The 47,969-nt window shown below is 59.7% G+C and carries 38 protein-coding genes and 1 tRNA gene; 10 read left to right on the forward strand and 29 right to left on the reverse strand.

Features of this window, described 5'->3' with window-relative positions; translation table 11 throughout:
- Positions 1-254: 254 nt before the first annotated feature.
- The 22 genes from QP977_RS10405 to infC form a co-directional block, all read right to left on the reverse strand.
- Entirely contained in the window at positions 255-629 is a 375-nt protein-coding gene (locus tag QP977_RS10405; protein WP_126108062.1) for a hypothetical protein, read from the reverse strand.
- Between the two features lie 244 nt (positions 630-873).
- Entirely contained in the window at positions 874-2,178 is a 1,305-nt protein-coding gene (gene tyrS / locus QP977_RS10410; protein WP_070652650.1) for a tyrosine--tRNA ligase, read from the reverse strand.
- Between the two features lie 12 nt (positions 2,179-2,190).
- The gene (locus QP977_RS10415) at positions 2,191-2,841 is read right to left on the reverse strand and encodes a DNA-3-methyladenine glycosylase (RefSeq protein ID WP_070652651.1); all 651 of its coding nucleotides are present in this window, start codon (positions 2,839-2,841) and stop codon (positions 2,191-2,193) included.
- On the reverse strand, positions 2,842-3,015 hold the full coding sequence (locus QP977_RS10420; protein WP_016422889.1) for a Trm112 family protein: 174 nt from the start codon (positions 3,013-3,015) through the stop codon (positions 2,842-2,844). It lies immediately after the preceding gene.
- Positions 3,005-3,652: a hypothetical protein gene (locus tag QP977_RS10425; protein WP_049189983.1), complete on the reverse strand. Its 648-nt coding sequence runs from the start codon at positions 3,650-3,652 to the stop codon at positions 3,005-3,007. Before QP977_RS10425 ends, QP977_RS10420 begins: the two co-directional genes overlap by 11 nt.
- Positions 3,639-5,270 carry a VWA domain-containing protein gene (locus QP977_RS10430; protein WP_083229242.1) on the reverse strand — a complete coding sequence of 544 codons (1,632 nt, stop codon included), beginning with the start codon at positions 5,268-5,270 and terminating at the stop codon, positions 3,639-3,641. Before QP977_RS10430 ends, QP977_RS10425 begins: the two co-directional genes overlap by 14 nt.
- A gap of 6 nt (positions 5,271-5,276) precedes the next feature.
- Positions 5,277-6,428: a hypothetical protein gene (locus QP977_RS10435; protein ID WP_284847288.1), complete on the reverse strand. Its 1,152-nt coding sequence runs from the start codon at positions 6,426-6,428 to the stop codon at positions 5,277-5,279.
- A 529-nt stretch (positions 6,429-6,957) separates the two neighbouring features.
- Positions 6,958-8,397, reverse strand: coding sequence for an argininosuccinate lyase (gene argH, locus QP977_RS10440; RefSeq protein WP_049170381.1), 1,440 nt, complete (start codon positions 8,395-8,397; stop codon positions 6,958-6,960).
- 45 nt (positions 8,398-8,442) lie between these two features.
- On the reverse strand, positions 8,443-9,642 hold the full coding sequence (locus tag QP977_RS10445) for an argininosuccinate synthase (protein ID WP_016422894.1): 1,200 nt from the start codon (positions 9,640-9,642) through the stop codon (positions 8,443-8,445).
- Positions 9,643-9,691: 49 nt separating this feature from the next.
- A complete protein-coding gene (locus QP977_RS10450) occupies positions 9,692-10,174 on the reverse strand; it encodes an arginine repressor (protein ID WP_005511719.1) in 483 nt (160 codons plus the stop codon).
- A 4-nt stretch (positions 10,175-10,178) separates the two neighbouring features.
- The gene (gene argF, locus QP977_RS10455) at positions 10,179-11,120 is read right to left on the reverse strand and encodes an ornithine carbamoyltransferase (RefSeq protein ID WP_284847289.1); all 942 of its coding nucleotides are present in this window, start codon (positions 11,118-11,120) and stop codon (positions 10,179-10,181) included.
- Positions 11,121-11,126: 6 nt separating this feature from the next.
- On the reverse strand, positions 11,127-12,332 hold the full coding sequence (locus QP977_RS10460) for an acetylornithine transaminase (RefSeq protein ID WP_049170375.1): 1,206 nt from the start codon (positions 12,330-12,332) through the stop codon (positions 11,127-11,129).
- Between the two features lie 58 nt (positions 12,333-12,390).
- A complete protein-coding gene (argB, locus tag QP977_RS10465) occupies positions 12,391-13,284 on the reverse strand; it encodes an acetylglutamate kinase (protein WP_016422897.1) in 894 nt (297 codons plus the stop codon).
- A 21-nt stretch (positions 13,285-13,305) separates the two neighbouring features.
- The gene (argJ, locus tag QP977_RS10470; RefSeq protein ID WP_016422898.1) at positions 13,306-14,514 is read right to left on the reverse strand and encodes a bifunctional glutamate N-acetyltransferase/amino-acid acetyltransferase ArgJ; all 1,209 of its coding nucleotides are present in this window, start codon (positions 14,512-14,514) and stop codon (positions 13,306-13,308) included.
- Positions 14,511-15,551, reverse strand: coding sequence for an N-acetyl-gamma-glutamyl-phosphate reductase (gene argC / locus QP977_RS10475; protein WP_172620236.1), 1,041 nt, complete (start codon positions 15,549-15,551; stop codon positions 14,511-14,513). The genes argJ and argC overlap by 4 nt, the downstream gene beginning before the upstream one ends.
- A 180-nt stretch (positions 15,552-15,731) precedes the next feature.
- On the reverse strand, positions 15,732-16,568 hold the full coding sequence (locus QP977_RS10480; RefSeq protein WP_284847290.1) for a trypsin-like serine protease: 837 nt from the start codon (positions 16,566-16,568) through the stop codon (positions 15,732-15,734).
- Positions 16,569-16,595: 27 nt separating this feature from the next.
- A complete protein-coding gene (pheT, locus tag QP977_RS10485) occupies positions 16,596-19,088 on the reverse strand; it encodes a phenylalanine--tRNA ligase subunit beta (protein ID WP_069359785.1) in 2,493 nt (830 codons plus the stop codon).
- A 33-nt stretch (positions 19,089-19,121) separates the two neighbouring features.
- Complete coding sequence (pheS, locus tag QP977_RS10490; RefSeq protein ID WP_070429629.1) at positions 19,122-20,171, reverse strand: phenylalanine--tRNA ligase subunit alpha; 1,050 nt, start codon at positions 20,169-20,171, stop codon at positions 19,122-19,124.
- Between the two features lie 98 nt (positions 20,172-20,269).
- The gene (locus QP977_RS10495; RefSeq protein WP_070866614.1) at positions 20,270-21,100 is read right to left on the reverse strand and encodes a TrmH family RNA methyltransferase; all 831 of its coding nucleotides are present in this window, start codon (positions 21,098-21,100) and stop codon (positions 20,270-20,272) included.
- A gap of 177 nt (positions 21,101-21,277) precedes the next feature.
- Positions 21,278-21,661, reverse strand: coding sequence for a 50S ribosomal protein L20 (gene rplT, locus QP977_RS10500; RefSeq protein WP_005511721.1), 384 nt, complete (start codon positions 21,659-21,661; stop codon positions 21,278-21,280).
- 77 nt (positions 21,662-21,738) lie between these two features.
- The gene (gene rpmI / locus QP977_RS10505) at positions 21,739-21,933 is read right to left on the reverse strand and encodes a 50S ribosomal protein L35 (protein WP_005511726.1); all 195 of its coding nucleotides are present in this window, start codon (positions 21,931-21,933) and stop codon (positions 21,739-21,741) included.
- 76 nt (positions 21,934-22,009) lie between these two features.
- Positions 22,010-22,561 carry a translation initiation factor IF-3 gene (gene infC, locus QP977_RS10510; protein ID WP_005511730.1) on the reverse strand — a complete coding sequence of 184 codons (552 nt, stop codon included), beginning with the start codon at positions 22,559-22,561 and terminating at the stop codon, positions 22,010-22,012.
- Between the two features lie 411 nt (positions 22,562-22,972).
- On the opposite strand from infC, the gene QP977_RS10515 reads away from it, so the two are divergent.
- Positions 22,973-25,426, forward strand: a complete 2,454-nt coding sequence (locus tag QP977_RS10515; RefSeq protein ID WP_284847291.1) for a DUF2339 domain-containing protein — start codon at positions 22,973-22,975, stop codon at positions 25,424-25,426.
- A 1-nt stretch (position 25,427) separates the two neighbouring features.
- Here the strand turns inward: QP977_RS10515 and uvrA are convergent, their stop codons facing one another.
- Positions 25,428-28,280 carry an excinuclease ABC subunit UvrA gene (uvrA, locus tag QP977_RS10520; protein WP_070437626.1) on the reverse strand — a complete coding sequence of 951 codons (2,853 nt, stop codon included), beginning with the start codon at positions 28,278-28,280 and terminating at the stop codon, positions 25,428-25,430.
- A gap of 139 nt (positions 28,281-28,419) precedes the next feature.
- Here uvrA and QP977_RS10525 point away from each other — a divergent pair, with 139 nt between their 5' ends.
- The 3 genes from QP977_RS10525 to QP977_RS10535 all read left to right on the forward strand — a co-directional run bounded on the left by QP977_RS10525 (position 28,420) and on the right by QP977_RS10535 (position 32,764).
- Positions 28,420-29,127 carry an MBL fold metallo-hydrolase gene (locus tag QP977_RS10525; RefSeq protein WP_083295677.1) on the forward strand — a complete coding sequence of 236 codons (708 nt, stop codon included), beginning with the start codon at positions 28,420-28,422 and terminating at the stop codon, positions 29,125-29,127.
- A 189-nt stretch (positions 29,128-29,316) separates the two neighbouring features.
- A complete protein-coding gene (locus QP977_RS10530; protein WP_016422909.1) occupies positions 29,317-30,186 on the forward strand; it encodes a DoxX family protein in 870 nt (289 codons plus the stop codon).
- Between the two features lie 133 nt (positions 30,187-30,319).
- A complete protein-coding gene (locus QP977_RS10535) occupies positions 30,320-32,764 on the forward strand; it encodes a HelD family protein (protein ID WP_284847292.1) in 2,445 nt (814 codons plus the stop codon).
- 113 nt (positions 32,765-32,877) lie between these two features.
- Here QP977_RS10535 and QP977_RS10540 read toward each other — a convergent pair whose 3' ends face one another.
- Positions 32,878-33,318, reverse strand: a complete 441-nt coding sequence (locus QP977_RS10540) for a universal stress protein (RefSeq protein ID WP_005511992.1) — start codon at positions 33,316-33,318, stop codon at positions 32,878-32,880.
- 132 nt (positions 33,319-33,450) lie between these two features.
- Positions 33,451-35,583 (reverse strand): excinuclease ABC subunit UvrB, encoded by a 2,133-nt coding sequence (gene uvrB / locus QP977_RS10545; RefSeq protein WP_016422912.1) that lies wholly within the window; start codon positions 35,581-35,583, stop codon positions 33,451-33,453.
- 398 nt (positions 35,584-35,981) lie between these two features.
- Here uvrB and QP977_RS10550 point away from each other — a divergent pair, with 398 nt between their 5' ends.
- The 3 genes from QP977_RS10550 to QP977_RS10560 all read left to right on the forward strand — a co-directional run bounded on the left by QP977_RS10550 (position 35,982) and on the right by QP977_RS10560 (position 38,969).
- A complete protein-coding gene (locus tag QP977_RS10550) occupies positions 35,982-36,866 on the forward strand; it encodes a DUF559 domain-containing protein (RefSeq protein WP_049193954.1) in 885 nt (294 codons plus the stop codon).
- 94 nt (positions 36,867-36,960) lie between these two features.
- The gene (locus tag QP977_RS10555) at positions 36,961-37,650 is read left to right on the forward strand and encodes a hypothetical protein (RefSeq protein WP_242458675.1); all 690 of its coding nucleotides are present in this window, start codon (positions 36,961-36,963) and stop codon (positions 37,648-37,650) included.
- 104 nt (positions 37,651-37,754) lie between these two features.
- Positions 37,755-38,969, forward strand: a complete 1,215-nt coding sequence (locus QP977_RS10560) for an aminotransferase class I/II-fold pyridoxal phosphate-dependent enzyme (RefSeq protein WP_284847293.1) — start codon at positions 37,755-37,757, stop codon at positions 38,967-38,969.
- On the opposite strand, the gene coaE is transcribed toward QP977_RS10560, so the two are convergent.
- From coaE to polA, 4 genes are all read right to left on the reverse strand, one after another.
- Entirely contained in the window at positions 38,902-39,543 is a 642-nt protein-coding gene (coaE, locus tag QP977_RS10565) for a dephospho-CoA kinase (protein WP_069359775.1), read from the reverse strand. The two genes, QP977_RS10560 and coaE, sit on opposite strands and share 68 nt — an antisense overlap.
- A gap of 33 nt (positions 39,544-39,576) precedes the next feature.
- Positions 39,577-40,686, reverse strand: a complete 1,110-nt coding sequence (locus QP977_RS10570; RefSeq protein ID WP_436628357.1) for a glutathione S-transferase family protein — start codon at positions 40,684-40,686, stop codon at positions 39,577-39,579.
- A 378-nt stretch (positions 40,687-41,064) separates the two neighbouring features.
- Complete coding sequence (gene rpsA / locus QP977_RS10575; RefSeq protein WP_005510285.1) at positions 41,065-42,528, reverse strand: 30S ribosomal protein S1; 1,464 nt, start codon at positions 42,526-42,528, stop codon at positions 41,065-41,067.
- Between the two features lie 282 nt (positions 42,529-42,810).
- Positions 42,811-45,441 carry a DNA polymerase I gene (gene polA / locus QP977_RS10580; protein WP_187406572.1) on the reverse strand — a complete coding sequence of 877 codons (2,631 nt, stop codon included), beginning with the start codon at positions 45,439-45,441 and terminating at the stop codon, positions 42,811-42,813.
- A 459-nt stretch (positions 45,442-45,900) separates the two neighbouring features.
- Between polA and QP977_RS10585 the strand changes: the two genes are divergently transcribed.
- The 3 genes from QP977_RS10585 to QP977_RS10595 all read left to right on the forward strand — a co-directional run bounded on the left by QP977_RS10585 (position 45,901) and on the right by QP977_RS10595 (position 47,803).
- Entirely contained in the window at positions 45,901-46,491 is a 591-nt protein-coding gene (locus QP977_RS10585; protein ID WP_070652661.1) for a TetR/AcrR family transcriptional regulator, read from the forward strand.
- 210 nt (positions 46,492-46,701) lie between these two features.
- Complete coding sequence (locus tag QP977_RS10590; protein WP_101738854.1) at positions 46,702-47,679, forward strand: DUF368 domain-containing protein; 978 nt, start codon at positions 46,702-46,704, stop codon at positions 47,677-47,679.
- 50 nt (positions 47,680-47,729) lie between these two features.
- Positions 47,730-47,803 (forward strand) — tRNA-Leu (locus QP977_RS10595).
- The last annotated feature ends 166 nt before the right edge of the window (positions 47,804-47,969 follow it).

Below are 47,969 nucleotides of genomic sequence, written 5' to 3' on the forward strand. Positions count from 1 at the left end.
ATTAACAAACAATTAACCAGAAAGTCAAACCAACGACTCCCAGCGGCTAACCGCACGAAAACATTTCCCCCACATCAGCCAACCAAACACATAAACTGCCTGGCCACGCTGACCTCCGAATACATTACACACACACCACCCAAAGACACAAAACCCCAGGTAGATAGATCTGATCTAGGGTTTTCCTGTGCAGTAGAGCGACTTACCAGAAGCTGCCAGTCCTCTCCTTTGATGAAACCCAAGAAGAGCTACAGCTACTGTCCACGAAGTCTTCGGTGATAATCCTCGAAGGCTTCTCTGGAAGAATGTATTCGCTCCTTTCGCTGACTGTCCGTGGTTTTCCTGACAATGACTTCACGGTCGTAAAAATTCCGCTGGAATTCATCCTCCAGTCCGACCATGTCGGAAAGGCCACCGATGAAGGCATCATATTCACGGATAACGATTTCGTTTTGCCTATCTTCAACGGTGTAGAACACATTTGGGTTTTCAACCGTCAATCGGCCTGGCGTGCTCTGCGGGCTCACCCGCCGAGAAGCAACCTCACCCTGAAAATCGTGGGCTTGTTCGGAGCCCGTTTCTGACGCACGCTGAGACTTCTTCGAGAAACGCGCGATAATCCGACCCATCAACGAGCCTCCCCGTCCAGCACGGTTTTCATGTCTTGGACTCATCGCTACCACCTTTGCTTCGGCTTCTACGCTCCCTTTAAAACAACTAAGGCTCCGGAGTGACCAGGAGTCAATGATTCTGAAATCATCAATCCCCTAGACTGCCCAGAGCCCTAGCCCAGCTACTTAAAAGGAATCAAGCTGCATAAACACCAATTGATCTAGAGATCAGCAGCGCGCCTACACAAAGACCAACCAGCGCCTACACGAACTTCACACCGGCGAAGTTCTTCTTACCGCGGCGCAGCACAATCCACTTGCCGTGCAGCAGGTCCTCGGCAGCCGGCTCCCACGCTTCGTCCTCGATGCGCTGGTTATTGGCGTACGCGCCACCTTCCTTAATGGTGCGGCGTGCCTCGCCCTTCGACTTGGCAAGACCCGCGGCGACGAGAAGGTCGACAACAGTACGCGGCTCGCCCTCAGCAATCTCCGCAACCTCAGTCTCCGAGACGGCACCTGCCAGGGTGGCCTCGTCCAGCTCGGTCAGCTCAGCACGCCCAAACAGGGCCTGCGCTGCCAGCTCAACTGCCTTGGTGGCCTCTTCGCCGTGAACCAGGTTGGTCATCTCCTGAGCCAGACGACGCTGCGCCTCACGCTTGAACGGACGCTCCGCAACAGCGACCTCGTACTCAGCAATCTCTTCCTGAGACAGGAAGGTGAACCAACGCAGGTAGTCAATAACAACCGAGTCACCAGCGTTGAGGAAGTACTGGTACCAGGAGTACGGCGAGGTCTTTTCAGCATCCAGCCACAGTTTGCCGCCACCGGTAGACTTACCGAACTTCTGACCCTGCGCATCGGTCACCAGCGGCACGGTCAGGCCGTGCACCTTGGCGCCGTCGATACGCCTGTTCAAATCGACACCAGAGACGATGTTGCCCCACTGATCACCGCCGCCAATCTGCAGCACGCAATCGTAGTTGCGGCGCAGCTGCACGTAGTCGTTGGACTGCAGCAGCATGTAGGAAAACTCGGTGTAGGAGATACCGTCAGACTCGAGGCGACGCTTCACAGTGTCGCGATCGAGCATGGTGTTGAGGGAGAAGTTCTTGCCGACATCGCGAAGGAAGTCAATGACGGACATGTTCATAGTCCAGTCCGCATTATTGACCATTGTCGCCGGGGCATCGCCCTCAAAGTCAATGAAACGACGCAGCTGGCCCTTGATGGCCTCCAGGTTGTGCTCGATGGCTTCCTGGCTGAGCATCGAACGCTCACCGACATCACGCGGATCGCCGATGAAGCCCGTAGCACCGCCTGCCAGTGCAATTGGGTGGTGACCGGCAAGCTGGAAACGACGCAACATGATCATCGGAACCAGGTGGCCCGCGTGCAGCGAATCGCCCGTTGGGTCAAAACCGCAATACAGAGTAATGGGGTTTTCGCACGCCTCGCGCAGCGCGTCAACATCGGTGGACTGATTAATCAGGCCACGCCACTGTAGTTCGTCGATAATGTTCTGTTCAGTCACGTCCACTATCGTAACGTTTCGCTTGCCGACGTTCACCGCGAGGGTGACCTAGAACTCCTCAACGGCCTTCTTGTGGCGACGATAGGCCGAGACGGAATCGTCTGGGAGCCACAGCCGCCACGGCCGATTCGCCGCTCGCCGAACGCCCACGCGCGGGCCTGCGTGGATATCTCTAACCGAATCGGCGTTCACTGGCTGCGCCACAAACACGCGTGACGACGGATCCAGCGCATCTGCCCCATAGTCATTTAAGTCAAGGCCAAGCGCCTGACCAACATTGCCCGGACCACGTCCGAGACCCGCAACCGCAGGTTTTTCACCGCGGCGACGGCGCACCGCATCCAGGCCCTGCTCAATGCGTACGGAGCGGACTAATACTCCCCCGCCCGTGCCGTCCGTAGCGCTGGTGATGTTGGCGCAAAAGTGGATGCCATAGGAGCGGTAGATATACCAATGCCCCGCCGGGCCAAACATGGCGCGATTGCGTGCGGTTGGCCCCATGAAGCAGTGCGCGGCCGGGTCAGGATAGCGCTGGTCAACTGGGCCACCATAGGCCTCGACCTCCGTGATGGTGGCGATAACATGCTCGGCGGGGATGACAATTACGCAGCCGAGCAGCGTCTTCGCAGCCTCAATCGGAGCTCCCGACAGCACAGTGCGGTCGAGGACGCTGTAGCCGTCGGGAAGCGGGAAAGGCAATTACTTGTCCCAGGCGATAGCTTCGTCGGAAAGCATGACCGGAATGCCTTCGTCGATGCGGTAGGCGATCTTTAGGCGAGGATTGACCAGCACCTGCTCGTCTTCGAGGTATTCAAGCGGCCCCTTGTCACGCGGGCAAGCGAGGATTTCAAGGAGTTTCGGATCAAGGCTCATAGTCCACTACCTTACCGAACTGAATTGCCAGGGTGTCACGCTGACCTTCCAAAGCAATCAGGTTGTCCTGACCGATTGCATCCTGGATCTTCTGAACCGCGGAATGCAACAGGTCGATGGACTCCCGCGCCGGATTCTCGGCCTTGTGACGCAGACGCTCCGGGACCGCGAGGTAGGAGTTGACTGTCTGCGGCAAGTACTCCTGGATAATGCCGCCGATGACCACCTTCTGCTCGGGATAATCTTTGAGGTACTTCCACTCGCTCAGGACGGATTCCAGCGTCGCACCCAGGTCATTTGCGGCGTTGCCAAGAGCTTCGCCAGGCTGGGCATCGAAAAGCCTGCCCAATGTCCGGTGAAGATTCCTACGCAGCTCAGATGGATTGAGCGGGCGACGCTGTGGGACCTCAGGCTTCGGCGCCGAGCTAACGGACTTCTGAGCCCCTTTGCTCTGCCTCGGCAACAAAGCAACCGACGCGCCCCAGGCGGCAATCGCAACAACCGGCCACAGGAAACCAAGCCCCACGGTCAGGTGCAGCAGCACGACGGCGATGGCAAGGATGAGCCCGACAATGTTGGCGGGACTGTTGAGAAAGCCACCGCCAGAAGAAGTGCCGGAGGATTTACTGGTAGCCACGAATCTCCTTGAACACATCAGCAAGCTCGGTCTCACGGGATTCAAAGACCTTACCACCAGTCAGGTTCGCAAGTTCCTGCATTTCTCCCGGATCCGCCTCTCCATAGCGGATGACGAATACCGGCGGCAGATTCCCGCCCTTGGACTGGTAGAAATCACGGAATTCCGCAAAGCTCTTGCCCGACGTCACCTGACCATCGGTCAACACCACGATAGACGGGATGGAGTTCTTATCCGAGCTGCCGAGAAGGTCGAAGGCCTGAATCAGTGCGTCGTAAAGCGCCGTCTCGCCCTCTGCGTACAGACCATCGACGGCGGCGGTGAGCTGCGCGCGCGATTCCGGGCCGTCAATTGTCGTGGTCGTGGGCTCGCCGACGCTCGTACTGAACGGCAGGATCGTCGCGATCTCACGGTTTCGCAATCCCACGCTTCCCGTTTCGGTGCGTGCACTGCCGTCGACGATTGCGCGCATTGTCGCCTGTAGATCAGCGATGCGCTCCCCGAACATTGAACCGGAAGTGTCGAGAACAAAGACCGACTCTCCGGGCACGCGCAGGTCATTGTCGTACGCCTCGATGAGACGATCCGTGACTGCGCGATCACCCGGGAACGGCAGCTCGATAATGACGCTGTTGGTCATGCTTTCCGGCAGGTTGGCGTCATCGGAGACCGGGCGAAGGAAGTGGTCGGCGAGAACCTGCGAGTTCGCTTCCAGCCACTGCCCGAGTGCCTCCGTCTGCCGCGCGGCAAGGTCGTTAGCCGGCTGAGCTAGTGGCGTCAGCGGGTAATCCGCACTGATGACACCGTCGCTCGGAACAACAACTTCCAGGTCAGCGCCCTCTTTATTCATCTGCTGCAACACAGCTTCATAGTTGATGAGCGCGTCGACGGAGTCCGGCTCATCCAGGAACTTGTCGCGCAGCCACCCCGACGAACCCGAGGTCATCTTCTGCCCCTCGAAGAACTTCTGCAGTTCAGGCGTGGTGCGGTTGATATCCCCCGTAGTCAGCGCCGATCCGGTGTCGGCGAACGCGGTCGCAACCGACACCACACCGGAAAAGCCCGAGTTCGATTCCGCGGGGTTGGTCATGCCGTAGGCCAATTTGCCTGACGACGCAGCCTCCGCGATCTCAGCCCACGTCGGCTGCTTGGTATCCCAACCGAGCTCCCGAGCCTTCGCCGAATGGATACCGAACGCTACGGGTGAGGTGGCGACTTTCTTGGCTTCGCCCAGCTTGTCAGCCCCACCGAGCAGATCAACGTACCGGTTGGTAGCAAACCAAGTGGCGTCAAATTGGTTGTCGAATTCGCCTGAGACAAGCGCGTGGCTGTTCTTCACGGTGCCGTCGAGAAGCTCAAGGTTAATAGTAAAACCGAGGTCGTCGGAGGCCTTTTGCATCAGTGGCTGGAGCTCTGCAAGCTCCGTGGCCCCGGCGATGCGCATAGTCGAGCCCTTGAGGTCAGAATCGACGTCGACTTTGTTGGTCTTCTCCCCGTCGGAGCCCAGCGGCAGGTTCAGGCCACCGTCGGAGCAGGCCGCGGCAGCGAAGATGCCGAGCACACCGACGAGGCCAAGAAGCATTTTGCGGAGGGCAGTTAGTGCCTTATCCATGTTCATTCGGCTTTACCCCTCTTCTGTTTCCGGCCTCGGTGGGCTCTGGTATCCACGGGACACACCCTCAATAAGCTGCTCGAGGATGTCGAAACTCGGCGGATCAATGGAGTCCACAAAATCGGTGGAGACCTCCTGGCCCGTCTTCAACTGCGTCTGGAATTCCTCCATCGCCTCAGGCTGGCTGGAGCGGTAACCGTGCTTGGCCGCCAGCTTCTGAAGCTCAGGGTCTTCGGCGAGGAGCCGTGCGACCGCAGCTCCATTGTCGTTAAAACCCAGCGCCACGTGAGTACTCAGAATCGTCGGCGATGGATACGCCAGGCGCATTTCCGACTTCAACCGGCTGTTCGGGGCACTGTTCTCCCCCAGGAACTGCGACTCGTAAACCATCACCATTGGCTTCGAACCGACACCCTGCGAGAGGTAGTCCGAAAATGGACCAGCCGACGAGGATTCCGTGTACCCCTGGCCGGTGAACAGAGGGGTGAGCTCCGGCAAGACCGCATTGACCTGCCCATTGTCAGACACAATCCGGCCTTCATTGGTAATCCAAGACATGAGCGACAAGTACATTGCGGCCGAGTTCGACGAACGAATGTCCGTTGTGGACATCTGCACCGTGCGCGGCGACGGATAATCGCTCTCCGCGAAGTCACGCCAGCGGACATTGTCGTGCTGCATCGTGGCCAGCGCTGCCATATCTACCTGCCACGTAGTGCCCTGTTGGCGAGCAACATTTTCCCGCGCCAATGCCTGCAAGATGTTGTCGAAAGTAGCGATCGCCATCGGTGTGTAGAAGACGTCGTACCGCTCAGCGCCACTCATTTTCTCGGCAATTTTCTCCGCTGCCGGTGCCGACGACGGGAATGCCAAGTCGAAGGAATCCAGATCCACATCCGTGGCCATCCGACGCGAACCCGCCGTCTTTACTTCCACCACATAGCCGTGAGAGGCAAGAGCCTTCTGGACCTCTTTGTCTTCGAAGAAGGGCTTTTTCTCAGAGCCAACAATCGCCTTGACGACGGTCTTTTCACCACCGAAGAAATCATGGTTTCCTCCGGAGCTGCCACCAGAAAAACCTGGAATACTACCGCCGCGACCGACATAGACTGCAACAGCCGCGATGACAATCAAAATGACTGCAAGAATTGCCCCCGGGCCCATGCACCCTTTCTTGCTACCACTCTGATTTTTATTTTTATCTCGTGAGCTGCGATTTCCACCGCTCGACCGCGTACTTTCCGCCATGAAATTATGGTAAGAGACCCGGCCAAACCTGGCAACAGATATAGAAATAATCAGTAATCTGCGTCACTTCGGGGGGGGGGCACCCTGGCATTACAAGGTTACTGGTGGCGTCGGATCGATCCGAGTTACTGACTGCGTTTATGACTGGCGGCGGCGGGTCGAGCCGAGTTACTGACTACGTTTATGACAAAAATGGCCTGAAAAATGGCCTGAAAGTGTCATAAACTTACACAGTTTCACATTTGCAGCCCGTATTCGCACGTGGAGCCCGTAATTTTTCGGGTGGCCAGTTATCGGGTTGATAGTTACCGGGTCATCAGTTGTCGGGTTGCTGGTTTTTCTACTCCCCCCCCGGGCTGTAAAAAATCGGCGTGCGGTCGATTGACCGCACACCGATTAATTAGCTGCGTTAGCTGGGCTAGCAGGTTTGCTAGCTCTAGCAGCTTTAGCCGCGAACCGGCTTTTCAGCCCACTGCTTCAGCTCGGTATTCTTCTCGTCAACGCGAGCGAGCTGCTCTGCAACACGGACACCCGCGGTGCCGCCGCGAGTATCGCGGGAAGCGACAGCACCGTCAATAGTCAGCACTTCACGGACCTTCGGAGTCAGTGCCGGGTGGATACCGGCGAGGTCCTCGTCGGAAAGCTCGTCCAGACCGATACCGCCCTTGGACTCTGCGATGCGGACACACTGGCCGGATGCCTCGTGAGCGTCGCGGAACGGTACGCCCTCGCGGACCAGCCACTCAGCCAAGTCCGTGGCCAGGGTGTAGCCCGCCGGAGCGAGCTCGCGCAGACGGTCTTCGTGGAAGGTCAGCGTTGCCACCAGGCCGGTCAGGGCCGGCAGCAGCAAGGTTAGCTGCTCAACCGAGTCCACCAAAGGCTCCTTGTCCTCCTGGAGGTCACGGTTGTAGGCCAGCGGCTGCGCTTTCAGCGTGGCCATAAGACCAGCGAGGTTACCGATCAGGCGACCGGTCTTACCGCGGGTCAGCTCTGCCACGTCCGGGTTCTTCTTCTGCGGCATGATGGAGGATCCAGTCGACCAGGCATCAGCCAGAGTGACGTAGCCGTACTCCGGGGTGGCCCAGTAGATGATTTCCTCTGCCAGGCGAGACATGTCCACAGCAATCTGGGCGAAGACAAAAGCCGCCTCAGAGGCGAAGTCACGCGAAGAAGTGCCGTCAATGGAGTTGTCCGTGGCAGAGTCGAAGCCGAGCTCCTCCGCGATGGCCTCCGGATCCAGGTGCAGCGAAGATCCCGCGAGCGCACCGGAACCGTACGGGGACACAGCCAGTCGACGGTCGAGATCGCGGATGCGGTCCAGATCGCGCAGCAGCGGATGCGCGTGAGCCAGCAACTGGTGGGCCAGCAATACCGGCTGCGCTGCCTGGGAGTGGGTCTTGCCCGGCATGATGGCATCCGGATGTGCCTTGGACTGAGCCACCAGGGCGGCAACCAGGTCAGTGACATCCAGTGCAACGCCGCGCACGGCATCGCGCAGCCACATGCGGAACAGAGTTGCCACCTGGTCATTGCGGGAACGACCAGCGCGCAGGCGACCGCCGACCTCCGGGCCGACGCGATCAATCAGACCGCGCTCCATGGCACCGTGGACGTCCTCATCTGTCGGCTCTGGACCAAATTCGCCGGAGGCAACGTCGCGACCGAGCTGATCAAGGCCTTCGATCATGGTGTCAAAGTCGGCATCGCTGAGCAGCCCACGGGCATGCAGCACTCGGGCGTGGGCCTTGGACGCAAGAACGTCGTAAGGCGCGAGCACCCAGTCAAAATGGGTGGACTTGCTCAATGCGGCCATCGCCTCGGACGGGCCACCGGCAAAGCGGCCGCCCCACAGGGAGCCTTCGTTGGTACCGTGCTTTTCGACCATTGTCTTTTCCAATAGGCCTTTCGCTCTAGTCGCTCTGGAGAAGCTTTACAGTTTGAAGTCGCGCTTTGCGGCCATCTTCGAGGACAGGCCGTGCAGCTCGACAAAACCGCGAGCCAGGGTCTGGTCGAAGGTGTCGCCCTCGTCGTAGGTAGCCAGGTTGAAGTCGTACAGCGAGGTGTTCGAACGACGACCGTTGACGTTGCAGTGACCTGCGTGCATGACCATGCGGATGTCACCGGAAACGCCCTTCTGGGACTCCTCGATGAAGGCATCCAGCGCGCGCTTCAGCGGCGAGAACCACAGGCCGTCGTAGACCAGGTTGGCCCACTCGCCCTCGACCTGACGCTTGTAACGAGCCAGCTCACGCTCAACGGTGACGTCCTCGAGCGCTGCGTGTGCGGTCATGATGGCAATTGCGCCCGGAGCCTCGTAAATCTCGCGGGACTTAATGCCGACCAGGCGGTCTTCAACCATGTCCAGACGACCGATGCCCTGAGCACCAGCGCGGCGGTTCATCTCTTCGATGGCCTCAAGCACGGAAACCTTCTTGCCGTCGATGGCAGTCGGCTTACCGTCCTCGAAGGAGATGATGACCTCGTCCGGGGAGCTGAAGTTCAGGGTCGGATCCTCGGTGTACGCGTAGACATCCTTGGTTGGTGCGTTCCACAGGTCCTCCAGGTAGCCGGTCTCAATGGCGCGACCGAAGAGGTTCTGGTCAATGGAGAACGGAGAGGACTTGGACTGCTCAATTGGCAGACCCTTCTCCTCAGCGAAGGCAATAGCCTTGTCGCGGGTCCAAGCGAAGTCACGAGCCGGTGCAATAATCTTCAGATCCGGGGCGGTGTTGGCGAAACCAACCTCGAAACGGACCTGGTCATTGCCCTTACCGGTGCAGCCGTGTGCGACGTGAGTGCCACCGAACTCCTCTGCGGCCTTCGCCATGTGCTTAACAATCAGCGGGCGAGACAGTGCAGAAACCAGCGGGTACTGCTTCATGTAGAGACCATTGGCCTTAATGGTCGGCAGGCAGTACTCCTCGGCGAACTCGTCCTTAGCGTCGACAACGACAGCTTCGACAGCGCCGGCGTCCAGAGCGCGCTGACGCACGGACTCCATGTCCTCGCCGCCCTGTCCGACATCGATGGAAACTGCGACGACCTCGCCGTCGGTCATTTCCTTGAGGTACGGAATAGCAACGGTGGTGTCGAGGCCACCAGAGTAAGCAAGAATAACCCGGTTGGTCATAGGGTAAGCGCTCCTTTAATCGGTGCTTTAAAGCATTTCGTGGAATAGTTTACTGGTTCGTTCCGGCGGCTAGACGCTGGGCTAGGTCAGCGCCGGAAAGTGGTTCTCTAGCCAGGCACATTACGGTGTCATCTCCCGCAATTGTGCCAACGATTTCTTTGAGTCCCGCACGGTCAATCACACTGGCTAGATACTGTGCGGCTCCCGGTGGTGTACGCACAACCGCGATGGTGCCCGAATGATCAATGGAGACCAGCAGCTCGTCTAAAACGCGCCGCATCCTGGCCACTGCCCCGCTGGAGACAGCGAGTGCATCTTCGACGATGGAATACCGCGAACCGTTGGCTCCATCGCGAATCTTTCGGGCTCCCAGCTCATCGAGGTCTCTGGACAACGTCGCCTGCGCAATCTCAATGCCTTCGTCGGCAAGCAGCTCGACGAGCTGAACCTGACTGGACACGTGATGCTGCGCCAGCAGGTCAGCGATGCGCGTCTGCCTAGCTGTGCGAGAACCTGGTTGTGCTGCGGTCATGACCTTACTGCCTCTCCACCAGCCAGGTCAGCAACGCCTTCTGAGCGTGCATGCGGTTTTCCGCCTCGTCGAAGACTACCGACTGCGGGCCATCGATGACCTCGGCGGTAACTTCGTTGCCGCGGTATGCCGGCAGGCAGTGCAGGAAGATGGCATCCTCATTTGCCTTGGCCATCAGCTCAGCGTTGACCTGGTACGGCAGGAACGGAGTACGACGATCCAAGCCGTCGTTCTCCTGCCCCATGCTGACCCAGGTATCGGTGATGACAACGTCGGCACCGGCAATGGCCTCATCGACGTCCGCGGTCACGGACACGACCGCTCCGGTCTGTTCCGCGACCTTCTTGGCACGGTCGACGTAGACCTGCTCCGGCTGGAAGTCCTCCGGTGCACAGATGGTGACGTCCAGACCTGCGGTGGCGAAGCCCACAAGGTAGGAGTTGGCCATGTTGTTGGCACCATCGCCGAAGTACACAGCCTTCTTGCCACGCAGTCCCGTCTGGCCTTCCTCCGGGCACTTGTGCTCGATGATGGTCTGCAGGTCAGCGAGAATCTGGCACGGGTGGAACTCGTCGGAAAGCGCATTGACAATCGACACCGTCGCGGTCTCAGACATGGCCTCCAGCCCTGACTGCGCGTAGGTGCGCCAGACAATTGCCGAGACAAAGCGGCTGAGCACAGCAGCGGTGTCCTGGTAGGTTTCGCCCTTGCCCATCTGCGAGTTACCGGTTTCGACCACAATCGCGTTGCCGCCCAGAGCTGCGATACCAGCGTCGAAGGAGAAACGGGTACGAGTCGACGTCTTGTCGAACAGCACCGCAACCGACTGTGGCCCCTCAAACGGACGTCGGGAGTACGGCGCTACCTTCAGCTCTGCAGCCAACTGCAGCACCTCAGCCTGCTCCTGTGGAGTCAGGTCATCATCGGCGAGAAAATGACGGAGCATCAGTTTCTAATTCCTTCCTTTGTTGGCGACAGCCTCAACGGCGTCGTTCAGGCAGGCATCAATCAACTCGACGGCGCGGTTGACTTCCTCATCGCTGAGGTTCAACGGCGGCACAATACGCAGCACATTCGCCTGCGGAGCGTTCAGAATGACACCACGTTCATAACCGGCGTTAACCGCTTCCTTCGCCAGGTTCTCGCGCAGCACCAGTCCAAGCATGAAGCCGCGACCACGCACGTGATCGACATGGCTTAACGACGCGAGCTTGCGAGCCAGGACCTTGCCCTTCTCGGTGACTCGATTGAGCAGCTTTTCTTCTTCCAGCGTCTCGATGACGGCCAGGCCGGCAGCGGCACAGACCGGATTGCCACCAAAGGTGGTGCCGTGCGCACCAGGAGTAAACAGTTCCGCTGCGCGGCCGTTGGCGATGACAGCACCCAGCGGCAGGCCGCCGCCGAGCCCCTTCGCCAGGGTCATAACATCCGGCACGATGCCATCGTGCTGGTGGGCAAACCACTGGCCGGTACGGCCGATGCCGGTCTGTACTTCGTCGACAATCATGAGAACGTCGAAGCGCTTGGTCAGTTCGCGGACGGCAGCGAGGTATCCCTCTGGCGGTGCGACCACACCGGTCTCACCCTGAATTGGTTCCAGAATCACCGCAGCGACACCCAACGGATCGGATTCGATGGTCTTGGTGAGGAAGTCAATGTCACCGTACGGCACGAACTCGACTCCACCCGGCATCGGTTCGAACGGGGTGCGCTTGTCGGGCTGACCGGTCATGGCAAGTGCGCCCATGGTACGGCCGTGGAACCCGTGGTGGGTAGCGATAATGCGATTGCGCCCCGTCAACCGCGCCAGCTTGAACGCGGCTTCATTGGCCTCAGTGCCGGAGTTGCAGAACATAACTCGGGTGTCATCAGTGTCCCAGCCAGTGAGCTCAATGAGCTTCTCGCCCAGTGCCAACGGTGGCTCAGAGGCGAAGATGTTGGACACGTGCCCCATCGTGGAAATCTGCTTGGACACAGCTTCCACGATGGCCGGATGTGCGTGACCCAACGCGTTGACTGCAATACCGGCGAGCAGGTCCAGGTATTCCTTGCCCTCGGAATCCGTGACAATAGCGCCCTTACCCTGCACAAGCTCAATGCGCGGCGTGCCGTAATTGTTCATCATCGTGTGTTGCCACTGCTGCTTGAAGTCGCTCATGTCGTCTTTCGACCTGCCTAACATGTATGTCGGTAAATTCTTGTCCGTCTTTTCTGCCTTATCCGGGCTCTACCATTGTGCCGATACCGCCGGAAGTCATCAGCTCCAGCAGCACCGAGTGTGGCTGGCGGCCGTCGATAACGTGGGCCGCAGGCACTCCCTGATCCACTGCGTTCAGGCAGGACTCCATCTTCGGAATCATTCCGGAATCCAGCGTCGGGAGGATTTCTCGCAGATGCGAAGTGGAAATCCTTGACACCAGCGAATCGCGGTTCGGCCAATCCGTGTAGAGACCCTCGACATTAGTCAGAATCACCAAACGGTTCGCGTTAATTGCCGATGCCAGTGCACCTGCTGCCGTGTCGGCGTTGATGTTGTAGACCTCTTTGCCATCAGCGGACGGCGCAATCGTAGAGACCACCGGAATACGTCCGGCATCAATCAGGTCCAATAGCGTTTCCGAGTGCACCTCGGTGATATTGCCGACCAGCCCGATATCTGTTTCCTTGCCGCCGACGTTTACCGTTCGTCGAGTACCAGTGAACAGGCCACCGTCCTCACCAGAGGTACCCACTGCATAGGGGCCGTAGGCGTTGATGAGGTTCACCAGTTCACGGCCGACCTGCCCGAAGAGCACCATGCGGACAATTTCCATGACCTCCGGAGTCGTGACACGGAAACCGCCTCGGAACTCTCCCTCCAGCCCCAGGCGCTTGAGCATCGACGAAATCTGAGGGCCGCCACCGTGGACAACCACCGGCTTCACCCCCACGGTGCGCAGAAAAACCATGTCCTGCGCGAAGGCCTTCTTCAGTTTCAGGTCGGTCATCGCGTTACCGCCGTACTTGACCACCACAATCTTGTCGCGGTGGTGCTGCAGCCACGGCAGTGCTTCCGCCAGCACATGTGCCCGCTGTTCGAAGGACAGCCCTTCGGTCAACTGGTGAACCATTGCAGAGTCTCCTCAAAACCTTTACGACGAATATGCCGAGTTGATGTGAACGTAGTCGTGGGAAAGGTCAGTCGTACGAATCGTGGCCTCTTCCGGATTACCAGTACCGAGGTCAACCTCCACGGCAATGTCCTTGCCGGAGAGATCCACTTCACGAGCATCAGGCGTGCCACCGGTATCGCGACAGACTACATGACCGTTGAAGGAAACAGTGATGTGCTCCGGATCCATATCCACCGGTGCAGTGCCGACAGCCGCCAGCACACGACCCCAGTTCGGGTCCGAACCGAACATCGCACACTTGAAGAGGTTGTCGCGGCCGATGATTCGAGCAGCTACCAGAGCATCTTCAGCACCACCGGTGCCACGCACGGTCACGGACACACGCTTGGTCACGCCTTCGGCGTCCGACTGCATCTGGCGCGCGATGGAATCACACACACTGAGCACTGCCTGGTCGAGCTCCTCCTGCGAGGGCTTCACACCAGAGGCACCGTTGGCCAAAATGATGACGGTGTCATTGGTGGATGTGGAGCCATCAATATCTAGGCGGTTAAACGTAACCTCGCTCGCCTTGGCAATAGCCTCGTGCGCCATTTCTGCGCTTACCGACGCATCCGTCGTAATCACACCGAGCATCGTGGCCATCGACGGGCTAATCATGCCAACACCCTTGCCCATAGCGCCGACAGTGAATCCGTCACCATGCGCAACGGCCTGCTTTGCCACCAAGTCAGTGGTCAAGATGGCTTCTGCTGCAGCCGTACCTGCGGCGGCATCGCTGCCCAGATTCTCACAAAGCTTCGGCACACCTGCCAGAACAATGTCCATCGGCAGCCGGTCACCAATCAAGCCGGTGGAGCAGGTACCAATCTCGGTAACATCGACGCCGAGCTCATCTGCGACCTTCTGACAGACTTCGAGGGCGTCGGAAATACCCGGCTGACCATTGCAGGCGTTGGCATTGCCCGAGTTCAGCACCACAGCGGACAGCTTGCCGTCAGCGATGTGCTTCTTGGATACCGTCACCGGCGCAGCCTGGACACGGTTGGTAGTAAAGACAGCCGCAGCAGTCTTCTCCGGCCCCTGGTTTACGATGAGCGCCATGTCCGGGTTTCCGCTGACCTTGATGCCTGCAATGACACCACTGGCCACGAACCCCTGAGGTGCACATACGCCGCCTTCGTCACCAGCGACGTTGACGAGACCTTCTTTTTCTTCCTTCATCATGGGGCAACTCCTACCAATGGAAGTCCTGCAGTTTCATTCTGTCCAGTAACCAAATTCATGCACTGAACTGCGGCACCACCGGTGCCCTTTGTCAGATTGTCAATCGCCGAGGTCAGCACCAGACGCTTGGCGCGTTCATCTACCTCAACCTGAATCTGAACCAAGTTAGAGCCAATTACCGACTGCGTCTGCGGCTGCAGCCCTTCGGCCAACACCTGCACAAACGGCTCACCCTTGTAGAACTCGAGGTAGGCCTCCCGTGCGGTTGCCTCCGTCACCCCGTCGACAAGCGGAGCGGTGATGGTGGTGAGAATGCCGCGCGACGTCGGAGCGAGCACCGGCGTGAAGCTGACGGTGAGAGCCTCTGCGTACGGCTTGAGGTTTTGTAGGAACTCTGCGGTGTGGCGGTGCTTGCCCGCAGTGTTGTAGGCGCGGAGATTGCCCATAACCTCGGACCCGAGCAGGGGCACAGCTGCCTTCTTGCCCGCACCGGAGGTACCGGTGACGGAAACAACGGACAGATCCGGCTTGACCAGACCCTTTGCAACTGCCGGCAGTGCCGTAATGGTACCGCCAGTGGGGAAACAACCCGGCACAGCAATACGCTTGGAAGCAGCCACTACTTCCCTGTTGCCCGGCAGCTCCGGAATACCGTAAGTCCAGGTACCGGCGTGCTCCGAGCCGTAGTAGTGCTCCCACTCATCGGCATCCTGCAGGCGGAAATCCGCGCCGCAGTCAATAATCACCGTGTCATCGCCCAACTGCTCTGCAATCGCAGCCGAATGACCGTGGGGCAGGCCGAGGAACACCACGTCATGCCCGGCAAGTGTGTCACCATTAGTCGGCTCAATACGACGATCAGCCAAAGGTGCCACATGAGGCATAATGTCGCCCACACGGGCACCCGCGTTGGATGCTCCCGTTAGTGCGCCGATGGTCAGTTCGCCGGAAAGATACGCCGGGTGCGACAACAGGAGGCGGAGGATCTCTCCTCCTGCGTAACCGGTCGCACCAGCAATGGCAACGGAAATACTCATGCCAAACATTCAACACTTTTATTCACTGCGTTGCAAGATATTCATAGAATTCGTTGCCAAAGTGCTGGAATTCTATCGATGTGACGTGAGTGAATTATGAATATAACGCCGTCGTCGGTACATACATCTGGTTCGCCGAGCCGGCCATTCAATCAGCGCGCCGGATTACTCAACGCCGGACTATTCAACTACGACGCTTGGCTCCTGGCTCATCACGCCATCTGCCCACTGCGCCACCGATGACGTCGTGGTGTAGAGATAGTAACCCGATTCCTCCGGTGCCACGCTGCCATCAAAAGCCACCGCGCCCGAGAACACCGCCGCTAGCTGGCCGTCGATAAAAAGCGGTCCGCCCGAATCGCCTACCTGCAACGCCGCGGGGCGCTCCATGCGCGCCAACACGGAGTCTTCCCGCACGCATTGTTGATACTTCACCGGACACATCGAAGCGGTGACGGTCGCCGACGGCAGCGAGCCATCCGCAACATCGCCGAGCAGCGATCGCCCATAGACCGTGCCTGCCGTTTCTTGCTCCGAAAACGCTTGACGACGTTCCATTGCGGGATACCCCGGAAGAGCTGCGTCGCCCGCAAGGTGAACAAGCGCTACGTCACCGGTGGGCGCAATTTCCCAGCTATCGATAGGAACACGGTGGGAATCCTGACCGAAACCGACCTCTACTTCCCCAGCCTGCTGCGGGACATCACGCACGCAGTGGGCGGCGGTCATTACCCACTGCGGGGCGATTGCAGTTCCCGTGCAAAAGTTTCCGGTATGGGGACTGGTCTGGACCATGATTGACACCACGGAGTCCGCCGCCACACTAGGCGCAGCAGCCTCCCCGCCAACCAGCGCAGCCGCACTCGGCGCGCCGGTGAGCAACAGACCTGCCGTGACAGCAGCTGCAGCCACAGTCGCCGCAGGCTTCGCGCTGCTCACCGCGCGCACTCCAACGCGCTGCTCTCGTGCCTCTGCGCTATTCAGCCTGTTGCCGCAGTGCCGCAAGATGCCAATCATGGGTATCTCTCCCTGTGGTCTCCCCTTTTAGCCACGCAGCTGAGCGCCGTGACGGGTAGTGGCCAGCTCAATGGCCGCCTCGCGAGCTGCGGAAGCTTCCTCTTCCTTCAGCGTACGGTCCGGCGCGCGGAAACGCAGGGAGTACGCCAGTGAGCGAACGCCTTCGCCCATCTGCTCGGAACGGTAAACATCGAAGATACGAATGGATTCGAGGAGCTCACCAGCACCCTCCACCAGAGTCTTCTCCACCTCTGCGGCGGAGACCTCATCGCTGACAACAAGCGCGACGTCCTGGTGGACAGCCGGGAACGGGCTGAGTACCGGCGCCGGCAGGTGCTCAGTCACTGGCAGTGCATCGAGATTAATCTCCATAGCGCAGGTACGCTCCGGCAGACCAGCGTCCTTGCATACCTTCGGGTGCAGCTCACCGGCGTGGCCGACGACCTCGCCGTCGACAAGCAGCTCAGCGCAGCGGCCCGGGTGCCACGGCAGCACCTCAGCGTTGCGGATCTCCAGCTCGACGTTGGCAGCGCGGGCAACAATGCGCGCGGCTTCGATGGCGTCCGCGACGGTGTACGCGGCCTCGTCACCCCACGGGCTATCCAGGCGGATACGACCGCAGGCGACAGTGGCGACGTGCAGCGGCTGCTCCGGCAGCGACTCCAGCAGCTCGGCGCGCTCGGCCTCGCTCGGCAGACCCGCGGTAGACGGCATCGGCGAGACACCGTTACCGCGCTCGATGGATACCTGCTCCACACCGTAGAGCGACAGGTCGACCTGGCCGCGAGCAACATTGCGCTTCAGCGATTCAAGCATGGACGGCAGCAGAGTCGTGCCCAGCTGAGCATGGTCGGACTCCAACGGGTTGATGACCTTGACGGTGTTACGACGCGGGTCATCAGCGTCCAGGCCCCAGACGTCGAAGACATCGTTGGCAATGAACGGTGTCGGCAGAATCTCCAGGTAGCCATTGTGGGCCAGCGCGTGACCGACGAAGCGGCGGCGCAGCTGACGCTCAGTCAGACCGCGACCGGCCGGGGCGATTGGGAGGATAACCGGAATGTCTTCCAGACCTTCCAGACGCAGGATTTCCTCAACCAGGTCAGCGGACATGGTCAGGTCGGAGCGCCAGGTCGGCGGAGTGACAGCCAGGCGGTCACCGTTGTCGACGACCTCGCAACCGACCTCGCGCAGGCGTCCAATGACGGTCTCACGCGGGTAATCAACGCCCGCAACTTCGCTGGCGCGGTTGACGGCAAAGTCAATAGTCGGCATGGTGGCAACCTCACCGAGCAGGGTGCGACCAGTGTCGATAGTGCCGCCGGCGATGTCAGCGAGCAGCTGGCAGGCCAGATCCAGAGCCGGCTCGACCAGAGCGGTGTCCACGCCGCGCTCGAAACGTCGTGAAGCCTCGGAGCTCAGCTTGTGGCGGCGACCACTGCGGAAGACATGCAGCGGCGACCAGTTGGCGGCCTCGAAGACCACATCGGTGGTGTCGTCGGCGATCTCGGAGGTAAGACCACCCATGATGCCGGCCAGCGACTGAATACCATTGTCATCGCAGATGACAACGTCCGCCGGGTCGAGCTTGCGGTCCACGTGGTCGAGAGTGGTCAGAGTCTCGCCGGCCTTAGCGTTGCGGATGTGCAGGCCACCAGCGATCTTGGAACCATCGAAAGCGTGCATCGGTTGACCGAGCAGCAGCATCACGTAGTTGGTGACGTCCGTGGCCACGTTGACCGGACGCTGACCAGCCAGCAGCAGGCGGCGGCGCATCCACCACGGGGTCTCGGCGTTCGGGTCGATGCCGGTGACACGGCGCAAACCAAAGCGGCGGGTGTCGGTGTCCTCGTCGATGGTGACGTTCAGGACCTCACCTTCGACCGGCAGCTCCTTGACTTTGGCCGGATCGGCGAAGTCGAGGTTGAAGGCGGAGCAGATCTCGCGGCCCAAACCGCGGGCCGATAGCGCGTAACCGCGGTCCGGAGTGATGTTGACCTCGAACTTCTCGTCATCGAGACCGATGAACTCCTTGGCGCACGAACCCAGCTCAGCTGGGGCCGACGGCAGCGTGAGAATACCGGCGGAGGAATCGGTCATGCCCAGCTCAGCTTCGGAGCACAGCATCCCGTTGGAAACCTTGCCGTAAGTCTTCCGTGCGGAAATCTCGAACCCACCCGGCAGCACGCAGCCCGGCAGTGCGACGATAACAATGGAGCCCTCTTCGAAGTTGCGGGCACCACAGATGATCTCCTGCAGCTCGCCGGTGCCATTGGCATCACCGACATTGACCTGACAGAAGCGAATTGGCTTCTTAAAGCCCTCGAGCTCCTCAATGTGGTCGACGCGACCGAAAACCAGCGGCCCCTCGACCTTCTCCAGCGGCTCGTGCCCCTCGGTTTCAAAACCAACGCGGACGAAGCCCTCATCCAGCTCGTCCGGAGTGACGGACCAGTCTAGGTTGATGGTGTTCTCTGGGCCGCGAACGATTTCAGTGACCCACGACTGTGGAATGAACATGTAAGTAAAACTCCTAATCTGTAGGTCAGTGAATTAGCCGCGGATACCGAACGGCTGCGTGAAGCGGACGTCGCCTTCGACCATGTCGCGCATGTCGGTCAGGCCATTGCGGAACTGCAGGGTGCGCTCCAGACCCATGCCGAACGCGAAGCCCGAGTACACCTCCGGGTCAATGCCAGAGGCCCGCAGCACGTTCGGGTTGACCATGCCGCAGCCACCCCACTCGATCCAGCCTGCGCCGCCCTTCTTATTCGGGAACCAGACGTCAACCTCAGCGGACGGCTCAGTGAACGGGAAGTAGTTGGTGCGCATGCGGGTCTTGGTCTCCGGACCGAACAGCGCCTTGGCCATGTGGTCCAGCGTGCCGCGCAGGTGCCCCATGGTCAGCCCCTTGTCCACAGCGAGTCCCTCCACCTGGTGGAAGACCGGGGTGTGGGTGGCGTCGAGCTCATCGGTGCGGAAGGTACGGCCCGGGCAGATAACGTAAATCGGCAGGTCACGTGACTGCAGAGTGCGAACCTGGACCGGCGAGGTGTGCGTACGTAGCACTTGCTTGGATCCTTCCGGCGCAATGTGGAAAGTATCCTGCAGAGTACGAGCCGGGTGATCCGGCAGGAAATTCAGCGCGTCAAAGTTGAAGTACTCGGCTTCGACCTCTGGCCCCTCGGCAACTTCCCAGCCCATGCCCACAAAGATGTCACCGATCTGCTCGGACAGAATGGTAATTGGGTGCATACCGCCACGCTGACCCCGCGTGGTGTCCACCGACACGTCGATACGCTCCGCAACCAGACGACGCGCGTTTTCCTCTTCCTCCAGCACCGCAAGTCGCTCAGCATAGTGCTTTTCGACGGCTCCGCGAACAACATTTACGCGACGACCAGCATCCTTGCGCTCAGCCTTCGGAATGGAGCCCAGCGCGCGGCGAGCCTGTGGAATGTACCCTTCATCCCCCAAGTGCTCACGGCGGGCGGCAGAAAGCTCATCCAGATTGCCGGCAGCATCAAAGGCATCCGTGGCCTTCTGCGCAGCCGCCTGGAGGGCGTCCTCGGAAAGATCGATAGGATTTGGCGAATCGCTCACGTGTCAACCACTTCTATATAGGACTATCAGTTCTTGTGATGGAACAATCATAGTCGAGGATAACTGCACACGTGCACGCACCTCACCATCGAGGTTTCCTACTTACCCCGGACCGTCTCCCACAGGCACATGGCCGCTGCGGTGGCGAGGTTCAACGACTCCGCCTCGCCCTTAATAGGGATGGACACACTTGCCCCCGCCGAGGCCGTAATCTCCTCCGACAGGCCATGTGCTTCGTTGCCGAAAAGCCAGGCGACGGGACCGTCGGGAAGCGCATCAACGCCGAGAGTGAGAGCGCCATCCATCGCCGTGGCGAGGGTGGTAAAGCCCGCTTCCCTGACTTTCTCCATAACGACATCAATATCGCGCTCGCGTGCGACAGGGGTATGAAAAACAGAACCTGCCGAGGAACGCACAGCCTTAGAGTTCAAAGGATCGACCGAATCGCCAGCAAGGATAACCGCGCCAGCGCCGAGGGCGTCAGTCATACGCACAATCGTGCCGACATTACCCGGGTCATTGCACTCCACCGGAATCACCAGACAGCCGGACCGCTTTCCAACCTCAATAGCCTCTTCCAACGAAGTGGACACCGCATTAGTGTCACAGACGGCGAAGAGTCCGGTGGTGGTGACAGTTTCACTCAAAGAGCGGGCGGCGGAGTCGTCGATAAGCGAAACAGACTTACGCTGCGTCCCAGATTCGAGATACCCCGTGAGCAGCTCACGGAACTGCTCGGCGGCGGCTGCCGTGACGAAAACTTCCACGACAGCCTCTGCGCGGATAGCTGCATCGACGGAATTGAAGCCCTCGACGAGGAAGCGCCCGGCCTTCTTCCGCTTGGCCGCACGGTGGAGCTGAATAGCCGCCGAGACGCGTGGAGTGCGAGGAGTAAACGGCTCGTCGTTGAAGTACAGCGCAGAGTTCATAGTGATTAATCCTAGTGATGCGGCTCGGGATTCATAACTGCCAGTGCGGATACGAAAAACCACCGCCGAGGTTATTCGTTAACCCAATCGACGGTGGTTTTTCAAAGATGTTGGCAAGACCGCACTGCCAGTCGCAGGCGCTTGCCGACGCTACGTACGAGTGACCTCGTAGCTGCTTTACTTAGCAGCAGGAGCGTTGACGTCCTCCGGCAGAGCGTCCTTAGCGACCTTGACCAGAGCAGCGAATGCCTGCGGGTCGTTGACAGCCAGCTCAGCCAGGTTCTTACGGTCAACCTCAACGCCAGCCAGGTTCAGGCCCTGGACGAAGCGGTTGTAGGTGATGTCGTTAGCGCGGGCAGCAGCGTTGATGCGCTGAATCCACAGACGACGGAACTGACCCTTACGGTGGCGGCGATCGCGGAACTCGTAAGTCTTGGAGTGGAGCATCTGCTCCTTGGCCTTGCGGTACAGGCGAGAGCGCTGACCACGGTAGCCCTTTGCGGAATCGAGAACTTCGCGACGCTTCTTCTTAGCGTTAACAGACCGCTTCACACGTGCCACGGTGATACTTCCTTTTCGTTGTCTTTAAGAACTAGTGAAATTAAGAGGGCGATTGCCCTGGGACGAGACTTGAAAAATTAAGCCTTGCCCAGCAGACGCTTGACGCGCTTGACGTCCGACTTAGCAACGTCCGTGGTGCCCTTCAGGCGACGGGTACGAGTGGACGGCTTGCCCTCCAGGAGGTGGCGGCGGTTAGCCTGCTCGCGGCGCAGTTTGCCGGAACCGGTAACCTTGATGCGCTTTGCGGTGCCCTTGTGGGTCTTCTGCTTCATGTTAAAACTCTCCCCTACCGATCTTTGACGCTCGTGGCGCAAAAATCTCGTTTACAACCATTTCTGGTCAGGTCGGTTACTTCTTACCCTTATTCCGAACCGGCCCCAGGACCATAGTCATGTTGCGACCGTCCTGCTTCGGGCGAGACTCGACGGTGCCGTACTCTTCGACATCGGCGGCCAGACGCTCCAACAGGCGGAATCCCAGTTCTGGACGAGACTGTTCACGGCCACGGAACATAATCGTGACCTTGACCTTCGAACCCTTCTCCAAGAAACGAACAACGTTGTTCTTCTTGGTTTCGTAGTCGTGGTCATCAATCTTCGGACGGAACTTCTGCTCCTTGACCACAGTCTGCTGCTGGTTCTTTCGAGCCTCGCGTGCCTTCTGGGCTTGTTCGTACTTGAACTTGCCGTAGTCCATAATCTTGGCGACCGGCGGCTTTGCTCGCGGAGCAACCTCAACCAGATCAAGGTCTGCTTCGTAAGCGAGCTTGAGTGCGTCACCGGTGCGGACAACGCCCACCTGCTCACCATTCGGTCCTACAAGGCGGACTTCCGGTACTCGAATATCCTCGTTAATACGAGCTTCAGCGCTGATGTGGCCTCCTAGGTTGAACCTGAACAATCTTCGTTTCAAACCGCGATAGCAAGCGGGAAAGGAAGAAAAGCCACGCGTCTACAGCGGATTACTACACACTGTATAAGGACGCCTTCCAATCGTGCGATGTGACATCACCGATTAGGGTGGACCCCGGCGCTACCGTAGTTCTTTGGCGCACCTAGGGTGGGACTTAAATCCTCTTCGCTGCCGAATGCAACTAAATGCTCCCCGAAGGCAGCAAGCATCGCATTCTGGCGGTCGTAGACGAGATGTTAACACAGCTGTTCTCGCATACCAAAACCGGCTTTTGCGCCAGGTTATTCACTACCAGCTCCCCGGCACCCTACCGAGCACTTAAAAGTGCAATCCGAATTGTAATCAGATTGGTAGATTCTCTCCATAGTTTTTAGGCCAAACACGATTAAAGTCGTCACCATGAATACTGGCTCCAACGGCTTTGGCCCTAAAGCCGAGAACACCGATCCTAATCAGCATTCCGCCCGATACGACAAGCCTCCGACCGGCGATTTTGTCCTGACCGGCGACTCCGTCTCAGAGCTTTCCCATGCTCTGGCAGATCTCGAAGCTAGCTCGCTTCGTCTGGCTCAGCTGACTCATACTTGGCAGGTACGCCTCTCGCAGGCAAGCGAGCAGGCCCCGGCCGTACCGCACGCGCCTCACACTACGGGAGCGGAATCTGCGCCAGCACCTCAAGCGCCGCCCCATGCTGCACCTCAAGGGACACCTCAACACAATCCGCAACCGCCGCCAGCACACAGTCCGCCACTAGAGCAGGCGCCTCCTCCCCGTTGGGAACCGCAGGCTGAGCAGGCACTGACCACACCGCAGTATCCCCAGCAGTCTCAGCAGATGCAGGTGCCACCACCGCCAACGCAAGCTGACTGGCGGAACCAACCAGCACCCCTGCCACAGAGCGACGCAACTGCGCAGCCGATGTTCGGCTTCCCCTCTGCCCACCAATGGCGGCGGGATTCGAAGTCGCCACAGTCTTCTCCCACAGACTCCACCCCGCCACCGAAGCTGCCAGAGGCACCGCGCGAACCTCGCGAGCCCTGGTGGCGCAACGAGAAGGCAATCATCAGAATCATCGCCATCTTCGGTGGTCTCATCACCGCTGCCGGTATCGCATTTTTCGTCGCGGTCGCAATCCAATCCGGCCTGATCGGACCAGCCGGTCGTGTGGTCCTGGCTTACTTGTTGGCCGCCGTGCTCGCGGTCGCGGCTGTGCGAGCGCACCGTCGTCAAGCACCGCCTGCTGGTGTGACGGCGTTGATTGCGACATCACTAGCCGCTGCGCACCTGACAACGATGTCGATGTCCTACCTCCTCGACTGGATTCCGGTGGCCGCGACGCTGGTCATTATGCTGCCTTTCGCCGCAGTCGGTCTATACGGCGCGCGGTGGACGAAGTCGAGTGCAACCGCGGCGTGGACAATCACAATCAACACCGGATTAATGCTGTGGGCGACGATCGGCCTCGACTTCCACGCCCGCCCGCTGAGCTCCTCGCTCGCGCAAATCACCCTTCAACTGATGGTCATCGCCGCTATCGCCTGCCTCCTGAACGTCCCCTTCCGGAAGTACGTAGTCGCATTCCTGCTCGGCGCAAACGTTCTCATCGGCGTAATCACGACCAACAATGCACTGGTGATGCCCGCAATCGCCGCACTCACCATTGCACTTTTCGTGTTTGCCCAGTTCGGCCCGCTGGCGTTGGCTCGCCAACTCACTCCCGAGCTTGACGACGAGCCTTCGGAAACCAGCACCTGGGAAGACGATCTGGTCACCATCACGTCAGTAGTTGCCTTCTCGACTCCGGTTGTAGCTGCAGTCCCAACGGTCAACGCCACACAGTCCACCTCCAGCCTCTGGTTGCTGTTCTACGGCGGATTCGTGCTGTTCATCGCAATTGCTGCAGTATTCCTTTGGAACCGTGCCATCTTCCGCTATCTCGCACCATTGGCCTTGGCCACGGCAATTCTGCCCTGGCTAGCGCTCGCGGTGGCGGGCCCGGAAAGGAGCTCAGGAGCCGATACTGGAACCCACACTTGGGGTCTCATCCCAATCTCCATCGGTGCCGCGCTCTTTGTCTGGGCGCTGGCCACAGCACCGAAGCACGGCGCGATTGGCACACGACTACAGGCTCCTGAACCAACCCGGGATGCCGTCGCACCATATACAAAGATTGCGGCACTGACCTGGCTGCTCGGCGCAACGGTAGTACACCTCTACATCCTGCCCGCAGCGTTGAATGCCGGTGCTGCAGCTGATTACTCGGCAACGTGGGCAGAAATGCTTTCGCTGTTGTTCCTGCTGTGCGCCGACGTCGGCCTGGCCGTGACGGCAGCGAGGTCGCAGCTACCGCCAGCTTTTGCACTGATTGGCCTGGCTGCACTGGGTATGCCATTTATCGTGCTGCTCACGACTATTGGCGTGAGCTTCAACGCTGCACACATGTTGCTGAGTATTTTCTGGGCCACGATTGCCGGCATGCTGGTGCTATCGAAGAGGTTCCACCACATTCCGGCGCGACTGGCAGCGGGTTTGACGATTGCGGCGCTGTCTATCGTCAAGCTGATCTTCTACGACATGGCAACGCTCGATGGCGTTATCCGCGCCTTGGCGTTCCTCGGCTGTGGTCTGATTCTGCTGGCCATGGCGGTCTCCGGGGCGAAGCAGAAGAGTGCCGAGGAGCCGGCGGCACCGGAGCGTGACGGCACCGCCAGCGATACTGACGCTGCCGGCGCTGCTGCCGACGCTGCCGGTGCGAGCGGCGCAGCAGATGCCGACCCCGCTGCTGACAGAATGGAAGGCATCACCCGCACCGACGGTCCTGGAATTTCCGACGGAAACGAGCCGACTACCTAAGCTACTTAAGCAGCGGCTTCAGGTACTGCCCGGTGTGGGAGCCGGAACAGTTCGCGACATCCTCCGGCGTGCCCTCTACAACCACGGTGCCACCGCCGGAGCCGCCTTCCGGCCCCATGTCGATGATCCAATCCGCAGACTTGATGACATCCAAATTGTGCTCAATGACAATGACGGTGTTGCCCTTGTCCACCAGGCCCTGCAACACCAACATGAGCTTGCGGATGTCCTCAAAATGCAGCCCCGTGGTCGGCTCATCCAAGATGTAGACCGTCCGGCCATTGGAGCGCTTCTGCAGCTCACTGGCCAGCTTTACACGCTGAGCCTCACCGCCCGAGAGTGTGGTTGCCGCCTGCCCGAGACGGACATAGCCCAGGCCGACGTCGACAAGCGTATTGAGATAACGCGCAATCGACTGAATCGGCTCGAAGAACTCCGCTGCCTCGGAGATGGGCATGTCCAGAACCTCAGCGATGGTCTTGCCCTTGTAACGAACCTCCAGCGTTTCGCGGTTGTAGCGCGCGCCGTGGCAAACCTCGCAAGGCACATAGACGTCCGGCAGGAAGTTCATCTCAATCTTGATGGTGCCGTCGCCCTTACACGCCTCACAGCGGCCGCCCTTGACGTTGAAGCTGAATCGACCGGGCTTATAGCCACGAACCTTGGCCTCTTGCGTCTCGGCGAAGAGGTTGCGGATCTTGTCGAACACACCGGTGTACGTCGCTGGGTTGGAACGCGGGGTGCGACCAATCGGCGACTGATCAACTTGCACCAGCTTGTCCAGCTGATCCAACCCCTCCACGCGGCTGTGTCGACCCGGCACCTGACGAGCACCGTTGAGCTCGTTGCTCATCACCTTGGCCAGGATTTCGTTGACCAAGGTGGACTTGCCGGACCCGGAAACACCCGTAACGCAGGTCAACACGCCGAGGGGGAACTTCACGTCAATCTTCTTCAGGTTGTTTTCGCGAGCGCCCTTGACCGTCACCATGCGCGACTTATCAATCGCACGACGGTTCTCCGGCACCGCCAATACCCGACGACCCGAGAGATACGCACCTGTCAGTGATTCCTCGCAGTCAACGATGCCAGACGGTTCACCCTGGTAGACGATTTGTCCACCGTATTCACCGGCCTTTGGCCCAATGTCGACCAGCCAATCGGCCTCGCGAATCGTGTCCTCATCATGCTCGACCACAATCAGGGTATTGCCCAGGTCGCGCAGGTTTTTCAGAGTCTTGATTAGACGGTTGTTATCACGCTGGTGAAGACCAATCGAGGGCTCATCCAAGACGTAGAGCACGCCAGCGAGCCCCGAGCCAATCTGTGTGGCCAGACGAATTCGCTGCGCTTCACCACCGGACAGCGTGCCTGCCGAACGAGACAGGGACAGATAATCCAGGCCAACGTCAAGCAGGAATTTCAGACGAGCCTGCACCTCACGCAGAACACGCCCGGCAATCATTTCCTCGCGCTTGCCCAGAGTCAGCGAATTCAGGAATGCCGAGCCATCGTGAACCGATAGCTCTGTCAGCTCGGCAATATTCTTCTGCCCGAACTCCGCCGAATCCAACGTCACCGAAAGAATCTCCGGACGCAAACGAGTACCGCTACATGCCGGGCACGGCACCTCACGCATGTACCCCTGGAAACGCTCCTTCTGAGAGTCGCTCTCCGCCTGTGACAGCTTGCGGTGCAGGTACGGCATCACGCCTTCGAAAGGTGCGGTGTACTGGCGAGTACGGCCGTAGCGATTGCGGTAACGCACCGTGACCTTGTGGCTGGAACCATGCAGCAGGGCCTTGCGCTGCGGCGCTGTGAGGTCTTCGAAAGGCGTGGTCGGGTCGAAGCTCATCTCGGTGGCGAGGCCTTCAACCAGCTTTTCAAAGTACTTCTTGTTCAGCGTCTGCCGCCACGGCGCAATCGCCTCAATCGTCGGCAGTGACGGATCTGGAATGACCAGGTCCGTGTCCACCTCCAGCTTGGTGCCAATGCCGTCGCACTCCGGGCAGGCACCGTACGGCGAGTTAAAGGAAAACGACCGTGGTTCCAGCTCATCGATAGCAATGCGGTGCCCATTCGGGCAGGCCATCTTTTCCGAGAATCGCTGGGTACGACGCGGGTCATCTGCCTCTAGCCCGACTGCGTCGATGACCACGACGCCGTCGGCAAGCAGAAGCGCCGTTTCGACGGAATCGGTGAGCCTGCGCTGCTGCGACTCCTTCACCTGGAGGCGGTCAATAACCACGTCAATGTCATGCTTGACCTGCTTCTTCAGCTTCGGCGGATCCGTTAGGCGATGCATTTCGCCGTCGACGATGACACGCGCGTAGCCCTCAGATGCGAGGCGTTCAAATAGGTCGACGAATTCACCCTTGCGCGTGCGCACGACGGGTGCGAGGACCTGGAATTTGGTGCCCTCCGGCATTTCCATGACCTGATCGACGATCTGCTGTGGAGTCTGTGAGGAGATTACTTCCCCACAGGTCGGACAGTGCGGAGTACCGGTGCGCGCGTAGAGAAGACGCAGGTAGTCATACACTTCAGTGATGGTTCCGACGGTCGAGCGCGGGTTGCGGTTCGTCGACTTCTGGTCGATCGACACCGCCGGCGAGAGCCCCTCAATCATCTCTACATCGGGCTTTTCCATCTGCCCCAGGAACATGCGCGCATAGGAGCTCAGCGACTCCACGTAACGGCGCTGGCCCTCGGCGAAAATTGTGTCAAATGCCAGTGACGATTTACCCGACCCCGACAGACCGGTGAAAACCACCATCTTGTCTCTGGGCAAATCGATGTCAACACCCTGCAGGTTATGCTCGCGGGCGCCTCTGACCACTAGACGTTCAGCCACAGTGGGAAACCTCAATTCGTCGACGATTCACTGCCGACTAGTCTACAGCCCATAACCAATTTTTCGCACATGTGTTCAGAGACTCGTGGTTACGTTGCGCTCCTAGCGCGCCGACAGACACCTCATTACCCTGGGGCGCATGAACGACGACATTACAATCAGCCCCTACTCCAACTCGCCGAGCACGCGCGGCGTTGAGCGCATTGACTACGGCAATGTCACTATTTATAAGACCTCCGTCGGACCGATGGACAACAACGTCTACCTTTTGGTCGACTCCCGCGAGCCCGACAGTTCTCTACTTATCGACGCCGCCACCGACGCCGAGCACCTAATCCGCCTGGTTGAGCACGTCGGCGCGCAGGTGCGCACGATTGTCACCACGCACTCCCACGGCGATCACGTCCAGGCGCTCGGCGAACTTCTACAGGCATTCCCGGCCCGCCACATCACGTCCAGCCTCGACGCTGCCGACATTCCCGAGCCCGCCGACCAGCAGCTCGACGGCGGCGAGACCATCACGTTCGGCCAGGGCATCACGCTGCCCACGTTCATCCTGCGCGGACACACCAAGGGCGGTCTCTGCCTCGACCTGTCCGCCAAGGAGGCCGGCGCGCTTTCCGACGACACCCCGTCACACCACCTCTTCGTCGGTGACAGCATCTTCCCAGGCGGTGTCGGCAAAACGTACTCGCCCGAGGATTTCACGCAGCTTATCGACGATGTCGAGAGCCGCCTCTTTCACGTCTACCCCGCCGACTCGGTGATTCACCCCGGCCACGGCAAAGACACCACAGTTGGTGTCGAGAGCCCCGAGGTCGAGAACTGGCGCCAGCGTGGTTGGTAGCGCTGGATGAGCGTGGTCGGTAGTGCTGGATGAGTGTGGTTGGCAGCGCTGGATGCAGCCGGAGCTTCTGAAAAACTCGTCATTCCCGCGACATAAATAGGCCGGGCTGCGTAGGATTAATAGTGAATTACAGCGACCAGATGGCCAAAAACACGGTTTCACCTGGACGACAAAGGAGATGGAATTTAGATGATTCGCAAGTTTGCCCGACCAATGCTGGCCTCGGTTTTCGTTGCCGACGGTGTCGACACGCTGATGAACCAGAAGGATCATGAAGAGGGCGCACGCGACCTGATTGCCCGCGTCCGCTCCGTAACCCCGAACCAGTACAACAAGTACGTGCCAAATAGCGAGAAGCTGGTTGTCCAGGTCGTCGCTGGCACCAAGGTTGCTGCGGGTTCCCTCTACGCTCTGGGTAAGGCCCCACGCCTGTCCGCCACCGCTCTGGTCGCTGCACAAGTTCCGACGATGCTCGCTCGCCACGCATTCTGGGAAACCCAGGATTCGAAGGAGAAGGCGGCTCGCCGCACTGGTTTCCTGACCGACATCGGTTTGCTGGGCGGCCTCTTCCTGGCTACTGCTGACACCGACGGCAAGCCGGGTGTCGCTTGGCGCGCTGAGAAGGCAGGCAAGCAGCTGAACAAGAAGGTTCAGGCTGCCCTGCCGACCAAGTCTGAAACCGAGCAGCGCACTGAGGAAATCAGCGCAGCCTTCGCTTCCGCCGGCGAGAACGTCCGCGAAAAGGCCGGCCTGCTCCGCGACCGCGCTTCTGAGGCCACCGATGGCGCTCGTGAATACGTCGAGGACAACAAGGACGGCTGGCGCGAGCAGCTCACCGACGCCTTCGACACCGCTAAGAGCTACGTCGAGGACAACAAGGACGACTGGATTGCCAAGGCCACCGAGCTCGCTGAGGACGCGCGCGACTATGCCGAGGACCTGGGCAAGGATCTCAAGAAGGACACTCGCAAGCAGCGCAAGGAACTGCGCAAGCGCGCAGCCAAGGCTTCCAAGGAGGCCAAGAAGTCCGCAAAGAAGGCGCAGAAGCGCCTGCAGTAAGTTTGCTGCCGCAGTTAAAGCGGTATACTTAAACGCTCCCCACGCCACTACGCGTGCGGGAGCGTTTTCATATTTTTATATTCATTCAGCACATCAGTTAGCACTAATTTTGCGATTCGTTGAGGAGACCAGGTTGGCGTCGCGCGCATCCGAGCCCGGGCAGGACCAGACAGGCCGCATTGGCCGCACTGGCCAGGCAGGTCTGCCGGACCAGGCAAGTTCAGCACCACAGCGAGAAGAAGAGAGTACCCTCGCTGCCGAACAGGCCTACGTCGATCGTGCGTTCAGCTTCCTCGACCGGGCACGCGAGCGCGACCAAGAGTACCTGCGCCAGGTCATGCTCATCGACGACCCAGACCCGCAAGCCCGCGTTGAACGCGAGGTGGAATACCACCGACTACAGGCTAATCTGGACCGCTACCGCTCAGCCGAGATTGGCCTGGTCTTTGGTCGAATCGATATCGATGACACAGACCCCGACAATCCTTTGGCAGAGGAAGGGCCGGGGGCGACCGTCGATAAGCGATACATCGGGCGAATCGGCCTGTCCGATGAAAACGACGACTACCGCACGGTCATCATGGATTGGCGTGCCGACGGTGCGCGCCCGTTTTACCTGGCCACGACCGCGCATCCCGAGGGAGTCAGTCTGCGCCGACACCTGCGCACTCACGGCCGGAAGGTCCGCAGCATTGACGACGAATGGCTCTCCGGCGAGGAAGCCGACAGCGCACACGAGACCGAAGTTGAAGCGGGCGTCGGTGGCGAATCGGTCCTGCGGGAGGTCATGAATCAAGCGCGCACCGGCCATATGCGCGGCATTGTGGAGACCATTCAGCGCGAGCAGGACCTCATCATCCGCGACTCCACCCGCGGCACCCTGGTCGTCCAGGGCGGTCCCGGCACAGGCAAGACGGCAGTGGCGCTGCATCGCGTCGCATGGCTTCTCTATACCTACCGCGATCAACTGGCGAAAACCGGTGTCCTCATCATCGGCCCGAACACAACCTTCCTCGACTACATCTCGCGCGTGCTGCCGAGCCTCGGCGAAACGGGCGTGGTACTGACCACCATTGCCGATCTCTACCCCGGCGTGCGCGGTTCCAACGCGCTTATCGACGGACACAACCCCGAACCCCTGGTTGCGCAGGAAGTTAAGGGCTCGATTGAGATGCTCACTATCCTGCGCGAAGCCGTGCGGGCCTACCAGGAGCTCCCCGCGGAACCTCTTGAAGTCCGGAACGACAACATCACCCTGACGATCACACCTGACATGGTGAAAACTGCACGCACGCGTGCGCGGCGGACTCGGAAACCCCACAATCTGGCCCGGCCGATTTTCCGCGATCACGTGGTGGAGCTCCTGGCCGCGCAGATGGCCGAGGTCATCGGCGCCGACCCGCTGGGCGGCGAGAACCTGCTGTCCGTGACCGACGTTGCCGACTTACGTGACGAAATTGACGAATCGGGAGCAGTCGCCGACATCCTCGACGAGCTGTGGCCTGCGCTTACGCCCGAGCGGGTGCTGTCGGAGCTGCTGAGCTCTCGCGAGGCCATCGACTACGCCGCCACCGATTACGACGAGCTGACGCGCGAGGCTCTCTACCGGCCGGAAGGCACCGACTGGATGCCTTCCGACGCCCCGCTTCTCGACGAGCTGGCGGAACTCCTCGGCCCGGTTGGTGAATCGGAGGCCGATGAAGAGGATTGGCAGGCCCGCGTCGAGGAAGCGCAGGGCGCGTTGGATACCCTGTCCAGTTCTGCGTCCCAGGATCTTGACGACGGCTTCGAGGCCGAGATCTTGTCAGCGTATGACGTCATCGATGCCGAGGCACTGGCCGAACGCCACCGTGAGCGCGACCTGCGATCCACCGCCGAGCGGGCGGCGGCGGATCGTCTGTGGGCCTACGGCCATGTCATCGTCGACGAGGCTCAGGAACTCTCCGCGATGGCCTGGCGAATGCTGCGCCGCCGCAGCCCCAACGGCTGGATGACTCTCGTCGGTGATGTGGCTCAGACGGGCTCCCCCGCAGGTGCCGCGACCTGGGACGATGTGCTGGAACCCATCATCGGATCGAGGTGGCATCTCCACGAGCTAACCGTCAACTACCGCACCCCAGCTGAGGTGATGGAGGTTGCCGCCAGCGTCCTGGCTGAGATTGACCCGGAGCTGGAGGCGCCGCAGTCGATCCGCGCGACCGGCCGCAAGCCTGTTCAGGCCCACACCGTCGCGGAGGCTCTGACGCATGTGGAGCAGGTTGCGCAGCCGGACCGCCTGGTCGCTGTAATCGCGCCCGCCGAGTTGCTCGAAGCCACGCGCGCGGAGGTGCGGGATTTTCTCGGTGGCGGGGCTGGTGGAGCTGGTGACAGCAAACTCACCAACTGCGCGGTCTACGACATCACGACCTCAAAAGGCCTGGAATTCGACGAGGTCATCGTCGTCGCGCCCGACCAGATTGTGGCACAGTCTCCGCAGGGACTACAGGACCTGTACGTTGCACTGACTCGTGCGACCCAGGGGCTCGTGGTCGTCGATAAGCAGCGCCCTGAGCATCTGCCCGAGCTGGGCCGGGCCTAACCGCTCGGCCAACGCGCCCCTATCTCCGCACCTCGCGCGCAAGAAGAAAACCGGCACCTCAACCCAAAGGTGCCGGTTTAAAGCGAAAGCTAAACTGTTAGCTCACCGTTTTATTAGCTCACAGTGTGAACAATCATGACGTCACAGTCCGACTGACGAGCAACATCCGCCGGCACGGAGCCCAGCAGACGACCAGTCAGCGAGTTAATGCCGCGGTTACCGACCACCAGCAGGTCAGCGCGGCGGTCGGTGACCAGGGACATCAGAGCCTCAACCGGGGAGCCGGAGCGAACCTCGGTCTCAACCTTGGTAGCGCCGACGGCCTCTGCGGCCTCCTTAGCAGCAGCCAGGTTCTTCTGAGCCGGATCATCACCGAGGACCTGAACTGAATCCTGGCGCAGGGTCTTGGACGCATCCTCTGCAGTCTCGTAGTAAGCGCAGCCGATAACCAGGGTGGCATCGAAAGCAGCAGCAATCGAGGCAGCGCGCTCTACTGCGAGCAGCGACGACTTAGAACCATCCGTGCCGACAACAATGGTCTTGTAATCACTCATGAAAACTATCCCTCACTGTGGAAGTTGCATTAAAACAGTTCATCGTGCGTAACGCCGTCGTTGCCCCGAACCCACTGGCCAGAGCCACTTTCGCGAATACACTGTTTTACTTCCCACAACAGTAGCAAAAAACTACTCGACACCGGCCTCAATCATCCCCTTAAGTTCCTTCTTGAGGTCGAAAATCTCATCGCGCAAGCGCCCCGCGAGCTCGAACTTCAACTCTCGCGCAGCCGCGGCCATCTGCTCCGACAGGTCCGCGATAAGCGCCTCGAGCTCAGCCCTCGGCATCTGCTTACCGCTGGCACCATCGGCCGCGCCCGAGCCGTCGGCACGCGAGAGCAGCGCATCAGCGGCCGCACCGGTCTTGCCTTCGTAATCGGTGTCAGCGTTGTCGTAGACCTGATCCAGAATGTCCGCGATCTTCTTGCGCAGCGGCTGCGGATCGATGCCATGCTCAGTGTTGTAAGCAATCTGCTTTTCGCGGCGGCGCTCCGTCTCGTCGATGGCGAACCGCATGGAATCGGTGATCTTGTCGGCGTACATGTGCACCTCGCCGGAGACATTTCGCGCGGCACGACCAATCGTCTGAATCAACGAGCGCTCCGAACGCAGGAACCCCTCCTTGTCGGCGTCGAGGATTGCCACCAGCGAAACCTCGGGCAAGTCCAGCCCCTCGCGCAGCAGGTTAATGCCGACCAGCACGTCGTACTCGCCGAGACGCAACTGCCGCAGCAACTCAACGCGCTTGAGCGTATCAACATCCGAGTGCATGTACCGCACCTGCACACCATTTTCGAGCAGGTAGTCGGTCAGATCCTCCGCCATCTTCTTCGTCAGGGTGGTCACAAGAACGCGCTCGTCACGCTCGGTGCGCTTTCGGATCTCGCCGATCAAATCATCGATCTGCCCCTCAGTAGGCTTAACGACGATCTTGGGGTCCACCAGCCCAGTCGGACGAATAACCTGCTCCACATACTCGCCACCGGTCTTTTCGAGCTCATAGTCACCCGGCGTTGCGGACATGAACACGACCTGGCCCACGCGGGCATCGAATTCGTCGAACGTCAGCGGGCGGTTATCCAACGCCGATGGGAGGCGGAAACCGAAGTCGACGAGGTTGCGCTTACGGGAGGCATCGCCCTCGAACATGCCGCCAATCTGCGGCACGGTGACGTGCGACTCATCGATGATGGTGAGGAAGTCCTCCGGGAAATAGTCAATGAGCGTCGCGGGGGCCGAGCCCGGCGCGCGACCATCGATGTGGCGCGAGTAGTTCTCAATGCCGGAGCAGAAGCCGACCTGTTCAATCATTTCGAGGTCGTACTCCGTGCGCATGCGCAGACGCTGTGCTTCCAGCAACTTGCCCCGGTTTTCCAGATCCGCCAGGCGTTCGGCGAGTTCGGCCTTGATGTCCGCGACGGCCCGTTCCATCCGCTCCGGGCCTGCGACGTAGTGCGTAGCTGGGAAGATGCGCAGCTCAGGGACTTGGTCGATGACGTCGCCTGTGACTGGATTGAGGTAGTACAGCGAATCAATCTCGTCGCCGAAGAACTCCACCCGCACGGCCTTTTCTTCGTAGGCCGGGATGATATCGACCACGTCACCTTTTACTCGGAAGGTGCCGCGGGTAAAGGCAATGTCATTGCGGGCGTACTGAATGTCCACCAAAAGGCGCAGGAACTGGTCGCGGTCGACTTCCTCGCCCTCCTTCAGCCACACCGAACGGTCGAGGTATGACTGCGGGGTACCCAGGCCATAGATGCAAGAAACAGAGCTGACGACGACTACGTCGCGACGCGACAGCAGCGCTGAAGTAGCCGAGTGGCGCAGGCGCTCCACGTCCTCGTTGATGGAGGAATCCTTTTCAATATAGGTATCGGTCTGCGCGATGTAGGCCTCGGGTTGGTAGTAGTCGTAGTACGAAACGAAGTACTCGACCGCGTTGTTTGGCAGCAGGCTGCGGAGCTCATTGGCCAGCTGGGCCGCAAGCGTCTTGTTCGGTGCCATGACGAGGGTTGGCCGCTGCACCTTTTCGATCAACCACGCTGCGGTGGCTGACTTACCGGTGCCCGTGGCACCCATCAGGACTACCTCGCGCTCGCCTCTATCTAGGCGCTCCGACAGTTCCGCGATTGCCTGCGGCTGGTCGCCCGAGGGCTCGAACTCGCTGATGACCTCGAAGTTTCCCTCAGCGCGCTCGACTTCACCGACGGGACGGAACTCCGAGTGCGCGAGGACGGGTTGCTCTGCTGCAAATGCCATAGTTCCCAGCGTAGCGAAGGCTGTCTTGAAAGCGGCTGGTTACGTTACTTCCTGGGGCTTTGGGCTGTCCAGGGCTGGGGCCCAGGGGCTTAGGAGCGGCTGTCGAGTTCCGGACCAACATTAAAATCGGCACAGATTTGGACAAGGCTGGCATAAAGTCGCTGCCAGGCCAGCAAAGGCGGGTTCCGCTTCACCAGCTGGCCCTTAGTGCGCATGGACTGACTCCTGGTGAAGCGCAAGCCGTCTTATCGATGGTCCGCGGCTGCGGCTGCGAGGCTGCAAGGCTGCAAGGCTGCGGGAGGCCTGGGTTATCCACACCCTGAAAGTTGTCCACAGATTGGACGTGGAGCCTCTCTCACAGAAAATCCCCTGGGCCGAAAAAGCTTAGAGTCCCGACCATGGGAAGTTTCACCACGGCCGAGTTGCGTGCACTCGGCATCGGAGAGAAAAAGACCAGAGCCCTCCTACAACAAGGCAGGCTAATTAAATTGGTACGTGGCCTCTACATTGACGACCACTCTCCCGCCTCAGTCGCCCGAGCAATCACGGGGCATTACAAAAGCATTGCGCTAACCGGTAAAAGCGCAGCTCAAATCCACTTGAGACTTCCCCTGACACTTCCTATCCAGGCAGAAGGCGCGGGATCAGTTCAGGCCGAGACCTTCTCCATTAGGCACAGCCGCCTACCGTCCTACACCAGCATCAATGGCCTCCCAGTTGTCGAAGCACTCTGGGCAGCACGAGCTTCAAAAGACTATGCACGCAGAATCCTGGAAACACACTACGCCGGCCGGGACGGCGAGAAGCGACTCAACCACGACCTCAGCCGGATGCGGAAAGTTCCCGCCTGGCTGCGTGAAACCATCGCCACCACGCCAATCGGCTCATGCAGCGAACTCGAGCGCAAGCTGGCCCGTCCACTAATCAAGCGCGGGTACCGCATCCGAATGAACCAGTACATCGGCCCCTACTGCTTCGACATCCTGCTTGACCAGTGGAAAATAGCTATCGAAGTCGACTCAGAGACGTACCACGCTAACGAGGACTCGTTCATCGCAGATCGCTGGAAGGCCAACTCCGGCACGCTGCACGGCTGGATAGTCCTGCGGTTCACAGACTCATGCATCAATTGGAATCTCGACAGTGTCCTCGACGAAATCGAGCAGGCAATTCGATGGGTGCAAAAGCGCCGTCCCCGCGTGGACTATAAACCAGGATGGCCTGCCTGTCAGAAAGTTTGGGAATGGAATCCAACGGTTGGCTACGCCAATAAGCAGCGATAAACAGCCGATATCGCGAGATAAACAGCCATCCACTTGCCAAATTGTTATTTATTTTGTAATGAAAACTGACCGAACAGCAACTAGCCTGGCGCCTATGAACACTTCGCGCCGCACACCAGTCCACACGCCCGCTACGACTCGCCCAGGTTCCACCACTCGAAAAGCAACCTCACACCGAGCCCTTGTGGCCGGCATCCTCGCTACCACCGCATTGGCTTTCACCGCCTGCTCAACACAGGAAACTGAAGCAGCGCCCGAATCTGCTGCTCCGGTTGAAACCACTACCGTTACTCAGACCGAGGATGGCGTGTCTGACAAGAGTTCGGGCAACACGCCAAACCCAACCGGTTCCGCACCGGACCAGGGAGGCGACACAACGACGGCGGAGACTGGTGGCACGTCGACGTCGTCAAGCGAAAGCGGCGACAACGGCGACGGGAGCGAGCTTCGTCAGGACATGACCGCTGAGATCTACAACAACCCCTCGCCGGGATCCACCTTCACGGCGGCGGGCGAACAGGCAACCACCTGCATCTACGGCGATGGGTACGGCCTCAACCTCATCGCAGCGGGCCCGAATACCAGCTGCGACTTTGCGAAGGCCGTTTTCAACCAGCAGACCGAGGGGCTTAACGCCTCGGAGGACAATATCCGCGACCACCTGCAGCCAAACATCAAGGCCAAGAGCCCCGCGACCGGGAAGACCTACGACCTCAGCTGCAGCACACAAGACGACGTTGTCGTGTGCACCGGCGGCAACAACGCGAAGATTTACATGTACTAGCGCACCAGGTGGCGGTCGGCAGTCGGTGCAACTGCTGGCCGCCAGCCGCGATTCGCCGATGGGGAATCGCAACAAGCCCGCAAACTCCCGCCTACAGTGAAACCATGACCGTTTCCCGCTTGCGCCCCTTCGGCGAGACCATCTTCGCCACCATGTCCCGCCTCGCCACTGAGCACGAGGCAATCAATCTTGGACAGGGCTTCCCCGACTGGGATGGGCCGGACGAGGTGCTCGCGGAGGCGCGACATCAGATAGCTGGAGGAAACAACCAGTACGGCCCCGGCCGCGGCATGAAGGTGCTCCGCGAGGCTATCGTCGCCGATCGCGCCCGCCGCACGGGGCAGGTCTACGACGCCGACACCGAATGCCTCGTCACGGTCGGCGCCACGGAGGCGATTGCCGCCACCGCCTTGGGGCATCTCGAACCCGGCAGCCACGTCATCGTCATCGAGCCGTACTACGACTCGTACAAAGCCGTCATCGCACTGGCTAACTGCACATATACCGCGGTGCCGCTCATCCCCGCAGCTTCCGGCACGGCACGCTCCTGGTCACTCGACCGCAGCGCGCTTGCCGATGCCGTCACCGCTAAAACGGCCATGATCATCATCAATTCGCCGCACAACCCCACCGGCACCGTCCTCACGGACGAGGACTTGCAGGCCATCGCCGATGTCGCCATCGCAAACAATCTACTCGTGCTTGCCGACGAAGTCTACGAACGCCTGTACTTCAACGGATTGTCACACTCTTCCATCAGCGCTCTGCCCGGCATGCGCGAGCGAACCATTGTCGTGTCCAGCGCCGCAAAAACCTTCAACGTCACCGGATGGAAGATCGGCTGGGCGCTGGCCCCGACCGAACTACTCGATGGCGTCGTCAAGGCCAAGCAGTTCTTGAGCTATGTCGGCGCCACTCCCCTTCAGCCCGCAGTCGCCCGTGGCCTGCAGGAATGTGCCCCATGGGTGGACGAGCTGGCGGGTCAGCTCGAGGGCAACATGCGGCTCCTCGCCGATGGGTTGGAGGGCCTTGGCGCCGACGTCTTCACGCCGCAGGCAGGGTATTTTGTCGTCGCCGATGTCTCGAGCTGGGGGCTTGGCGACGCCCTGGAGACCTGCACCCGCCTGGTCAAGGAATGCCGCGTCGCAGCCATCCCCGTCACCGCTTTTGTGGATGACCCAGAGTCAGAAAAGTACCGCTACCTGGTGCGGTTCGCTTTCTGCAAGCGCGCCGAGGTGATTGAGGAGGCTATCATCCGGCTGCGGGATTATCTTGCTGCCCGGCCTGCAGCTGGCGAATCTGATTCAGCGGCTGAATAATCCGCTCCCAAATCCGGTCGACCTGGCGCACGAGGTCCTCCTCGGTGCCTGAGTTTTCCAGAACCACGTCGGCGAACTGCAGGCGCTTGTCATCGCTGATTTGCTTAGCGATGCGCTGCTTCGCATCCTCTCGGTCTACACCGCGGCTTTCCACCAGACGGTCGAGACGGACCTCCACCGGGGTATGCACAACTACGACGAGGTCCTGTGCTTCCGACTGCCCCATTTCAATCAACAGCGGAGAGTCAAAAACAATGATGGCGTCACCTGCCGCGTTGAACTGCTCTTCGGTGCGCTGCTCAATACGCGGATGGGTGATGGAGTTCAGCAGCTCCGTCTTCTCCGCGGATACGAAGGCCCGCTTCGCAAGTTCGCCGCGGTTGAGGGAGCCGTCGTCAAGCAAAATGCCCTCGCCGAAAGCTTCGGCGAGTTCGGCCAGCGCCGGTTCCCCGGGTTCGACGACATCGCGAGCGATCTGATCAGCGTCGATGATGACAGCACCGAGCTCGGCAAACCTACGGGCGACCGTAGATTTCCCACTGCCCATGCCACCGGTTAGTCCTACTTTGAGCATGTCTCTAAGGGTACGTGGACACGCCCCCGCACGTTAGTGCTTTACGACGAGATCCTCGATGCGGTGACCCTCTTCAACGGGATCTGGGTTGACTGGGGCCGGGGCGGTGCCGTTACCGAATGGGCTGCCACCAAGGGCCTCACGGCCGTGCGGCTGGAGCAGGTCAGAGAGCTCCGGCCCCTTCGGGACAATCCCTAAAGGATTGAGGTCGCGGTGGACCTCGTAGTAATGGCGCTTGATATCGACGAGGTCAGTGGTGTCGCCGAAGCCCGGAGTCTGGAAGAGATCACGCAGGTAGTTGTATAGAACCGGCATCTCGGAAATCTTGCTCCGGTTGCACTTGAAGTGGCCGTGGTAGACGGCATCGAAGCGGATCAGGGTCGTGTAAAGGCGAATGTCGGCCTCAGTGATGTGGTCGCCCATGAGGTAACGGCGGGTCTCTAAGCGCTCAGAAACCTTGTCTAGGGCATCGAACAGCCGGTCGTAAGCCTTGTCGTAGGAGTCCTGCGAGCCTGCGAAACCACAGCGGTAGACGCCGTTGTTGATCTCGGTGTAGATGAACTGCATAAGCTCATCCATTTCCTCGCGCATCTCCACCGGGTAAAGATCCGGGGCGCCTTCGCGGTGGAACTCGGTCCACTCGGTAATGAAGTCCAAGGTGATCCAGGGAAAGTCATTGGTCACGACCTCGCCCGACTCGATCTCGACGATGGCCGGAACAGTAATGCCGCGCTGGTAGTCCGGGAAACGCTTGAGGAATGCCTCCTGGAGGCGCTCGTAGCCTAGTACTTCGTCACGGCCACCTGGTCCCTTGTCGAATGCCCAGGAGCGGGCATCGTGCACTGGCCCTGGAATTCCGACTGAAATTGCATCTTCCAAGCCGAGCAACCTGCGAACAATAAGCGTGCGATGCGCCCACGGGCAGGCGCGAGCTGCAACAAGGCGGTAGCGACCGGCTTCAACGGGCCACGTCTTAATTCCGTCGCCTACCTCGCGACCGTTCTTAACAATGCGGTCGTTGATATAGCGGGTGTCGCGGTTAAAGTCCTTGCCCTCCTGGGAGTACACACCACCGGTGGAGTGGGAGGAATCCTCTACCTGGTTAGCGTTATCTACCTGCTTGGCTTCGTCCTTTGTTGTCATGTCATCAATCATATGGGCAGAAAGATAGGCTGTCAACGGCAGTAAGGGCAGCCAGAGCCACCAAAATCGACAAGGCCACCAGGACATTAGGGCCCTTAGGGCCAATAGGACGGCTTGCGCTTCGCCAGCAGCCCGTTACTGTGCAGCAAGCCACTTCTGGTGAAGCGTAAGCCCGCCCTAGGCAACAGCGGTGCCCCCTTCATGGCCCAAAGCTCCATCATCCGGACCAAAGATGCAGCAAGCCCCCAAGCCGCCGCTATAAGAACAAGGCCGAGCAGGTGCCCGTCGTAAAGCAAAGAAGGCACGAAAAAGCCCCAGCGAGGAAAACCTCGCCGGGGCGACTTCTCAAAGGGACGTGTAAGCCCTTAGCGGCCTAGCTTAGTTGCCAGCCAGCTTCTCGCGCAGAGCAGCGAGCTGCTCGTCGGAAGCCAGGGTGCCGCCTGCGTTGTCTGCAGCCGGTGCGGCCGGAGCAGCCGGGGCTGCCTCGCCGGACTCGGAGGAGTAGTTCGAAGCGGTCTCTGCAGCCTCGGCAGCTGCAGCGCGGTGACGCTCGATCTGGGCAGCGTGCAGCTGGTGGTGACGCTCTGCCTCTGCGTAGCGAGCCTCCCACTCTGCGCGCTGGGTCTCGAAGCCCTCCATCCACTCGTTGGTCTCCGGGTCGAAGCCCTCCGGGAAGATGTAGTTGCCCTGCTCGTCGTAGGAGTCACCCATGCCGTACTTGGTCGGGTCGAACTCTTCGGTGAAGTCCTCGTCAGCCTGCTTGAGGGACAGGGAGATACGACGACGCTCGAGGTCGATGTCGATGACCTTGACCATGACCTGCTCGTCGACGGAGACGATCTGGTCCGGAACATCGATGTGGCGGGAAGCCAGCTCGGAGATGTGAACCAGGCCCTCGATGCCCTCCTCGACGCGGACGAACGCACCGAACGGAACCAGCTTGGTGACCTTGCCCGGAACAATCTGGCCGATTGCGTGAGTGCGGGCGAAGACGCGCCACGGATCTTCCTGAGTAGCCTTCAGGGACAGGGAAACGCGCTCGCGGTTCAGGTCGACCTCGAGAACCTCGACGGTGACCTCGTCGCCAACCTGGACAACCTCGGACGGGTGGTCGATGTGCTTCCAGGACAGCTCGGAAACGTGAACCAGGCCGTCAACACCGCCGAGATCGACGAATGCGCCGAAGTTGACGATGGAGGAAACGACACCCTTGCGGACCTGGCCCTTCTGCAGCTGGTGCAGGAACTCGGAGCGGACCTCAGACTGGGTCTGCTCGAGCCATGCACGGCGGGACAGAACGACGTTGTTGCGGTTCTTGTCGAGCTCGATGATCTTGGCCTCGATCTCCTGGCCGATGTACGGCTGGAGGTCGCGGACACGACGCATCTCGACGAGGGAAGCCGGCAGGAAGCCGCGCAGGCCGATGTCGAGGATCAGGCCGCCCTTGACGACCTCGATGACGGTACCGGTAACCGGCTCGTCGTTCTCCTTGAGCTGCTCGATGGTGCCCCAAGCACGCTCGTACTGAGCGCGCTTCTTGGACAGGATGAGGCGGCCTTCCTTGTCTTCCTTGGTCAGGACCAGCGCGTCGATCTCATCGCCAACTTCGACCACTTCGTCAGGGTCGACATCGTGCTTGATGGACAGTTCGCGGGAAGGAATGACACCTTCAGTCTTGTAGCCGATGTCGAGAAGAACCTCGTCGCGGTCAACCTTAACGACGGTGCCTTCAACGATGTCACCATCGTTGAAGTACTTCATCGTCGAGTCGACAGCGGCCAGGAAATCCTCAGCGGTGCCAATGTCGTTGATGGCAACCTGAGGGACGTTAGAAGTGGACATATAAGATGTGCTCCGAAGCGGATAGAAATCGAAAAACGGACAATTTCGGCCTTGCCCCTCAAAGAAACCCCTGGACAACCGGGCCAAATCCGCTTTCGGCGAATCTCACCATTGGCAATTAGTTAACCCGATGTCCATGAAGCTCGAGGCTGCAAAGTCGGCACGCTAATGCATACCTAGCGAACAATACCGATTTGAGCTGCGACATTCAAGTCCGCAACACATCCACGGCAAGCCCGCGACAAGTCCACCTACCAGCACTACGGCCCGACCTTCGCACCACTAATGTGCAGCAGTATCCCAATTCACACCAGCACCGATCGAAACATCCAACGGCACCAACAATTCAGCTGCCGAGTCCATCTCGCGATGCAACAGCTCCTTGATGGCTCCCTCTTCCCCATCTGCAACTTCAACAACCAATTCGTCATGAACCTGCAGGAGGACACGTGAGCGCAACCCGCCCCGTCGTAAAGCATCGTCGACCCGGAGCATTGCAATCTTAATAATGTCTGCCGCCGAGCCCTGGATCGGCGAGTTCAATGCCGCGCGTTCCGCGTTATCGCGAGCGATGCGGTTGTCGGCGTTGAGTTCCGGCAGGTAGCGACGACGATCGAACATCGTGGCCGTAAAGCCGTCCTTGCGCGCCCGCTCAACAACCTTGTGCAGATAATCGCGCACACCACCGAAGCGCTCGAAGTAGTCCTCCATGAGCTTCTTCGCCTCGCGCTGCGGAATGTCGAGCTGCTGAGCCAGACCAAAAGCGCTCAGACCATAAGCCAATCCGTAGCTCATCGCCTTTACACGACGACGCAGCTCAGGCGTAACCTCATCGATGCCGACGCCGAAGACCTTCGAGCCGACGTAGTTATGCAGGTCCTCGCCCTGGCGGTAGGCCTCAATCAGCCCCGGATCCTGCGATAGGTGCGCCATCACGCGCATCTCAATCTGCGAGTAGTCCGCGGTGATCAGCTGCTCATAGCCATCGCCGACCACGAACGCCTCACGAATCCGTCGCCCGAACTCCGTGCGCACCGGGATGTTCTGCAGATTCGGCTCCGTCGACGACAGACGCCCCGTCGCCGCGACCGCCTGATTAAAAGTCGTATGAATACGGCCATCATCAGCGACAGCCTTAATCAGCCCCTCCACGGTCGACTTCATCTTCTGCGACTCGCGGAACTTCAACAGGTAATCCAGGAACGGATGCGGGTTGACCTTCGCCAGCCCCTCAATTTCCTTCGCCGCCGTGGAATAGCCCGTCTTCGTCTTCTTTGTCTTGGGCATTCCCAGCTGGTCAAACAGAACCTCTTGCAACTGCTTCGGCGATCCGAGATTCAGCCCAGGCTTATCGACGAGGTTGCGAGCCTCACTCTCCGCCTCATCGGTAGCCGCCTGCGCCTGCTTGCGGAGCTCCTCGAGCGCATCAACATCGACAGCGATACCGGCGCGTTCCATCCGACCCAGCACTGGGGCGAGCGGGACTTCCAGGTCGGCGTACACACTGTAGAGCCCGGCCTCGTCGAGTTCGACAGCCAATCGCTCAGCCAGGTCGATGACGGCGGCGACATGGGAAGCGTCTTCGGTCGGGCCATCGAGCAGGGTCATCTGGCCATCGGCCTGCGAAAGAGTCTGGCCCAGGTGACGCTGGACGACATTGTCCAAGCTGTAGCTGCGCTGGCTTGGGCGCAGCAGATACGCAGCCAGGAAGGTGTCGTGGATGACCCCTGCCAGCTCGAAGTCGTAATTCCAGAGTGCATGCATGGCCGATTTAGAGTCATGCACCAACTTCGGATGGTCGCCAGCGAGCCACTCGCGCAGTGCGTCAGCATCTTCAGTGGAAAGCCCGCCCAAGTCGAGAGAAACAGCCTGGCCGGAGGTCTTGCCTTTCTCATCGGCGGAGCCAATCATCAGAGTGTGCTCCCCGACCTGCAACGCGGCCGGCTCGTGCAGATCATCGAGCCAAGCAGCCAGGGCGCCGTCGTCAAGCGAAACAGCCTCGAGCTTTGTCGCACTGTCGCTGGTGGAGGCGGTGACGCCCGCGCCTTCGATGGAAAGGGTGCGGAAGACGCGTTCGCGAAGGTTGTCGCCGAATTCGAGGCGGTCGAAGAAGTCGATGATTCCCTGGGCGTCGGCGGGACGGAGCTCGAGCTCGTTCGGACCGTACGGCAAGGGCAGATCCTTGACCATTTCGGTGATGTCGCGGTTCAGCTGGACGTTTGCGACGCGCTCGCGGAAGTTATCGCCGACTTTGCCGCGGATTTCGTCAGCGTGGTCGATGAGGTTTGCCAGCGTGCCGTACTGAACAATCCACTTCGTCGCGGTCTTCTCGCCGACCCCCGGAATGCCCGGGAGATTGTCGGAGGGGTCGCCGCGGAGAGCCGCGAAATCCGGGTACTGAGTCGGCGTCAGACCGTACTTCTTCTCGATAGCAGCAGGCGTGAAGCGATGCAGCGTGGTGACGCCGCGCATTGGATAAAGCACCGTCGTGGTGTCGTTGACCAACTGGAACGAGTCACGGTCACCAGTGACGATGAGCGTTTCGAAGCCCTCAGGCTTGGCTTGGGTAGCCAACGTCGCGATAATGTCGTCGGCCTCGTAGTTGTCCTTTTCCAGCGTGACGATGCCCATCTCTTTCAGCACCTGCTGAATAAGCGGCACCTGACCACGGAATTCCTCAGGAGTCTTCTCACGCTGAGCCTTATACTCCGGGAAGATCTCGTTGCGGAAGGTCTCGCGGGCGACATCGAAGGCGACCGCCACGTGCGTGGGCTTTTCCTCGCTGAGGATATTGGACAGCATAGAAAGGAAGCCGTACACCGCGTTCGTTGTCTGACCACCGGTGGTTGAGAAATTATCCACCGGAAGGGCAAAGAACGCGCGGAAGGCCATGGAATGACCGTCGATAAGCATGAGGGTCTTCTTCATGACATCCCAGTGTAGGAAAATATTGAACAGCGTAGGAAAACTGAGATGCGCGCTGAGGAATCGCGAGCTGCGGAGGATGAGCTGTTGGCCGGTCAGCTTCAGTGAACAATAATTACGGTAATCAGGCTGCATTTTGAAACGGATTCAGCAGCCCCTTAGTCCACCTGAACAGTGATTCGCAAGAGTGAGCCTCTCGAGCGTCGCTTGGCACCTGGTTTCAGTTTCCGAAATGCTGTAATCCAACTTTAATATTCGCCTTATTTTCCTGGAGTTTTTCCATATTTTCCAGCGATTGTTCAACAGCATGCACGGAACCTGCCCCAAATGAGGCACCTAGAAATTACCCCCTCTTTGAGGTGGCCGCGAAAACATATCACCACGTCCTGCGCATGCCTCTGAAATCAATTGGCGTAGTTACGCTTTCATGGCTTTAGACTCTTCAGCATGAGTGAGTTCGATTCGACCGATTTCCAACGGAGCGCCCAGTCCACCCGCGACCGCATCATCGCGGCTGCAGCTCGGCACTTCGCGCGCAAGCCTTTGCGAAGCGTGCCGCTGAAGGAAATTGCCAGCGATGCGGGCGTTAGCGCGCCGCTCATCATCAAGTACTTCGGCTCCAAAGAAGGTCTCATGGCCGAACTGATTGACTTCAGCCAGTTCAAAGGCACACTCAGCCGAGCTCCCTTCAATGAACTTGGCCAGCGGATGGCCAGCGCTATTTTGACTGGTCAAGGAATGGCCGGACAGTCCATGATTCCGCTGATTGTCGGGTCCCTCGACTCCGAGGAAACTGCAAAAGTCATCGCCGAGCGGTTCAATGAAGCTGTTGCAGATGACTTGATTCGCCGCGTCGAAGAGGACGGACCGGAAGACGTTAGCCACGATGCTGCTGTGCACCGCAGCCAAATGGCTATTTCCCTCTGCGTCGGATACCTAGTTCTTTCTGATACTGGCCTAATCGATGAGGCCAACGCACCGAGGATTTCGGTGGAGGCCCTGGGCAGCTGCCTGCAGCAGATCATCGAACACGGCTAAGAACTGAGCACGGCTAAGAAAGCAGCTCCACTGCCCACCGTCTACTGCCCCCCCCCCACTGCCACCGACTACTCCTGCGTAACTCACTGAATCAGCAGCGCCACCCCAGGCGCTGCTTTTTTGTTTTGTGTCTTTAATCGCACCCCGAAGCTACTAATACACACACGGAAATACGCTTCTTCTCAGGTGGAAGACATACAATGGCCTGCGATGTCTACTGAAAATACGAGCGCTCCTGGCGCAGAGTCGACCACGCTGCCGACCACGAGCCCCTACTCTGAAATCCCGAAGCCGACCCCGCTGGGTGTCATCGCCAACGCAGTTCGCGGTGGCCTCATTGGTCTCGCCGAGACGATTCCGGGGGTCTCCGGCGGCACCCTTGCGCTGATCACGGGCATCTACGGACGCCTGATTGAATCGGCCAAGCGCATCACCGATCTGCCGCGGGCAATGTCGAAGGGCACCTTCAAGGAGGACCTACGCAGGATCGACTGGTGGCTGCTCATTCCGGTGGCTATCGGCATGGTTGCCATGGTCTTCTCCATGGCAGGCGTCATGGAGAACTTCGTCACCAACCAACCAGTCGCTTCCCGAGCACTGTTCATGGGCATGATCGCCGCCTCGATCACCATGCCGCTGAACGAGCTACAGCCAGGCGCTCTGCGTCAGCCGGGCATGCGCGGCAAGGCCATCGCAGTCTTCCTGTTCTTCAGCATCGCCCTGTTCGCGCTGACCTCCCTCCCCCAGGCCGCACCGACGCAGCCGCCTCTCTGGCTCGTACTCATCGCCGCCTCGATTGCCGTGTGCGCACTGGTTCTGCCGGGCGTTTCGGGCTCTTTCTTCCTGCTGGTCATCGGACTCTACGCACCGACCATGGGCGCAATTCACGACCGTGACTTCGCCTACATCGGCACGTTCTTCGTCGGCGCGCTGATTGGCATCGTCCTGTTCATCCGCCTCCTCGAATGGCTGCTGAGTACGCACCAGGCGCTCACGTTGGTCGCCATGTCCGGCCTCATGCTCGGTTCACTGCGCGCTCTCTGGCCGTGGCAGACCGAAAACAACGAGCTCCAGGGCATCGGCTCCGACTGGGGACTCGCCCTCGGACTGTTCATTCTCGGCGCCGCAATCGTCAGCGTCGTCGCTTATGCGCAGCGCCGTTTTTCTAATTCGGGGTCGATGGACTAAACTAGTCAAAGTCGCTTCGATAGAGCATTTTCGCTTATCGACGGCTTTGCGCCCCTGTAGCCCAATTGGCAGAGGCAACGGATTCAAAACCCGTCCAGTGTGAGTTCGAGTCTCACCGGGGGCACGATTTTAAAACCCGCCTTCACCTGACTTTTAGCCTGGTGGGGGCGGGTTTTTGATTGGGTTAGTATTCACTATCTTTCACTCTTTTTCGGGTTAAGTAAAGAAAAGTGTGTCTTTTCCGGGCGTGTTGCGGTTATTTGATCCAGCCTTTTTGGATGCCGAGGTTG

The organism is Corynebacterium sp. MSK012 (assembly GCF_030232435.1).
GTDB lineage: Bacteria > Actinomycetota > Actinomycetes > Mycobacteriales > Mycobacteriaceae > Corynebacterium > Corynebacterium jeikeium_D.

Bases quoted from the DNA above. Each gene is read 5' to 3' on its own strand.
- QP977_RS10550 (WP_049193954.1), top strand. From the start codon at position 35,982: ATGGGAAGTTTCACCACGGCCGAGTTGCGTGCACTCGGCATCGGAGAG.
- uvrB (WP_016422912.1), bottom strand. From the start codon at position 35,583: ATGGCATTTGCAGCAGAGCAACCCGTCCTCGCGCACTCGGAGTTCCGT.
- rpsA (WP_005510285.1), bottom strand. From the start codon at position 42,528: ATGTCCACTTCTAACGTCCCTCAGGTTGCCATCAACGACATTGGCACC.
- coaE (WP_069359775.1), bottom strand. From the start codon at position 39,543: ATGCTCAAAGTAGGACTAACCGGTGGCATGGGCAGTGGGAAATCTACG.
- QP977_RS10430 (WP_083229242.1), bottom strand. From the start codon at position 5,270: ATGAACATGGATAAGGCACTAACTGCCCTCCGCAAAATGCTTCTTGGC.
- QP977_RS10570 (WP_436628357.1), bottom strand. From the start codon at position 40,686: ATGACAACAAAGGACGAAGCCAAGCAGGTAGATAACGCTAACCAGGTA.
- QP977_RS10450 (WP_005511719.1), bottom strand. From the start codon at position 10,174: ATGACCGCAGCACAACCAGGTTCTCGCACAGCTAGGCAGACGCGCATC.
- QP977_RS10590 (WP_101738854.1), top strand. From the start codon at position 46,702: ATGTCTACTGAAAATACGAGCGCTCCTGGCGCAGAGTCGACCACGCTG.
- QP977_RS10445 (WP_016422894.1), bottom strand. From the start codon at position 9,642: ATGACCAACCGGGTTATTCTTGCTTACTCTGGTGGCCTCGACACCACC.
- QP977_RS10530 (WP_016422909.1), top strand. From the start codon at position 29,317: ATGATTCGCAAGTTTGCCCGACCAATGCTGGCCTCGGTTTTCGTTGCC.
- QP977_RS10495 (WP_070866614.1), bottom strand. From the start codon at position 21,100: ATGAACTCTGCGCTGTACTTCAACGACGAGCCGTTTACTCCTCGCACT.
- QP977_RS10435 (WP_284847288.1), bottom strand. From the start codon at position 6,428: ATGGGCCCGGGGGCAATTCTTGCAGTCATTTTGATTGTCATCGCGGCT.
- argJ (WP_016422898.1), bottom strand. From the start codon at position 14,514: ATGATGAAGGAAGAAAAAGAAGGTCTCGTCAACGTCGCTGGTGACGAA.
- QP977_RS10405 (WP_126108062.1), bottom strand. From the start codon at position 629: ATGGGTCGGATTATCGCGCGTTTCTCGAAGAAGTCTCAGCGTGCGTCA.
- QP977_RS10585 (WP_070652661.1), top strand. From the start codon at position 45,901: ATGAGTGAGTTCGATTCGACCGATTTCCAACGGAGCGCCCAGTCCACC.
- pheT (WP_069359785.1), bottom strand. From the start codon at position 19,088: ATGTTCATTCCACAGTCGTGGGTCACTGAAATCGTTCGCGGCCCAGAG.
- argH (WP_049170381.1), bottom strand. From the start codon at position 8,397: ATGGTCGAAAAGCACGGTACCAACGAAGGCTCCCTGTGGGGCGGCCGC.
- QP977_RS10525 (WP_083295677.1), top strand. From the start codon at position 28,420: ATGAACGACGACATTACAATCAGCCCCTACTCCAACTCGCCGAGCACG.
- argF (WP_284847289.1), bottom strand. From the start codon at position 11,120: ATGCTCCGTCATTTTCTCGCCGATGATGACCTGACTCCACAGGAGCAG.
- argC (WP_172620236.1), bottom strand. From the start codon at position 15,551: ATGAGTATTTCCGTTGCCATTGCTGGTGCGACCGGTTACGCAGGAGGA.
- argB (WP_016422897.1), bottom strand. From the start codon at position 13,284: ATGGTTCACCAGTTGACCGAAGGGCTGTCCTTCGAACAGCGGGCACAT.
- polA (WP_187406572.1), bottom strand. From the start codon at position 45,441: ATGCTTATCGACGGTCATTCCATGGCCTTCCGCGCGTTCTTTGCCCTT.
- QP977_RS10560 (WP_284847293.1), top strand. From the start codon at position 37,755: ATGACCGTTTCCCGCTTGCGCCCCTTCGGCGAGACCATCTTCGCCACC.
- QP977_RS10515 (WP_284847291.1), top strand. From the start codon at position 22,973: ATGAATACTGGCTCCAACGGCTTTGGCCCTAAAGCCGAGAACACCGAT.
- QP977_RS10480 (WP_284847290.1), bottom strand. From the start codon at position 16,568: ATGATTGGCATCTTGCGGCACTGCGGCAACAGGCTGAATAGCGCAGAG.
- QP977_RS10540 (WP_005511992.1), bottom strand. From the start codon at position 33,318: ATGAGTGATTACAAGACCATTGTTGTCGGCACGGATGGTTCTAAGTCG.
- QP977_RS10420 (WP_016422889.1), bottom strand. From the start codon at position 3,015: ATGAGCCTTGATCCGAAACTCCTTGAAATCCTCGCTTGCCCGCGTGAC.
- QP977_RS10460 (WP_049170375.1), bottom strand. From the start codon at position 12,332: ATGAGCGACTTCAAGCAGCAGTGGCAACACACGATGATGAACAATTAC.
- rpmI (WP_005511726.1), bottom strand. From the start codon at position 21,933: ATGAAGCAGAAGACCCACAAGGGCACCGCAAAGCGCATCAAGGTTACC.
- QP977_RS10555 (WP_242458675.1), top strand. From the start codon at position 36,961: ATGAACACTTCGCGCCGCACACCAGTCCACACGCCCGCTACGACTCGC.